This window comes from Serratia sp. J2, assembly GCF_046269175.1.
Taxonomy (GTDB): Bacteria; Pseudomonadota; Gammaproteobacteria; order Enterobacterales; family Enterobacteriaceae; genus Chania; species Chania fonticola_C.
The window spans coordinates 1-56,567 of record NZ_JBKABN010000010.1 but is presented as its reverse complement, the minus strand read 5'-3'; the positions used below and the strand labels follow the sequence as shown (position 1 = coordinate 56,567).

At 54.3% G+C, this 56,567-nt stretch carries 51 protein-coding genes (1 of these 51 running past the window's edge); 34 read left to right on the top strand and 17 right to left on the bottom strand.

The genetic code is table 11. The features are described 5' to 3' along the window. The 4 genes from ACKWMY_RS12435 to ACKWMY_RS12420 form a co-directional block, all read left to right on the top strand. Positions 1–3,134, top strand: the 3' portion of a protein-coding gene (locus tag ACKWMY_RS12435; protein ID WP_409486371.1) for a transporter substrate-binding domain-containing protein. Its footprint begins 463 nt before the window's first position; 3,134 of the gene's 3,597 nt are visible here — the last part of the coding sequence; the start codon falls outside the window, past its left edge; the stop codon is at positions 3,132–3,134. 233 nt (positions 3,135–3,367) lie between these two features. Beyond that, positions 3,368–4,768, top strand: coding sequence for a glutamate decarboxylase (locus ACKWMY_RS12430; RefSeq protein WP_074030719.1), 1,401 nt, complete (start codon positions 3,368–3,370; stop codon positions 4,766–4,768). A gap of 102 nt (positions 4,769–4,870) precedes the next feature. After that, a complete protein-coding gene (gene gadC / locus ACKWMY_RS12425) occupies positions 4,871–6,409 on the top strand; it encodes a glutamate:gamma-aminobutyrate antiporter (protein ID WP_409486370.1) in 1,539 nt (512 codons plus the stop codon). Between the two features lie 400 nt (positions 6,410–6,809). Further along, positions 6,810–7,931 carry a cupin domain-containing protein gene (locus ACKWMY_RS12420; protein ID WP_199061352.1) on the top strand — a complete coding sequence of 374 codons (1,122 nt, stop codon included), beginning with the start codon at positions 6,810–6,812 and terminating at the stop codon, positions 7,929–7,931. Positions 7,932–7,984: 53 nt separating this feature from the next. Here ACKWMY_RS12420 and alr read toward each other — a convergent pair whose 3' ends face one another. Together alr and ACKWMY_RS12410 are read right to left on the bottom strand one after the other, a co-directional pair. Next, the gene (gene alr, locus ACKWMY_RS12415) at positions 7,985–9,214 is read right to left on the bottom strand and encodes an alanine racemase (RefSeq protein WP_409486369.1); all 1,230 of its coding nucleotides are present in this window, start codon (positions 9,212–9,214) and stop codon (positions 7,985–7,987) included. A gap of 724 nt (positions 9,215–9,938) precedes the next feature. Continuing rightward, positions 9,939–10,310: a VOC family protein gene (locus ACKWMY_RS12410; RefSeq protein WP_024528704.1), complete on the bottom strand. Its 372-nt coding sequence runs from the start codon at positions 10,308–10,310 to the stop codon at positions 9,939–9,941. 449 nt (positions 10,311–10,759) lie between these two features. On the opposite strand from ACKWMY_RS12410, the gene ACKWMY_RS12405 reads away from it, so the two are divergent. The 3 genes from ACKWMY_RS12405 to tynA all read left to right on the top strand — a co-directional run bounded on the left by ACKWMY_RS12405 (position 10,760) and on the right by tynA (position 14,614). Beyond that, positions 10,760–10,957, top strand: a complete 198-nt coding sequence (locus ACKWMY_RS12405; RefSeq protein WP_074030732.1) for a DUF4762 family protein — start codon at positions 10,760–10,762, stop codon at positions 10,955–10,957. A 283-nt stretch (positions 10,958–11,240) separates the two neighbouring features. Beyond that, complete coding sequence (feaR, locus tag ACKWMY_RS12400) at positions 11,241–12,155, top strand: transcriptional regulator FeaR (RefSeq protein WP_261160918.1); 915 nt, start codon at positions 11,241–11,243, stop codon at positions 12,153–12,155. Between the two features lie 167 nt (positions 12,156–12,322). After that, a complete protein-coding gene (gene tynA, locus ACKWMY_RS12395) occupies positions 12,323–14,614 on the top strand; it encodes a primary-amine oxidase (RefSeq protein ID WP_409486368.1) in 2,292 nt (763 codons plus the stop codon). 72 nt (positions 14,615–14,686) lie between these two features. Here the strand turns inward: tynA and ACKWMY_RS12390 are convergent, their stop codons facing one another. The 4 genes from ACKWMY_RS12390 to ACKWMY_RS12375 all read right to left on the bottom strand — a co-directional run bounded on the left by ACKWMY_RS12390 (position 14,687) and on the right by ACKWMY_RS12375 (position 19,796). Beyond that, positions 14,687–16,180 (bottom strand): aldehyde dehydrogenase family protein, encoded by a 1,494-nt coding sequence (locus tag ACKWMY_RS12390; RefSeq protein WP_121608888.1) that lies wholly within the window; start codon positions 16,178–16,180, stop codon positions 14,687–14,689. 111 nt (positions 16,181–16,291) lie between these two features. Then, positions 16,292–16,894, bottom strand: coding sequence for a tellurite resistance methyltransferase TehB (tehB, locus tag ACKWMY_RS12385; RefSeq protein ID WP_390900386.1), 603 nt, complete (start codon positions 16,892–16,894; stop codon positions 16,292–16,294). A 126-nt stretch (positions 16,895–17,020) separates the two neighbouring features. Continuing rightward, on the bottom strand, positions 17,021–18,700 hold the full coding sequence (locus tag ACKWMY_RS12380; RefSeq protein WP_409486367.1) for an alpha-keto acid decarboxylase family protein: 1,680 nt from the start codon (positions 18,698–18,700) through the stop codon (positions 17,021–17,023). 388 nt (positions 18,701–19,088) lie between these two features. Further along, the gene (locus ACKWMY_RS12375) at positions 19,089–19,796 is read right to left on the bottom strand and encodes a DUF554 domain-containing protein (protein WP_024483879.1); all 708 of its coding nucleotides are present in this window, start codon (positions 19,794–19,796) and stop codon (positions 19,089–19,091) included. A gap of 246 nt (positions 19,797–20,042) precedes the next feature. On the opposite strand from ACKWMY_RS12375, the gene pagP reads away from it, so the two are divergent. The 3 genes from pagP to ACKWMY_RS12360 all read left to right on the top strand — a co-directional run bounded on the left by pagP (position 20,043) and on the right by ACKWMY_RS12360 (position 21,566). Further along, positions 20,043–20,633, top strand: coding sequence for a lipid IV(A) palmitoyltransferase PagP (pagP, locus tag ACKWMY_RS12370; protein ID WP_024528696.1), 591 nt, complete (start codon positions 20,043–20,045; stop codon positions 20,631–20,633). Positions 20,634–20,762: 129 nt separating this feature from the next. After that, the gene (locus tag ACKWMY_RS12365; RefSeq protein ID WP_024483881.1) at positions 20,763–21,254 is read left to right on the top strand and encodes a DUF2501 domain-containing protein; all 492 of its coding nucleotides are present in this window, start codon (positions 20,763–20,765) and stop codon (positions 21,252–21,254) included. A gap of 51 nt (positions 21,255–21,305) precedes the next feature. Then, positions 21,306–21,566, top strand: coding sequence for a DUF333 domain-containing protein (locus ACKWMY_RS12360; protein ID WP_409486366.1), 261 nt, complete (start codon positions 21,306–21,308; stop codon positions 21,564–21,566). Positions 21,567–21,581: 15 nt separating this feature from the next. Here ACKWMY_RS12360 and ACKWMY_RS12355 read toward each other — a convergent pair whose 3' ends face one another. Then, complete coding sequence (locus ACKWMY_RS12355) at positions 21,582–22,187, bottom strand: hypothetical protein (protein ID WP_024528693.1); 606 nt, start codon at positions 22,185–22,187, stop codon at positions 21,582–21,584. Between the two features lie 215 nt (positions 22,188–22,402). On the opposite strand from ACKWMY_RS12355, the gene ACKWMY_RS12350 reads away from it, so the two are divergent. Both ACKWMY_RS12350 and ACKWMY_RS12345 read left to right on the top strand, forming a co-directional pair. Beyond that, positions 22,403–23,185 carry a DeoR/GlpR family DNA-binding transcription regulator gene (locus tag ACKWMY_RS12350; protein WP_065683883.1) on the top strand — a complete coding sequence of 261 codons (783 nt, stop codon included), beginning with the start codon at positions 22,403–22,405 and terminating at the stop codon, positions 23,183–23,185. 2 nt (positions 23,186–23,187) lie between these two features. Then, positions 23,188–23,571, top strand: coding sequence for a VOC family protein (locus ACKWMY_RS12345; protein ID WP_024528691.1), 384 nt, complete (start codon positions 23,188–23,190; stop codon positions 23,569–23,571). On the opposite strand, the gene ACKWMY_RS12340 is transcribed toward ACKWMY_RS12345, so the two are convergent. Further along, positions 23,572–24,480: a LysR family transcriptional regulator gene (locus ACKWMY_RS12340; protein ID WP_065683885.1), complete on the bottom strand. Its 909-nt coding sequence runs from the start codon at positions 24,478–24,480 to the stop codon at positions 23,572–23,574. A gap of 125 nt (positions 24,481–24,605) precedes the next feature. Between ACKWMY_RS12340 and ACKWMY_RS12335 the strand changes: the two genes are divergently transcribed. The 3 genes from ACKWMY_RS12335 (at position 24,606) to ACKWMY_RS12325 (ending at position 26,628) form a co-directional block, all read left to right on the top strand. Beyond that, the gene (locus ACKWMY_RS12335) at positions 24,606–25,493 is read left to right on the top strand and encodes a pirin family protein (RefSeq protein WP_024483887.1); all 888 of its coding nucleotides are present in this window, start codon (positions 24,606–24,608) and stop codon (positions 25,491–25,493) included. Positions 25,494–25,568: 75 nt separating this feature from the next. Continuing rightward, positions 25,569–26,195 carry an isochorismate family cysteine hydrolase YcaC gene (gene ycaC, locus ACKWMY_RS12330; RefSeq protein WP_065683886.1) on the top strand — a complete coding sequence of 209 codons (627 nt, stop codon included), beginning with the start codon at positions 25,569–25,571 and terminating at the stop codon, positions 26,193–26,195. A 178-nt stretch (positions 26,196–26,373) separates the two neighbouring features. After that, positions 26,374–26,628: a hypothetical protein gene (locus tag ACKWMY_RS12325; protein ID WP_024528687.1), complete on the top strand. Its 255-nt coding sequence runs from the start codon at positions 26,374–26,376 to the stop codon at positions 26,626–26,628. A 54-nt stretch (positions 26,629–26,682) separates the two neighbouring features. Here the strand turns inward: ACKWMY_RS12325 and ACKWMY_RS12320 are convergent, their stop codons facing one another. Then, positions 26,683–27,411, bottom strand: coding sequence for a DUF2076 domain-containing protein (locus ACKWMY_RS12320; RefSeq protein WP_024528686.1), 729 nt, complete (start codon positions 27,409–27,411; stop codon positions 26,683–26,685). Between the two features lie 184 nt (positions 27,412–27,595). Then, the gene (locus ACKWMY_RS12315; protein ID WP_409486365.1) at positions 27,596–28,381 is read right to left on the bottom strand and encodes a helix-turn-helix transcriptional regulator; all 786 of its coding nucleotides are present in this window, start codon (positions 28,379–28,381) and stop codon (positions 27,596–27,598) included. 119 nt (positions 28,382–28,500) lie between these two features. Here ACKWMY_RS12315 and ACKWMY_RS12310 point away from each other — a divergent pair, with 119 nt between their 5' ends. Then, positions 28,501–29,271: a class I SAM-dependent methyltransferase gene (locus ACKWMY_RS12310; RefSeq protein ID WP_409486364.1), complete on the top strand. Its 771-nt coding sequence runs from the start codon at positions 28,501–28,503 to the stop codon at positions 29,269–29,271. 42 nt (positions 29,272–29,313) lie between these two features. On the opposite strand, the gene aqpZ is transcribed toward ACKWMY_RS12310, so the two are convergent. Continuing rightward, the gene (gene aqpZ, locus ACKWMY_RS12305; protein ID WP_024528683.1) at positions 29,314–30,009 is read right to left on the bottom strand and encodes an aquaporin Z; all 696 of its coding nucleotides are present in this window, start codon (positions 30,007–30,009) and stop codon (positions 29,314–29,316) included. 425 nt (positions 30,010–30,434) lie between these two features. Here aqpZ and ACKWMY_RS12300 point away from each other — a divergent pair, with 425 nt between their 5' ends. From ACKWMY_RS12300 to ACKWMY_RS12290, 3 genes are all read left to right on the top strand, one after another. Further along, positions 30,435–31,796 carry an esterase-like activity of phytase family protein gene (locus ACKWMY_RS12300; protein WP_409486363.1) on the top strand — a complete coding sequence of 454 codons (1,362 nt, stop codon included), beginning with the start codon at positions 30,435–30,437 and terminating at the stop codon, positions 31,794–31,796. A gap of 335 nt (positions 31,797–32,131) precedes the next feature. After that, complete coding sequence (locus ACKWMY_RS12295) at positions 32,132–32,413, top strand: DUF1471 domain-containing protein (RefSeq protein WP_074030744.1); 282 nt, start codon at positions 32,132–32,134, stop codon at positions 32,411–32,413. Between the two features lie 234 nt (positions 32,414–32,647). Beyond that, positions 32,648–33,205 carry a class I SAM-dependent methyltransferase gene (locus tag ACKWMY_RS12290; RefSeq protein WP_024528680.1) on the top strand — a complete coding sequence of 186 codons (558 nt, stop codon included), beginning with the start codon at positions 32,648–32,650 and terminating at the stop codon, positions 33,203–33,205. On the opposite strand, the gene ACKWMY_RS12285 is transcribed toward ACKWMY_RS12290, so the two are convergent. Then, positions 33,206–33,667 carry a GNAT family N-acetyltransferase gene (locus tag ACKWMY_RS12285; protein ID WP_409486362.1) on the bottom strand — a complete coding sequence of 154 codons (462 nt, stop codon included), beginning with the start codon at positions 33,665–33,667 and terminating at the stop codon, positions 33,206–33,208. It lies immediately after the preceding gene. Positions 33,668–33,887: 220 nt separating this feature from the next. Here ACKWMY_RS12285 and ACKWMY_RS12280 point away from each other — a divergent pair, with 220 nt between their 5' ends. Together ACKWMY_RS12280 and aroL are read left to right on the top strand one after the other, a co-directional pair. Continuing rightward, positions 33,888–34,406: a GNAT family N-acetyltransferase gene (locus ACKWMY_RS12280; protein ID WP_409486361.1), complete on the top strand. Its 519-nt coding sequence runs from the start codon at positions 33,888–33,890 to the stop codon at positions 34,404–34,406. Between the two features lie 119 nt (positions 34,407–34,525). Then, complete coding sequence (aroL, locus tag ACKWMY_RS12275; protein ID WP_024528677.1) at positions 34,526–35,050, top strand: shikimate kinase AroL; 525 nt, start codon at positions 34,526–34,528, stop codon at positions 35,048–35,050. A 107-nt stretch (positions 35,051–35,157) separates the two neighbouring features. Here the strand turns inward: aroL and ACKWMY_RS12270 are convergent, their stop codons facing one another. Continuing rightward, complete coding sequence (locus ACKWMY_RS12270; RefSeq protein WP_370505587.1) at positions 35,158–35,877, bottom strand: helix-turn-helix transcriptional regulator; 720 nt, start codon at positions 35,875–35,877, stop codon at positions 35,158–35,160. Positions 35,878–35,978: 101 nt separating this feature from the next. Here ACKWMY_RS12270 and ACKWMY_RS12265 point away from each other — a divergent pair, with 101 nt between their 5' ends. From ACKWMY_RS12265 to ppnP, 6 genes are all read left to right on the top strand, one after another. Next, positions 35,979–36,368: a nuclear transport factor 2 family protein gene (locus tag ACKWMY_RS12265; protein WP_409486360.1), complete on the top strand. Its 390-nt coding sequence runs from the start codon at positions 35,979–35,981 to the stop codon at positions 36,366–36,368. Between the two features lie 58 nt (positions 36,369–36,426). After that, a complete protein-coding gene (locus ACKWMY_RS12260; RefSeq protein ID WP_021180227.1) occupies positions 36,427–36,621 on the top strand; it encodes a YaiA family protein in 195 nt (64 codons plus the stop codon). Between the two features lie 406 nt (positions 36,622–37,027). Beyond that, positions 37,028–37,801, top strand: coding sequence for an IclR family transcriptional regulator (locus ACKWMY_RS12255; RefSeq protein WP_024528674.1), 774 nt, complete (start codon positions 37,028–37,030; stop codon positions 37,799–37,801). A 213-nt stretch (positions 37,802–38,014) separates the two neighbouring features. Continuing rightward, positions 38,015–39,583 carry an OPT/YSL family transporter gene (locus ACKWMY_RS12250; RefSeq protein WP_021805522.1) on the top strand — a complete coding sequence of 523 codons (1,569 nt, stop codon included), beginning with the start codon at positions 38,015–38,017 and terminating at the stop codon, positions 39,581–39,583. 60 nt (positions 39,584–39,643) lie between these two features. After that, on the top strand, positions 39,644–40,573 hold the full coding sequence (locus ACKWMY_RS12245; RefSeq protein WP_409486359.1) for a DUF1177 domain-containing protein: 930 nt from the start codon (positions 39,644–39,646) through the stop codon (positions 40,571–40,573). Positions 40,574–40,757: 184 nt separating this feature from the next. Continuing rightward, positions 40,758–41,048 (top strand): pyrimidine/purine nucleoside phosphorylase, encoded by a 291-nt coding sequence (ppnP, locus tag ACKWMY_RS12240; protein WP_021180225.1) that lies wholly within the window; start codon positions 40,758–40,760, stop codon positions 41,046–41,048. A 76-nt stretch (positions 41,049–41,124) separates the two neighbouring features. Here ppnP and rdgC read toward each other — a convergent pair whose 3' ends face one another. Then, the gene (gene rdgC, locus ACKWMY_RS12235) at positions 41,125–42,036 is read right to left on the bottom strand and encodes a recombination-associated protein RdgC (RefSeq protein ID WP_024528672.1); all 912 of its coding nucleotides are present in this window, start codon (positions 42,034–42,036) and stop codon (positions 41,125–41,127) included. Positions 42,037–42,276: 240 nt separating this feature from the next. On the opposite strand from rdgC, the gene mak reads away from it, so the two are divergent. Next, on the top strand, positions 42,277–43,185 hold the full coding sequence (gene mak, locus ACKWMY_RS12230) for a fructokinase (protein ID WP_409486358.1): 909 nt from the start codon (positions 42,277–42,279) through the stop codon (positions 43,183–43,185). 47 nt (positions 43,186–43,232) lie between these two features. Here mak and licT read toward each other — a convergent pair whose 3' ends face one another. The 3 genes from licT to sbcD form a co-directional block, all read right to left on the bottom strand. Next, positions 43,233–44,090 (bottom strand): BglG family transcription antiterminator LicT, encoded by an 858-nt coding sequence (licT, locus tag ACKWMY_RS12225; protein WP_024528670.1) that lies wholly within the window; start codon positions 44,088–44,090, stop codon positions 43,233–43,235. Between the two features lie 206 nt (positions 44,091–44,296). Next, positions 44,297–47,548 carry an exonuclease subunit SbcC gene (sbcC, locus tag ACKWMY_RS12220; RefSeq protein ID WP_409486357.1) on the bottom strand — a complete coding sequence of 1,084 codons (3,252 nt, stop codon included), beginning with the start codon at positions 47,546–47,548 and terminating at the stop codon, positions 44,297–44,299. Next, a complete protein-coding gene (gene sbcD, locus ACKWMY_RS12215; RefSeq protein ID WP_024528668.1) occupies positions 47,545–48,774 on the bottom strand; it encodes an exonuclease subunit SbcD in 1,230 nt (409 codons plus the stop codon). The genes sbcC and sbcD overlap by 4 nt, the downstream gene beginning before the upstream one ends. A gap of 202 nt (positions 48,775–48,976) precedes the next feature. Between sbcD and phoB the strand changes: the two genes are divergently transcribed. The 6 genes from phoB (at position 48,977) to proY (ending at position 56,540) form a co-directional block, all read left to right on the top strand. Further along, positions 48,977–49,666 (top strand): phosphate response regulator transcription factor PhoB, encoded by a 690-nt coding sequence (gene phoB / locus ACKWMY_RS12210; RefSeq protein WP_021180214.1) that lies wholly within the window; start codon positions 48,977–48,979, stop codon positions 49,664–49,666. 24 nt (positions 49,667–49,690) lie between these two features. Beyond that, positions 49,691–51,007 carry a phosphate regulon sensor histidine kinase PhoR gene (gene phoR / locus ACKWMY_RS12205; protein WP_024528666.1) on the top strand — a complete coding sequence of 439 codons (1,317 nt, stop codon included), beginning with the start codon at positions 49,691–49,693 and terminating at the stop codon, positions 51,005–51,007. Between the two features lie 13 nt (positions 51,008–51,020). After that, positions 51,021–51,959 carry a PstS family phosphate ABC transporter substrate-binding protein gene (locus ACKWMY_RS12200; protein ID WP_211136008.1) on the top strand — a complete coding sequence of 313 codons (939 nt, stop codon included), beginning with the start codon at positions 51,021–51,023 and terminating at the stop codon, positions 51,957–51,959. A 188-nt stretch (positions 51,960–52,147) separates the two neighbouring features. Continuing rightward, the gene (locus ACKWMY_RS12195) at positions 52,148–53,251 is read left to right on the top strand and encodes a cobalamin-independent methionine synthase II family protein (RefSeq protein WP_409486356.1); all 1,104 of its coding nucleotides are present in this window, start codon (positions 52,148–52,150) and stop codon (positions 53,249–53,251) included. A gap of 498 nt (positions 53,252–53,749) precedes the next feature. Further along, the gene (gene brnQ / locus ACKWMY_RS12190; RefSeq protein ID WP_161713468.1) at positions 53,750–55,069 is read left to right on the top strand and encodes a branched-chain amino acid transport system II carrier protein; all 1,320 of its coding nucleotides are present in this window, start codon (positions 53,750–53,752) and stop codon (positions 55,067–55,069) included. A 73-nt stretch (positions 55,070–55,142) separates the two neighbouring features. Further along, complete coding sequence (proY, locus tag ACKWMY_RS12185; protein WP_024528662.1) at positions 55,143–56,540, top strand: proline-specific permease ProY; 1,398 nt, start codon at positions 55,143–55,145, stop codon at positions 56,538–56,540. The last annotated feature ends 27 nt before the right edge of the window (positions 56,541–56,567 follow it).

The following is a 56,567-nucleotide window of genomic DNA, read 5'->3' as shown; positions in this document are numbered from 1 at the left end:
TGATGAAGCCGTTTCACGATAATAGCGACAGAGTCAGGATAGCGATCTCCCGGGATTTTCCACCAAAATCATTTATTAAACAGTCTTTTCCTAACGCCAGCATCACTTCTTTTGCCAATGAATATCAGGCGTTGACCTCGGTTGCCAGCCATCATAGTGATTACTTTATCGGTAATAACATCACCGCCAGTTTTATTATCGCGCGCGATTTCTACCAGACGCTGGGAATGGTGAAGTTCTGGCGAGCGCCGAAAAGCGGCGACGTGCTTATTGCGCTCGATAGCCAACGGCAATTGATCAAGATTGTCGACAGCTTTATCAGTTCACTGACCGAACCTCAGCACAGCCAGATTACTCAGTCCTGGATTGATATGGGGAACCTCAGCTTTTTAACCAAAGAGCTGGTTCTTACCCCACAGGAAACTCGCTGGCTGGAAAAACACCGCAAATTGCGTGTAGTGATTAACCCCTATTACGCCCCGTTCAGCATGGTGGATGAAAACCAGCAAATACGCGGGATCGTTGGCGATATCCTGAACCTGATCCAGCTGCAAACCGGCTTGACCTTTGAACCGGTGATTGCCAATTCCAATGAAGAGATGGCCAGGATTATGCTAAGTGGTGAATGGGATATCCTGTCCTCGGCCACGTACAGCCCCGAGCGGGAAGAGCAGGCTGCCTTTACTCATCCGTTTTTGGCTACTCCTTTTGTGATCGTCACCCGCGTTACGGCCAAGCAGAGCGAAACGTTGAAACCGGGCATGAAAGTGGCTATTCCGGCTTACCACTCGCTATCGGAAAAGCTAAAAGCCAAATATCCGGGTGTGCAATGGGTCGTGGTTGAGAATACCGGCGCGGCGCTGAGCATGCTGGATCGGGGGGAAATTGATGCGGTGGTATCCACACAGCTCGCCTCGCGCTACATCATCGATCACTATTATCCCAATCGGTTGAGCTATTTCCGTATTCCCGACGAGCGCACCGCCCAGATCTCCTTTGTCATTCCACGTGGCTCGCAAGAATTACAAAGCATTCTGAACAAGGCACTCGACGATATTCCCCCCAAAGAGCTGATGAATTTGGCCGGGAAGTGGGTAAAAACCCCCGAAGTGAAAATTGATACCTGGAACCTTTATAATCGGCCTTTTTACCTGGTGATTGTTCTGGCGACGCTGCTGGTTGTCAGCAGCTTGCTGTGGGGAGCCTATCTGCTGCGGGCCATCCGTAAAAGCAAGGAGGCACAGGCTGCGCTGGAGTATCAGCTCGGTTTCCGCCAAACCTTATTCAACTCGATCCCCGTGCCGGTGTACGTTATTTCGCTGGAGGGTGAGCTCGAAAGCTACAACAGCGCCTTCGGGGCCTTCTTCACCCCCGAGTTACATGCCGCGATGCATCACTCATTGTTCGATCGCCGTAACCCGCTGGCAGACATTTTCGCAGCGCTTCAACCCGATATCCAGCAAGGGCTGCAAGTCAACCAGGTTATCCCTCATCAACTGGTGCTGAATAATGGCACGGAAGAACGCCTGATTTTGCACTGGCTAACGCTGTGCCAGCTGCCCGCCAACACGCCGCCGACGCTGATTTGCGGTTGGCAGGACATTACCGAATCCAGGCAACTGATGGAGGCGTTGCAGGTGGAGAAAGACAAGGCCATCGATGCCAATCGGGCCAAGAGCACTTTCCTTGCCAGCATGAGCCATGAGATCCGTACGCCGGTGAGTGCGATTATGGGGTTCCTTGAGTTACTGACCACCCATAGCCAAAGTCCGGAAGCTGAGAAAGAATCTATTCAGTTGGCTTATTCCACCGCTCAGTCACTACTCGGCCTGATTGGCGATGTACTGGATATGGAAAAAATTGAGTCTGGTAACTTTGAACTGGCGCCAGAATGGGTGGATCTGGCCTCGTTGTTAGCAACGACGGTCAGTAATTTCGAAGGGGTAGCCACGCAGAAAAACCTGCGGCTGTCGGTCGATTACCACCTGGAAAAAACTCAGGCGCTGTGGCTCGATCCGCAGGCAGTGAAACAGGTGCTGGCCAATCTCCTCAGTAACGCCATCAAATTTACCGTTGAGGGAGGGATCGAAGTGATAGCGCAAACGCACGCGCAGGGCACCGATCAAACTCGCTTGACGCTGAGCGTGAAAGATAGCGGGGCAGGCATTAGCCCGCAGGAACAGCAACACCTGTTCAAGCCCTTTAGTCAGACCAAAGGGGGCAAACAACAGACCGGATCGGGATTGGGTCTGACGATCTGCCGTGAGTTGGTTGAACGCATGGCCGGTACCATAGAGATGGTAAGCCAGCCGGGCAGGGGCACCATCATGACGGTGACGCTCACCACCGCGGTTACGGATCTGGATAAGGTTACCGCCGTGTCATTCACACCGAAATCGCCAGTCAGTGGCCCAAAAGCGCTGAGGATTGTGATTGCTGACGATCACCCGACCAACCGGCTGCTGCTTCGTCGTCAGTTGGCTACGCTTGGCTATCGGGTCGATGAGGCCATTGATGGTGTGCAAGCCCTGGCCTTGATCGGGGCCAATCCATACGATCTACTCATCACCGATCTCAACATGCCTAATATGGATGGCATCACGCTGACCTGCCGGGTGCGAGAATTCAATCGGGACATCATTATCTGGGGGCTAACCGCCAACGCACAGGCCGAAGAGAAAGAGCGCTGCCTGGCGATGGGCATGAACCTGTGCCTGTTTAAGCCAGTGGATTTACCGCAGTTGGAAGCGGCGTTGCAAAGCGTGGCGGGGCCTTCGCAGGCCACTCCCCTCAGCGAGTTTGTCGATATGGCTACGCTGCAGGCACTCAGCTTGGGTGACAGCGCCCTGATGCGCCAGATGCTTGAACAGTCGCGCCTGGAAAATGACAAAGATTTGGCGGCGGCGAGTAAGGCACTCCAATTACAGGACTGGCCAACTCTGCAACGCCATTTACACCGCATTAACGGTACGGCTCAGCTGCTGGGGGCCACGTCATTGCATCTGCTTAGTGAAGAACTGGAAAATGCGCTGGCGGCACAACAGCATGAGGCGGTGATAGAAGAGGGCATGCGCGAGCTGGAACAGTTGCTGCAGGGGCTGAATGCAGCCATTGAGGCATTTTCCCGTCCATAGGTATATTCATACCCAAGGGCGCAGTCTGCTGCGCCCCTTGATATAAGCCTACAAGTGTAGTCCCGCACCTACAGTAATTACCAATCCCTCTCATATCTTCGAAACGATGCCTGTTTTAATATCCTTATCAAGTTTTGCGGCGAACGTAGCGTTCAAATAATAACGCTATTTATGCTGCCTGATATCGCGAATTTACTTCTTGATTAGTAGGTCTATATTAAAAGGTTATTATTATGAACAAGGCAAATAACACCCCGGCTTATAATGAAAATGATGATGTTTACGCGTCCGTAGATTTGGCGGGTGAATTACCTAAGTCAACCTTCCCCATTACCGAGCGTAATCCACGTAACGTCTTTAATGCCATCCGTGATGAACTGATGCTGGACGGTAATTCCCGCCAAAACCTGGCGACGTTCTGCCAGACCTGGGTGGATGACGAAATTCGCGAACTGATGGATTTGTCTATCGACAAGAACATGATCGATAAAGACGAATATCCGCAAACGGCCGAAATTGAAGCCCGCTGCGTCAGAATGCTGGCCGACCTGTGGAATTCGCCAACGCCGGAAACCACCCTTGGCTGTTCAACCATCGGTTCCTCGGAAGCCGCCATGTTGGGTGGGCTGGCGCTGAAATGGCAGTGGCGCAAAAAGCGTGCCGAGCAGGGGTTGCCTAGCGATAAACCAAACCTGATTTGTGGCCCGGTGCAGATCTGCTGGCACAAGTTTGCTCGTTACTTTGACGTAGAGCTGCGTGAAATCCCGCTGGAAGGCGAACGTTTGATCATGAACGCGGAAGAAGTGCTCAAGCGCGTTGACGAAAACACCATCGGTGTCGTGCCAACGCTGGGCGTGACGTTCACCTGCCAGTACGAGCCGGTGAAAGAGGTCAGTGATGCGCTGGATCGCCTGCAGCAGGAAACCGGCCTGGATATTCCGATGCACATCGATGGTGCCAGCGGCGCTTTCCTGGCTCCGTTCTGCTCGCCAGAACTGGAGTGGGACTTCCGTCTGCCACGGGTGAAATCCATTAACTCATCCGGTCATAAATTTGGTTTGGCTCCGCTGGGTGCAGGCTGGGTGGTATGGCGTGAAGCGGCGGATTTACCTGAAGAGCTGATTTTCAACGTCAACTATCTCGGTGGCAACATGCCAACCTTCGCGCTGAACTTCTCACGCCCCGGTGGCCAGATCGTTGCGCAGTATTACAACTTCCTGCGCCTTGGCCGCGAAGGCTACGCCAAAATCCACAGCGCTTGCTACGCCACGGCTCAGCATTTGGCGGCCGAGATTGGCAAGTTAGGGCCGTTTGAAATCCTGTTTGATGGTGACAGCGATAAGGGCATCCCGGCGCTGGCGTGGAAATTGAAAGACGGTGCGGCGATAGGTGGTTATACCCTTTACGATCTGGCGGAAAAACTGCGCGCTCGCGGTTGGCAGGTTCCGGCCTATTCGATGCCAACACACCGTGAAGATCTGGTAATTCAACGCATCCTGGTGCGCCACGGCGTGAGCTACGACCTCGGTTGCCTGCTGATCGAAGATATCAAAAGGGCGCTGATTGAATTCGAGAATCACCCTGTCATCAACCCAGTGTCTGCGCAACAAGGCAGCGGGTTCCATCACGGCTAAGGCCAGGGTTTTATTATTTCGGGGCGGCGCTGATGCCAGCCCCGCTTTTTTCCCCACCAATATTCGCTGGAAAGAGTAACCTCTTCCTGCAGGAGAATCGTTATGGCGAGCACAGAAAAAAGCGCCGCTCCAAAACAATTAACGTTGTTAGGCTTTTTTGCTATTACCGCATCTATGGTGATGGCGGTTTATGAATATCCGACTTTTGCAACCTCGGGTTTTTCTCTCATCTTCTTCCTGCTGTTAGGCGGGTTCTTATGGTTTATTCCCGTCGGTCTATGTGCCGCCGAGATGGCGACCGTAAAAGGGTGGCAGGAAGGCGGGGTATTCACCTGGGTGTCTAAAACTTTGGGTGAGAAATGGGGCTTTGCCGCCATCTCTTTTGGCTATCTGCAAATTGCCATAGGTTTCATCCCTATGCTCTATTTTGTGCTGGGGGCGCTGTCTTATATCCTCAAGTGGCCTGAACTGAACGAAGACCCGATCGTTAAAACCGTCGCTGCATTGGTCATCTTGTGGGGATTGGCTTTCACCCAGTTCGGTGGTACCAAAAACACCGCGCGTATTGCCAAGATTGGCTTCTTTGCCGGCATCCTGTTACCGGCGGCTGTCCTGGTGATCCTGTCCGTCAGCTATCTGCATTCTGGTGCGCCGTTGGCCATCGAAATGAACGCCTCTACCTTCTTCCCAGACTTTACCCAAATGGGCACGCTGGTAGTGTTCGTGGCGTTTATCCTGAGCTATATGGGCGTTGAAGCCTCGGCGACTCACGTCAACGAGATGAAAAACCCAGGCCGGGATTACCCGCTTGCCATGCTGCTGCTGATGGTTGCGGCGATTTGTTTAAGTTCTGTCGGCGGGCTTTCTATCGCAGCGGTGATCCCACATGGTGAAATCAACCTTTCTGCGGGGGTGATGCAAACCTTCAGCGTGTTGATCTCGCACTTCGGTCCGCAGTTTGAATGGGCTGTGCGCGTCATTGCTGCACTGCTGCTGTTGGGCGTGTTGGCAGAAATCGCCGCCTGGATTGTTGGCCCGTCTCGCGGCATGCTGGTTACCGCACAACAAGGGATCTTGCCTGCTCGCTTTGCCAAAATGAACAAGAATGGTGTGCCTGTCGTACTGGTGATTTCTCAGTTGGTGATTACCTCGATTGCGCTGATTGTCCTGACCAACACCGGGGGCGGCAATAACATGTCCTTCCTGATTGCGCTGGCGTTGACCGTGGTGATCTACCTGTGCAGCTATTTCCTGCTGTTCCTGGGCTACATCAAACTGGTACGCAAACAGCCGGACAACGAACGTGTCTTCAATATTCCGGGGGGCAAAATGGTCAAGCTTGCCGTGGCTACTATTGGTTTGCTGATCTCTGCGGTTGCCTTTGTAGTTTCGTTCTTCCCGCCTTCAGGTCTGGCTGGGGTAGAAGCCAACCATATGTACGTGACTATGCTGGTGGTGTGTTTCCTGGTGGTTGTGGCTATCCCGTTCATTATCTATGCGCTGCATGATAAACGCCTGAAGGCGACCAACCTCAAGCTGGTGCCTGTAAGCACGGATTCTGCGCCAGAAGGGCATTTCTTTATCCACCCGCGTGCACGCTCCCCGCACCATATTTTTGTCGATGACAAGCAAGTGCATTAATCATTATTTGACCAAGCACTGAATCACCAGGCAGGTTGCGGTGGGTAATAACCCACTTCAATCTGCTTTTTCCGTTTAAGGGGGGCGAAACATGCTGCAAATTGCTTCCTGCACCTGACTCTGACCCCGTATAGGGGGTAACAGAGGGCACCAGCTAACCATTGATTATCCAGATGGGCGCAGCATGCAGCGCCCCTTTGAGTCTGGCCGTTGATGTTACAGATCGCCTCCCATACTTGACTACAGCGCCGTATCAGCTCCCTCTCCCTGTGGGAGAGGGTTGGGGTGAGGGGCATCATTTTCGCCTGATTGAACGCCCAGTCATTGACCAATGACAAGGCGCCACCGGTGTCAGCCTCTTTATAATCAGGCCCGTTTGTCTTCTCACTGGTGTGGACCCATGGCTTATCAACTGAATCTTAACTGGCCCGAGTTTTTAGAGAAATACTGGCAAAAACAACCTGTGGTGTTAAAAAATGCCTTCCCGAACTTTGTCGATCCGATCACCCCGGACGAGTTGGCCGGCCTGGCGATGGAGGTTGAGGTAGACAGCCGTCTGGTCAGCCAAACCAATGGCCAATGGCAGGCTAGCCACGGGCCGTTCGAGCATTTTGATAACCTGGGAGAAACCGGTTGGTCGCTGCTGGCTCAGGCGGTTAACCATTGGCATGCCCCGTCAGCGGAGTTGGTGACCCCGTTCCGCGTGTTACCGGATTGGCGGTTGGACGATCTGATGATCTCCTTCTCGGTACCTGGCGGCGGCGTAGGGCCACATATCGATCAGTACGACGTATTCATCATTCAGGGGATGGGGAGCCGCCGCTGGCGTGTCGGTGACAAACTGCCGCTGAAGCAGTTTTGCCCGCATCCGGCGCTGCTGCACGTGGAACCTTTCGAGCCGATTATCGATGAAGATCTGGAGCCGGGTGATATCTTGTATATTCCGCCGGGCTTCCCGCACGACGGCTTTACCCACCAAACCGCGCTTAACTACTCCGTTGGCTTCCGTGGCCCTAACGGCAGGGACCTCATCAGCAGCTTTGCGGACTATGCGCTGGAAAATGACCTCGGGGGCGAGCACTACAGCGATCCTGATTTAACCTGCCGGGAACACCCTGGCCGGGTTGAAGAATATGAGCTTGATCGCCTGCGCAGCATGATGACCGAGATGATTAATCAGCCGGAAGATTTTAAACAGTGGTTTGGTCGCTTCGTGACCACGCCGCGCCACGAGTTGGATATTGCCCCAGCGCAACCGCCTTACGAGCAGGATGAGGTTGCCGAAGCGCTGATGGACGGTGCCGTCCTGACTCGCCTGAGTGGCTTAAGGGTGCTGGAGGTTGGCGGCAGCTTCTTTATCAACAGCGAACGCCTGGATACCGTCGAGCCTAAAGCCGCCGATGCCCTATGCCGTTACACCCTACTTGGCAAAAAAGAACTGGGTAGCGCGCTGCAAAACCCGGCGTTTGTTGCCGAGTTAACCGGTCTGGTTAATCAGGGGTACTGGTTCTTCGACGAGTAAACGGTATAGATTTCCCCCAGGTCACGGCGCAAGCCTTTGCCTGGGGGAGTTAATTAATCCACCAATACGCGCTTATTGGTCGCGCCCCACAGGATCGACATCTCGGTAAACAACGCGCCGCTGATGTCTTCAACTTCGGTGGCGGTGATCTCTGCATTACCCTGCTTACCGAAGAACACCACCTCATTGCCAGGAGTGACGCCTTTCACGTCGGTCACATCTACCATCACGGTATTCATCGAGGTTTTACCCACCACCGGCACCCGTTGCCCCTGGATCAGTACATGACCGGCATTGCTGAACACTCGGCGATAGCCATCTGCATAACCTACCGGGATATTGGCCAACACCGAATCACGTTTCAGTGTGTAGGTGCGATCGTAACCGACGGTATTGCCCTTAGGGTAATGGTTGAGTGCCGCGATGGATGACTTGAAGGTCATCACGCGTTTATAGTCGTTACTGGCAATGGTATCGCCATAAAACACCCCGCCAACGCGCACCATATCAAGCCAGGACTCTGGTACGGTGAGGGTAGCGAAGGTATTGGCAACGTGTAAGGTCACGTCGCTGCGTTTGATCCCGGTAATGTCTAGCACCTGCTGAGATTGAACCTTGAAGCGGGCGAGATCCTTGCGCACCGCCGCCGCATCTTCCTCAGGATAGTGGGACATGATGCCGACCATTTTCAGATGGGGTAGTGCTGAGATAGCCTTGGCTTCGGCCAATCCGGCGCGATCGCCGACTTCCAGACCGTTACGTGACATGCCGCCAGAGTTCAATGCCAAATGGAAACGTAGAGTTTTGCCCTGCTGAGCGGCAATGGCATCCAGGCGCTTCGCCATTTCCAGATTGCCGATCAGCTCTTCGGTGTCATAGTCAGTAGCTTGGCGCATCTCTGCTTCCGTAGCATTGCGCACGCGCATCAGGCGGCCCTTAAAGCCGAGTTCGCGCACGGTTTGCAGCTCTTGATTACTGGCCACGCCAATGCACTGTACGTGATTCTTGATCATCACGGGGGCCACCAGCGACAGGTCGTGCCCATAGGCATCCCCTTTCAAAATGGCGCAAAGGGTAGTTTTATCGCCCAACAGTTGCTGAATCTTGTGGGTGTTATATTCCAGCGCACTTTGCGAGATTTCCAACCGGGCATTGCTTACCACCGCCGGTGAATTTTTAGCCGTAGCGGTGAGGGAATGGGTGGGGTTGGTAGCAGTGGGTTGATGGCAAGCCACCAACGTTAATAGCGGTATCAAGATTAAATGACGTAAATGCAGCGGCATATTCCCTTCCTGGTGAAATAAAAAATAGGTTTTATCGGCCTCAGTCAGTTTTTTTATCTGATTTGATGGCGGGTGTGGCTGAGCGAACAGCGGCATCAAATAAATGACAAAAGTTACTTTTTGTCAAATTTATTAATAAGCTACAGAGGAGGGGGTAATAAATGCAGCTATTTGGTTGTTCCCCTCACCCCAACCCTCTCCCACAGGGAGAGGGAGCTGATAGCCCCAGCTCTTTTGGAAGTGAATAGATAATCTCAGAAAACTCGAACGCCCCCTTATCCCTGGTGTGTCGCCGAATTTTCAGAACCCCACCAGGGAGTAAGAAGAAGCAAGGTAGGGGATTATGCAGAGCAATCAATGAACTCGAACGGCTCTTTTGGACGTAAATAGATAATCTCAGAAAACACGATCGCTCCCTTATCCCTGGTGTGTCGCTGAATTTTCAGAACCACACCAGAGAGTAAGAAGAAGCAAGGTAGGGGATTATGCAGAGCAATCAATGAACTCGAACGGCTCTTTTGGACGTAAATAGATAATCTCAGAAAACACGATCGCTCCCTCATCCATGGTGTGTCGCCGAATTTTCAGAACCCCACCAGGGAGTAAGAAAAAACAAGGTAGGGGATTATGCAGAACAATCAATGAACTCGATCTGATCCCCTCTCCCTCTGGGAGAGGGCTAGGGTGAGGGGCATCATTTGCGTATTGTTATAGTCAGACAGTATTATTTCATGGAATGCAGGCCAATCACGTTGCCTTCACTATCTTTGGCGATGGAAATAAAACCATTTTCGCCGATGGCAAATTTTTCTTTCAGGATTTCACCGCCGTTTGGCACAATGCGGCTTTCTTCTACGGCGCAATCTTCACATGACAGATAAACCATGGTGCCGCCCGCTCCAACTGGCACGCCAGCCATTTTAACCAGTGCGCCGCCAGACCCTTCCCCACCTTCCTGGTAAGGGAACATCAGGTATTCCATGCCCTCGGTTTCCAGCTTTTCTAACTGCGTGTTGAATACTGCCTCATAGAACTTCTTTGCTCGGGGCATATCAGTAACATAAATTTCAAACCAGCTAACGATATTTTTATTCATGGTATTCTCCAGTGGTATTGATTCTTGTCGTGCCTGATTGGTTATGTTACATACACTGTTTATTTATACAGTGATATAGATCACGTAATCAACTCGTGTTTAGTCTGCTGTTGGGGACTTACCAGGATGAACTCTATTCAATAAAGTCCAATACGATGATAACTGGTCAGCTGGGTTTATTGCTATTGCCGATATTGTAATATCTTGTATCCGATATTTTTTTATTAATCATATAATGAATGTATGTTTAGGGTTTTAATGGTGGATTATTCTTGTTTTTAATTGAGACCAATCCATAACGTGGTGTTGGTAAGGCTTTAATGTTGACTGTGGATTTATTCTATTATTATAATTTAATCGCTTTAAGACGAGTATATCTCGTCAAATTAAAGTTATTTTCTAGCAAAATATTGCAAGTTCATTTTGGTAATTACTATAAGGATATATTTATGAAAAAATTAAACGCATCTGAAGTTTCAAATGTTGTTGGCGGTTATGCACTTGGCTGTGTTATTACCTATGAGCGTCAAACCACAGGTAGCGGTTCTTCTGCGGTAACCGTTTGCCGTCGCGTTGCCACCTGCCAAGGCAAGTTCGGTGAATTTTTGACTCGTGAACCAGCCGATCTGGCTCGCTGCGGTGCTTAATCGCAAGTAATCGTTAAGGTACGGCACTATGGATGGTGTTGTACCTTTCCTTTATTCCCCACATTCTCTTCTTCTTTCTGCGCAATTATCCCCGCGATGACAGTTATCCTCTCTCTGTAGTTTGTGATCCCGGCATCAAACCCCCTGAACAATGTTGAACGTATGTTATCGGTTTGTTATGTTGATTTTCTGACTGATGCCCAACTTGCCGCAGCTACCGGGGCATGCTGCTCAGTACGATAAGCCTGTTCTCTTTTGTTACTTATGTTTCAAGGGGTTAATCATGGTGGTTGCTACCCGGCTCGCTGATGCCAGTTTTGAACAGTGGTTAGGCCAAATCAATTCTGCCTGTGGCCGGTTTTGTGCCAAAACCCTGGCGCCTGGGTTTGCCGGTGCGATCCAGGAGTTCCACTCCCATGCATTACGCCTGAGCATAGTCGATGCTGCCCAGACCCGACTTTATCGCACCCGCCGCGAAGTAGAGCAAAGTGACGGTTGCCACTTTTTTACCGTATTCCAACTGCGTGGCCAGTCGGTTATGGAGCAGGGCGATCGGCAGGCGGTGCTGTCTGCCGGGGATATCACCCTGATCGATGCCGCGCAGCCCAGCAGCTTTACCTACCAACAGGGTTCCCGACAGTTATCACTGCTGCTGCCGCGTAGTTATCTCGAGCAGCAACTGCGTTTTACCGACCTGCCCGGTGCGCGGCGTATTGCTGCCGATAACGCAGTGGCTAAGCTCAGCCAGCAGTTGGTGTTGGGCAGTATGCAGAATGCGCAGATGAGCCGCCTGGAGAGCGAAGCGGTGCTTAACGCCGTGGCCACCTTGTTACAGCCTGCCTTGATGGAGCAAGACGAGGGGCAAGATAGCCACGAGCGCATTTTTACCCGTTCGCTGGCGTTTATCGATCAGCATATTCAGTCCGAACAGCTGCGCCCAGAATGGGTTGCCAGTGAGATCGGCGTCTCCGTGCGTAGCCTGTACCGGCTATTTGCCCGCAAGGGGCTGGTAGTGGCGCAGTACATTAAAAACCGTCGTCTGGATCTCTGCGCCCAGGTTTTGCGCCAGGCCAAGGAGCGGCAAAAGCTGGCCAATATTGGTTATGACTGGGGATTTACCGATCACAGCCATTTCTCCACCGCCTTCAAGGCCCGTTTTGGCGTCTCGCCGAGCGCGTACCGCAAGCAGTATCTGTAACCCCGCCTGGATGATTTGCCAGCAGATTGTCAGGAGTGACAAATCGGATGGCAAGCACAACAAAATATCCCCAGTGAAGAGTTGCTATGGTGAATTGGGGCCCCGTAAAACGGGCTCATCACAACAACAACGGCGGTAATGTCTCTTTGATGGGTGACGGGGGAAAGATGGTAGCTAACACAACAACAATCAAAACCAAACGTCTGCCAGCGGCGATTGCGCTGGCGTTAGGCTTGCTGATCGGCGCGGGTTGGCAGCCAGCGGCGTTGGCTCATGGTGCCGCGGCACATATGGTGCCTTTGCAAAAAACGTTGGAGGAGTTTGGTGCCAGCGTGCAGTGGGATGACTACGCCCGCATGTTTGTGATCGTTAAAGATGGCGCCTATGTGAAGGTCAAACCGGATAGCCGCGAAGCCATCGTTAACGGCAAGCCGCTGAGATTACAGGTGCCGGTGGTGTTCAAAGGTAAAACGGCCTATATGTCCGACGAGTTTATCAACGAGGTGTTTCAGTCCGGCCTGGATCAGACCTTTGCGGTAGAGCACCGGGCCCATCCGCTAAATCCGTTGAGTGCGGCGGAGATTAACGCGGCGGTCGCTATCATCAAGGCGGCTCCACAGTATAAAAACAACGTGCGCTTTACCGAAATCTCGCTGCGTGAACCGGAAAAAAGCCAGGTCTGGCAGTTCGTGCTAAGCGGTCGCGACGTACAGCAGCCCCGGCAGGCCGACATAACGCTGCTCGACGGGGTACATGTGATTGAAACCGTGGTCGATCTGCAACAGAAAAAGGTGCTGTCCTGGCAGCCGATCAAAGATGCTCAGGGAATGGTGCTGCTGGATGACTTCGCCAGCGTTCAGAGCATAATCAACGCCAGTAAAGCGTATGCCGAAGCCTTGAACAAACATGGCGTTGCGGACCCGAGCAAAGTGATCACCACGCCGCTGACCGTGGGTTATTTTGACGGCAAAGATGGCCTGCAGCAGGACCAACGCCTGCTGAAAGTGGTCAGCTATCTCGACGTTGGTGATGGCAACTACTGGGCTCATCCGATCGAAAACCTGGTAGCAGTGGTCGACCTCGAACAGAAGAAAATCATCAAAATTGAAGAGGGACCGGTGATCCCGGTGCCGATGAAGCCAACGCCGTACGACGGACGCGACCGCAAGGCCCCGAAAATCAAACCGTTGGATATCATAGAGCCGGAAGGCAAAAACTACACCATCACCGGCAACACTATCCACTGGCAGAACTGGGATTTCCACCTGCATCTGAATTCCCGCGTCGGGCCGGTGATTTCAACCGTGACCTATAACGATAATGGCCGTAAGCGCAAGGTGATGTATGAAGGGTCATTGGGGGGCATGATCGTGCCTTATGGCGATCCGGACGTGGGCTGGTATTTCAAAGCCTATCTGGATGCCGGGGATTACGGCATGGGCACGCTTACCTCACCGATTGCCCTTGGCAAAGATGCACCGCAAAACGCGGTCTTGCTGGATGAGACCATTGCCGATTACACCGGTAAGCCGACCGATATTCCACGTGCCATCGCCATCTTTGAGCGTTACGCCGGGCCAGAGTACAAGCATCAGGAAATGGGGCAGCCGAATATCAGCACCGAACGCCGTGAACTGGTGGTGCGCTGGATCAGTACGGTTGGCAACTACGATTACATCTTCGACTGGGTATTCCACCAGAACGGCACCCTTGGTATCGACGCTGGGGCGACGGGGATCGAAGCGGTAAAAGGGGTGAAAGCCAGAACCATGCAGGATCCGACCGCCAAGCAGGATACGCAATACGGCACGCTAATCGATCACAACATTGTCGGCACCACCCACCAGCACATTTACAACTTCCGGCTGGATATGGATGTCGATGGCGAAAATAACAGCCTGGTAGAGTTAAATCCGGATGTGAAGCCTAACGATCGGGGCGGCCCGCGTTCCAGCACCATGCAGGTCGATCAGGTGAAAGTCACTACCGAACAGCAGGCGGCACAGAAATTCGATCCTTCCACTATCCGCTTGCTCAGCAACCCGAGCCGGTTGAACAAGATGGGTAACCCGGTTTCCTATCAGTTGATACCGTATGCGGGAGGGACGCACCCGATCGCCAAGGGGGCCAATTTTGGCAAGGAGGAATGGATTTACCACCGTCTGAGCTTTATGGATCGGCAACTGTGGGTGACCCGCTACAACCCGAATGAGCGTTATCCGGAAGGCAAATACCCGAACCGCTCGATCCACGATACCGGGCTGGGCCAATACACGGCGGACAATCAGCCGATAGACAACACCGACGACGTGGTCTGGCTTACCACTGGCACCACCCATGTGGCACGAGCGGAAGAGTGGCCGATTATGCCAACCGAGTGGGTGCACGCGTTGCTCAAACCGTGGAACTTTTTCGATGAAACACCAACGCTGAATCTGAACGGGCAAAAGCAGCAATAGTTTTTTGAGTTATCCATAAAACAGGGGGGCGAATGAGAATTCGCCCCCTACTTTTTAACGGATGCAGCGCGGTTAGTAACGAATACACACCGATTTGGATTCTGTATAAGCATCCAACCAATCCGGGCCGAAATCACGGCCGCTGCCAGACTGCTTGAAGCCGCCAAACGGCATGTTGGCATCGATTAACGTATGAGTGTTGACCCACACCGTGCCCGCCTGAATGCGTGGTGTATAAGCCATCGCCGCTTGCAGGCTGGTGGTCCACAGGCTGGCTGTCAGGCCATAGTCGGTATCGTTGGCCTTCTGCAGCGCTTCCTCGGCATCCGCCACGCGGATCAGGTTGACGACCGGGCCAAACACTTCTTCCCGCGCCAGGTTCAGGCTGTCATCGGGATTGATCACCAGCGTTGGGGGAATATAGAAGCCTTGCAAGTCTGGCCCGGCGGCACCGGTGATCAACTCGGCGTGTTTGTTGCGGGCATCATCCAGATAGGCGGCCACCTTGTTGCGGTGCTCTTTGGACACCAGTGGGTTGATCTGGGCGTTGCCATCCATCCCCGGCCCGACAGAAAGCGACTTCACTGCCTGCTCAAAACCGGCGACCAGCCGATCGTAAATCGGTGCTTCAATATAGATACGTGAGCTGGCGGCGCAGACCTGCCCCTGGTTGAGGAAGCTGCCGGCCATCAACCCCTCGATCACCTGTTGAAGATCGGCATCTTTCAGCACGATGGCCGGATTTTTACCGCCTAACTCCAGCGTGACGCGGGTCAACCGATCCGCCGCCGCGCGCGCGATCCCTTTACCCACCGGCGTGGAGCCGGTAAAGCTCACTTTGGCGATTAGCGGATGTTCCGTCAGCGCCTTACCGCAGACAGCTCCCTTGCCGGTCACCACGTTAAACACGCCCGGTGGTACGCCTGCCTCGCTGGCTAGCTCAGCTATTCGCAGCAGGGTAAGAGGCGTAGTTTCAGACGGTTTGATGACGATAGAACAGCCCGCAGCCAGCGCTGGCATCACCTTCCACATGCCAATCAGCAGCGGGAAGTTCCAGGGGACAATCCCGGCCACTACGCCGATCGGCTCCTTGCGGGTATAGACCTGATATTTGGCTCCCGGCGGCATCGGAATGGAGACATCCAGGGTTTGGCCGACGATCTTGGTGGTCAGCCCGGCGGTATAGCGCATCCAGTTCAGCGTGCAGCCCACTTCAAAGGCGCGGGAGATGTTGATGGATTTCCCCTGTTCCAGGGTTTCCAACTGGGCCAGCTCCTCGGCGTGTTGCTCAACCAGATCGGCGAAGCGCAGTAAAATGCGCTCACGTTCGGCGGGTAGGCGCTGTGCCCAAACGCCAGCGGTAAAGGCCTGATGGGCCGAGATGACGGCCAGTTCCACGTCGGCGGCGTTGGCATCGGCGGTGCAGGAGATCTGTTTGCCGTCAGCAGGGTTATAGACCGCCAGCCGCGATTCGGCCTGGGAGGTTTGCCACTGGCCGTTGATATACAGGCCGTGCTGACGATCGAGGAAACGGACTACGCTGTCCAGTATGGTCACATTAGGCATACGCCCTCCTAAGGGAATAAACGGATCGTTACCCTTAACAGTCTATAGCGTTATGCCCAATGCGGTTTTCATCTGCCTGACATTTGGTTTGTACTGCGTGACACTTGCGGACTATTTACGCGCCAACAAGGTGGCGAAACGCAGTTTGATGCGGTTGCCCTCGGCATCTACGCGGTGCAGCTCGCCGGGGTTCTCGTTATATTTGATGATGTCCCAATCTCGGTAATACTCTTTTAACTCATCCGGCTTGAAGGTGAATGAGAAGGGCACCGTGCAAGGGTAATCTGGCGTATCCATGGCCGCGACGATCAGGTTGTAGCCCCCTTTAACCGTGCTGTCTTGCATATTGCGCACGATGTGTGGGATCTGCTGGCGATCCAGGAACATAAACACCACGGTAGACAAGATGAAGTCGTACTGGCCGCTAAAGCGATGAGTATTGAGATCCTGCTCGCTGGCGCTGATGTGTGAAAGCTGCTCGGTGGCTATGATCTGGTTTATTGCGGCGATCGACGCAGCGTTTTTGTCCCAGGCGGTAACATCAAAGCCTTTCAGGTTGAGATACAGCGAATTGCGGCCGCTGCCACAGCCCAGATCCAGCGTCTTGCCGGGCGCGATCAGTTTGGCGGCCTCAAGGACTTCGGAATGGGTGGCCGTCAGGGAGTATTTTTGGGTGTAATAGTTTTCTGGCAGGGGGGTCTGCTGATCCATCATGATGTTCCTCTATATTTGATGTATATAAAATACATCTTTAATGGCCTTTTGCCTAGCCGTTGAGAGGAGCACAGTATACCCGTTCAGTTTGGCCTGGCGGTATCCCTGTGCCAGGCCCTGGTTTTATCAGGCAATGCGCCTTGGGTTGTGTAGCCCAAAGTTAAAGCTGTTGCAGCTGCGGCAGAACTCTTTCATCGCCGGTGGGGAATCCATCATTGGCAACTTCACCTCGATAAACGCCAACTGGTCCTGACGCGAAGCCTGCTCCAGCGCCATCTCCAGCTGTTGGCTGGTTTCTACCGCGACGCAAAACGCCTGGGTCTGCGGGCTTAGCACCGCCGGGAGTTTGGCGTAATCCCACGCGCCAATATCGTTATAAGACGACGTTTCGCCAAGGATATAGCGCTCAATGGTGTAACCGTCGTTATTGATCAGAAAGACGATCGGCTTTTGCTTATGGCGTAACAGCGTTGAGAGTTCCTGGGCGGTGAGTTGGAAAGAGCCATCACCAATAAACAGCAACTGCCGGCGTTCGGGCGCGGCCATCATCGTACCGAGCAATGCCGGTAAGGTATAGCCGATCGATCCCCAAATCGGTTGGTTGACCACGGTAACGCCGTTTGGCATCCGCATGCCGCCGATCGCGGCACCAGAGGTGCCATTTTCAACGACCAGCACGTCATCCGCCTGAATAAAGCGCCGTATCCGCTGCCAGAAATAGTCCTGATCGAGTGGTTCGCTGCTTGGCGTCGCCAGTTTTTGCTGTGGTCCGGATAGTGTCTTCAGCGGCGGCAGGCTGGTGGCAGGAGCTTTCTCCAGTAGAGCTTGCAGCAGCTCGCTTGCCGTTACCGCCGGATAGGAGAGGTTATCCAGCTTCAGCGAAAAAGGCTGAATATCTACCACCGACTGCTCTGGGATCTGCTGGCTGAAATAGCCGGTAGTGGAATCCACCAGGCGTACGCCAAAGCTGAGGATGCAGTCCGATTGGGCCATCAGCTCGAACAGCTCGGGGCGAGATAGATCGCCGCTATAGCCACCTTGCCAGCCCGGCGTGTTCTCGGAGATCGCGCATTTTGCCGTGGGCATATTGGTTAACGGGATGGCGAATTTATCCGCCAGCGCTAACACCTGCGTTTGAAGTTGATATCGTTCGACCATCTGATCGATCAGGATGATTGGCCGTTTAGCACGGTTAATCCGTTCGAGCAGGGCAGCGCTGGCAAGCTGTAGATGGCTGGCATCGCTGGTTGGTAAGCGATATGGAGCGGGATTATCGGCAACCTCAATTTCCACTTCACAAATGTCTGAAGGGAGCTGGAGGTAAACCGGCTTTTTGCGTTGCCAGGCGCAGGCGATGACTCGCGGGATCTCCGTGGCGGCATTTTCCGGGGTGATGAGCGCCTGCGCCACGGTGAACTGCCGGAAACAGTTCATCACGTTATCAAAATTGCCGTCTGCCAGGGAGTGGTGCAGCAGCGCATTGCCCTGCATGGCGTGCAGCGGTGGCGTACCTGCAATGCAAATCACCGGGGCCGATTCTGCATAGGCTCCGGCAATGCCGGACAGGGCCGCCAGATCGCCCACGCCATAGGTGGTGATCAATGCCCCTGCGCCTTTGAGGCGGGCATAGCCGTCGGCGGCGTAAGCGGCGTTCAGCTCGTTACAGTTGCCAATGAATTCGCACTCTTGATCGTGCTCGATGGTTTCCAGCAGTGCCAGGTTGTAATCGCCGGGTACGCCGTAGATGCGATCCACTTTCAGGGCGCGCAGCTGTTGCAGGATGAATGAACCTATGGTGATCCTCATTGATTGCTCCACATTCACGTCAATTTATTGTTATTTAACCGTGCGCAGCAGGGAACGGCTGGCGATGTCGCGCGGTTAATCGTTGAAAATGCGAGTCGCTTGTAGGGCGTCAGCATTAACAGTTGGTGAAAGTGGCGGCTTGTTCAAGTTGCACGGGTTTGGGGAAGGATTGCCTATCGTATCAAGGAGTTTACGACCCAAAAGGGGTAGCAACAGCGATTTTCGCAGGGGGCGGTACTTTTCTTGCATTGATGGCCGCAGGAAATTGCGGCAAGGGCAGAAAGGAAACGCCAGACGGGTACTTTCCGCCATCTTCATTGCTCTCCTGGCTGAGCGTCAATTTTTCGCTACGCCAGGAGGAGGATAATTTAAACTGGGAAAGTGGCGCTCAGAAGAACATGATCCAGGCCGCCGAAATCGGCATCGCCAACACCAATGCTGGCAGCATATTGGCTACCGGGAACAGCTTTATACCGCAGATGCGCAAGCCGGTGGCCAACATCATTAACCCGCCAACGGCAGAGAAATCGGCCTGCATCGCCGGCGTGGTCAGCGGCAAGATGAACACGGCGCCAAACGCCAGAGCTAGCTGGATGACCAACTGCGGGACGGCGATCAACGCCACGGCCAGGCCAAGCGTGGAAGCAAAAATCAGCGCGGTGAACAGATCGAGGAACGATTTGGCGATCAGCACGCTGGCATCCCCGGTCATCCCTTCGTGCATTGAGCCAAAGATGCCGGTGCCGCTGGCACAAAACAGCACGATAATGGCGACATATGCCTCCAGAAACTCTTTCTGGTCCTCTCTGACAGCGCCTTTGGGGGCCATCAGATTACGGGCCCAGCCTCCGATGCGGCTGATGCCCCGTTCGATGTAGCAAAGCTCGCCAAGCAGTGCTCCCAGTACCAGTGCCAATACCATCACCGGCATATGTGCGACCTTGCCGATCAGCACTACGCCCATTCCCATCGAGGTAATACCAAAGGTCATTGGCAATGCCAGGCGCACCCGCTCCGGCAGCCTATGACCCAACATTGCCCCTGCAATACCACCGGCCAATATTGCTGCACCATTAATAAATGGACCAATAACCATACCTATCCCTCGGCAAATAAAACCTAAGGTTCCTCCATAAGTCGTTGAGGTGCAAGCAGGATAACCGGAGTTTTCTGACAGACAACGCGTGTACAGGCGCATAACTTGGGCGCGTACGCCAATGGGCACCAAACTTAACTGTCTCTCAACGAGGGGCGATAAAAGGATTGGGCCCGTGATAAACGGCTTGCTCAGGATAGGGCGATCGGTAAGAATCCCCGCTTTTATTTTTACAGGAGTTGCGAAATGATGGTGAAAAGGATCTTGTTAGCCGGGGGGTTGGCGTTGATATTTCCTGCACTGCCTTCATACGCCGAGGTTAGTGCGGAAAATAGCAATGTCGCGCACGCTGAAGATCCAGGCTGGTGGGGGCGTTTTACCGGCAACGTGGCGGAAACATGGAACAACTCGCCCAATAAGGAGCTCTATCTCCCGGCGATCACCTGGCATAACCGCTGGACCTACGACAAGGAAAAGACCGACGATTACAACGAGCGCCCTTGGGGAGCGGGCTATGGCATCTCGCGGTTTGATGCAGATGGTGATTGGCACGCGATCTACTTTATGGCGTTCAAGGACTCCTTCAACAAATGGGAGCCGATCGGCGGTTATGCCTACGAGAAGATCTGGCGGCCGATTGAAGGGGAAGATTTCCGTCTGGGGCTGGGATTTACCGCCAGCGTGACCGCTCGTGACAACTGGAAATATATCCCGATCCCCGCGCCGCTGCCATTGGCGTCGATCGGCTATAAGCAACTGACCTTCCAGGCTACCTATATTCCGGGTACTTACAATAACGGTAACGTGTTCTTCGCCTGGCTGCGTTGGCAGTTCTGATGGCTTGCCGAAATTCTGAAAAATGTGTTACGGCCCGAATAAAAGGAACTTGTCGGCTGGCACGGCGTCCGAGCTAGGCGTCGGATTAATTACGCCGTCATTTTGAAGTTAAACAGGAGCCTTACCGTTATGAATACCAAACATCGCTTATTGTTGGCCCTGAGCTTGACCACGGTAATGGCTACGGGCAGCGCCCAGGCCGCCGGGTTGATGGACTCCCTCAGCAGTGCTGCCACAGAACTGAGCAAATCGGGTGGCAGCACCAGCAACGGTGGCATGTCGCTGTCTTCGCTTAGCGGATTACTCAACGGCGGTGATAAAGCGTTGAGCTCCTCCAGCATGACCAACGCCGCAGGGATCTTGCAATACTGCGTGCAGAATAACGTCCTGTCGGCGAACGGCACCGAAGCGGTGAAAGACCAACTGCTGAATAAACTGGGCATCACCAGCACGGCCAATGCCAACAGTGAAGATTATCAGCAAGGACTGGGTGGCCTGCTGAATACCGGCAAGGGCAACACGCTGGATCTGAATAGCCTTGGCACCTCGCAAATTACCGAGAAGGTGAAGCAGAAAGCCTGCGATCTGGTGCTGAAACAGGGCATGTCCTTTATTTCCTGATCCCTTTGGGGGAGCGATGCTCCCGCTCAATTCACGGTGAAGATAATCTCAATGACCAAGATCCTGATGCTTTCTCTTTTCGCTAGTGTGGTTTTGTTACAGGGGTGTACGGCGAAAACCAATGATGATGTGCCTGCGCCGCCGAAGGTAATTGGCATGGCGAATCCGGCAGATGTGTATTGCGGCCAGATTGGCGGCAAGCTTAACCCCAAGCAGAATGCTCAGGGGCAGTATTCCACCTGCACCTTGCCTGATGGGCAAGAGATTGAAAGTTGGGAGCTGTTCCGCCGCGACCATCCGGCGAAAAAATAACCCGGTAGGACGGTGCTAGAACTCTCTATCACTTATCGGATGATATTGGCCTGGCCCCTCCTCTGAAAAGGTCAATGGCAGCCTGCCATCGGGCCGATCTGCCACCGAGAGGGCCGTACGGAAGCTACAACCGCTGTGGATGTTTTTCACCTTCATCACATAGCGGCCGTTGGGCTCCAGCTTGATATTGAAACTGCTGGCGGCGGGGAGGAACACCTCGGCCAGCAGTTGCTTGGTGGCGTTCTCCAGTTTGACCAATACGGCAAATTTATTGTGCTGATTATCCAGCGCCAACGTCTGCAATTTGCTGCCTGCTTGCCAATCTGGCTCATGCAGATAACCTGCCGAAGCGGGCCATGGGCTGCCCTGATTATCTGGCAACGGCCCAACGCAGTGTTGGCGTGCTTCCCGTAACGGGGCTTCTCGTTGGATCACGTAATTCTGTGGCGCGGCAAGGGTAAAACTCTCCTCCTGTACTCCTTCACTCAAGTGGCGCTTAGCCAGCAAAACCCCGGCAGCAAGCAGCATAAAGAAGATCAACAGGGTCAGCCGATTGCGGAAGAACGGTGCCAATAGCCTGCCCGGTAGTTGAAACAGCCAGCTTGCAACTCTCAATAGCATTGTTTTTCCTTTTTGGCCGCCTGTCTTTCCAGCCGCAACTTGCCTTTCAATGGGTGTTTAATCAGAGCGTTACGTCCGCGTTAACGTAACTTTTTCCAGTATAGCCAACATCCTGACGGCGAAAATCGCCAAAAGCGCTTTTTATAGAAAACCATTGTACGTTTGCGTTCGTTTGTATACATTCGTGTTCATTGTTACTTCGCTGGACCTTCAGAATGTCAAAATTGCTGCCCAATGAGCGCCACCAGGCCATTCTTGCCACCTTGCAACAGCAGGGGCGAGTGCTGGCGATCGAAATGGCGGCGCAGCTGCATACCACCGAGGCCACCATCCGCCGCGATCTGCGCCAACTGGCGGCGCAAAACCTGTGCAAACGGATCTATGGTGGGGCGTTGGCGCTCACGCCTGCCGGTGGCTACATGGCCGAGCGGGTCGAGATAAGTGGCGATGAAAAACAGCGGCTGGCTCAGGCAGCCTTGCCCCTGATCCAGACCGGGCAGGTGATCTTTCTTGATGCGGGCAGCACCTACCTTTATCTGGCCGATCTGCTGCCCCGCGATCGGCAACTCACCGTGGTGACCAATGCGCTAAGCGTGGCCAGCCGCCTGCTGGAACGCCCCGGGATCCGTACTATTTTGATAGGCGGTGAGGTAGATGCAGAAATCGGCGGCAGCGTCGATGCCAAGGCATTGGCTGAGATTGCCTCGTTTCGTTTCGATATCGCCTTTACCGGCGTCTGTGCTTACGATCCCGACAGTGGCTTTACCGCGTTGCGCTATCAGGAGGCGCAGTTCAAGAAGCAGATGCTGGCACGCGCTGGCAACGTCGCGGTGCTGTGTACCCGTGACAAGTTCAATACCTACGCGCCTTATACGCTACTGCCCGCCAGCCAGGTCGATTATCTGGTGATTGCCCGTGGCGGCCATGCGCAACTCGAACAGCAGGTCACTCTCAGCGGTGGCAGCGTGCTGTATATTCCCGCAGATGATGGAGAATGATGATGAAAATCGCCCATGTTGCCCTATGGACAGAGGATATTGAGGCTCAGGTCGGCTTCTGGTTGCGCTATTTCAATGGCGTAGCGGGGGAGGAGTATGTGAGCAAGAATCGCCCAGGCTTTATCTCACGTTTTGTTCAACTGGCGGATGGCCCCGCGTTGGAGATCATGTGCGTCCCTGGCCTGTTGGCGGGGGGGAAAGGTGAGGAACGCGTGGGTTGGGCCCATATTGCGCTGTCGCTTGGCAGCGAGGCGTTGGTGGACGAACTTGCACAGCGGGCCAAGCAAGAGGGGATTTTGCAGGCGGCACCGCGCTGGACCGGTGATGGCTTTTATGAGGCCATCATTCGCGATCCAGACGGCAACGCGATCGAAATCACCGCCTGATCACGCTTCCTCCAGGGCGGCGAACTGCTGAGCCAGAAAATCGATCAGTAGCCGTACCGCTGGCAGCATGCCACGGCGTGAGGGATAGACAATATGGATCACGCCGCCCTGAGGTTGCCAGCCGGGCAACAGTTGTACCAGATCGCCCCGCAGGATCTCGTCGTGCATCATCATGGTCGGCAGTTGAACGATACCGGCCCCGGCAATTGCCGCGGTACGCAGCATCAGCATGTCGTCGGTGACCAGTCTGGGTTGATGCTCCCACTGGAACGTCTGCCCCTCCGGGCCGCTGAGTTGCCATTGATGCTGTGTTCTGGCCGGGCCGAGATCGAGCGTTGGGTAGTTCTGCAACCCTGCGGGTGAATCGATAGCGCCGATGGTGCGTACCAACGCCGGGCTGGCTGCGATGCACCAGCTGCGCTGAGCCAGGATTTTCAATACCAGGTCGCTGTCTTCTAACGGCGGTGGCCTGACGCGAACCGCCAGATCCAACCCTTCACCCACCACATCGACCCGGCGGTTGGTCGCCTCCAGATGCACCGTCACTCGTGGATAATCCGCCATAAACCTGGCCACCATGCTACCGATACGCGTATGCAACATCGCCACCGGGCAAGACATGCGTACCGTGCCGCAAGGCTCCGCCCGGGTCTGTTCGATCGCCTGCTGTGCCGCTTCGGCCTCAACCAGCATCGCCTTGCAGTGCACATAATAGCTTTGCCCTAAATCGGTCACCGAGAAACGCCGGGTTGAACGCTGGATCAGGCGTACGCCGAGCCGTTCTTCCAACTGCGCCACGCGGCGGCTGAGCTTCGATTTGGGAATGCCCAACGCACGCCCTGCCGGGGCAAATCCCTGATGGTCTACCACGCTGGCGAAGAAATACAGATCGTTCAGGTCTGTCTGCATCGGTTCCCCTATTGTTCTATTTATAGAACACTGAGTGTATATCTTGCCGACTACTGCGGCAAATCGCCTTGGACTAAACTTCTGTCATCAACGTTAGGCCGCGAGGCCTGCAACAGGAGTTTAAGATGAAAAAGATCCTTGGTGTTTATAACAGCCCGGAAGCTCACTGGGTCGGCAACGGTTTCCTGGTGAACTCCCTGTTCTCATATAACGAACTGGGTGCAGAGATGAGCCCGTTCCTGCTGCTGGATCACGCTGCGCCAACCAAATTCCGCTCGCACAGTGGCCGACGTGGCGTGGGGCAGCATCCCCATCGCGGGTTTGAAACGGTCACCATCGTCTATCAGGGCGAAGTAGAGCATCGCGATTCCACCGGTAGCGGAGGGGTGATCGGCCCTGGCGATGTGCAGTGGATGACGGCAGCGTCGGGCATCTTGCACGAAGAGTTTCATTCCAAAGACTTTTCGCAGAAAGGGGGCACCATAGAAATGGTGCAACTTTGGGTCAACCTGCCAGCCAAAGACAAAATGGCGGCGCCGGGTTACCAGACTTTGCTGAACCAGGATATTCCTGTCGTGCCTCTGGCAGATAACGCCGGGCAGGTCAGGGTGATTGCCGGCAACTACGGCGGTCATGCTGGTCCAGCGCGCACCTTCAGCCCGATCAACGTGTGGGATATGAAGCTGAACGCCGGGCATACCACCACCTTGCAGGTGGAGGAAGGGCATACGCTGGCCGTGGTCATGCTGCATGGGGCGATTCTGGTCAACGGCGAGCAGATTGTGCGGGAAACGCAAATGGTGCTGCTGGATCGCGCTGGCGACTCAATCACCCTTGAGGCAAATGGTGACGTCAGCTTGCTGGTGCTGAGTGGTGAACCTATCGATGAGCCCATCGTCGGTTACGGCCCCTTCGTGATGAACAGCGAGGCGGAGATCCAACAGGCTTTCCGTGATTTCAACAGCGGTCAGTTTGGCGCGATGCCGCTGACTACCGCAGGCAGCAATCAATAACCTCTGTGTCCCGGTACGGAAAATGTTCTCCGTATCGGGCACCTACTTAACTTACTCTTAGGAAGGAGTTGTAACATGACAGCAAATTACAAGCGTCTCGATAAAGACCAGGCCGCCGTGCTGCTGGTAGATCATCAAGCTGGGCTGCTATCACTGGTACGCGATATCGATCCCGATCGTTTCAAGAACAACGTATTGGCTCTGGGTGACCTGGCGAAATACTTCAATCTGCCGACAATCCTGACCACCAGTTTTGAAACTGGCCCCAATGGTCCTTTGGTGCCCGAGTTAAAGGCCCAGTTCCCAGATGCGCCTTATATTGCACGCCCTGGTCAGATTAACGCCTGGGACAATGAAGACTTCGTTAAGGCGGTTAAAGCCACTGGTCGCAAACAGCTGATCATCGCTGGCGTGGTGACGGAGGTCTGCGTGGCGTTCCCGGCATTGTCGGCACTGGCTGAAGGTTTTGAGGTCTTTGTGGTGACTGATGCCTCCGGTACCTTTAACGAGTTGACGCGGCAATCCGCATGGAGCCGCATGGAAGCCGAAGGGGCGCAGTTAATGACCTGGTTCGGCGTGGCTTGCGAATTGCACCGTGATTGGCGTAATGATATCGAAGGCTTGGGGACGCTGTTTGCCAACCATATTCCAGATTATCGCAACCTGATGACCAGCTACAGTGCGCTGACCTCAGGCAAGTGATCGGTGGGGTGTAGTTGCCACGCTGCACCCTGTTCCAATAAAACTTTTCCCCAATCCCATCCCCTCTCTTTGCTCAACGGGCAACGTATTGAGATTTACGCTTCTTTACTGAGAAACCGATTGAAAATTCAGCGGTATTTCCACATATAATGGAGTGTTAATTTCACAAGGAGCGCGTATGGGAATCAGTGAAGAAGAAGCACTCCGTCGGTTGAGTCTAGAAAAAAATGCCGTCGGCAATTCGGCGAAATGGGTGGCGATTGTTTCAGCCGCTTACTTTGCTCTGATGGTGCTTTATGGTCATCCCACCGGCGTATTGGCCATGTCCGGCGCCATTTTTGTCGTTTCAACCACCATCTGGCTCAAGAAACGCCAGAAAGTCAAAGCCTACCGTCAGGTTCTGGCCAAGATCGGTACAGATGAAACGCCCTAGTGTCATTTGATGGGGGGAGAAAACCCTCCCCGCATGGAGAGGGCTGGTCAGTCGTCAGATAAACGAGTCGTCGTCGCTGTAGTCATCAGAGGAGAAGTCATCGTTCTGATAATCCGCCTGCTGTAACCCATTATCCTGGTTGATAAAACGATCGTCGCCGTTATTGAAGGTGTCAAGATTGTTTGACGCGGAAAAACTCCCCATAGTGCCGTCATCAACGGGGGGGTTATTGATGATGTTGACGATCTCTTCCGGTTGCGAATGCCGGAACATCCCGGTCAACATATCGGCTAGCACGACCCCTCCGGCAACCCCTGCCGCCGTTTGCAAGGCTCCACCAAGAAAACCACCGGCCCGGGAAGGGGTGGCCTGCTGAGGTTGAGCATAGTTTGGCTGTTGCGGCGTATATCCTGCTTGCGGTTGACCGTTCCAAGCGGCGTTATTCTGCTGCTGTGCCTGATATTGTTCCTGTGGGCTTGGCGCATTGCGGTTGCCAGCGCCAAACAGCCCGGCAAGAAATCCCCCGCTGCTCTGCTGGCTATTGGCCGTTTTCTGTAGCTGTGCAACCTGGTTTTCCAGCTGTTTTACCTGCTGGTCAAGCCGTTTCAGCGCGGCTTCCTGAATGATCATGGCCTGCGCCATATAGTAAGGTGCCGAGGGTTGCTCGCGGATATGCTGGTTGATCTGCTGTTCTGCCTGAATATCCCTTTGGCCGGTTTGGGTCTGGGCCTCTTTCAGGCGGCTGAACAAACCATCGATAAGTTGTTGTTCTTCGGATCGCATAGGATGACCTCAATAGCAGTACAGGATGCTAGTGATTACCCTAGCGCGTTTACCCGGCGCGATAAATAAATGGCAGGTAAACCTATCTGCGATTGATGGCAAAGTTGAATGGCTAGACGGGCACCGCATGCAGCACTCTCTTCGTAGCGATCCGGTTGATGTTTTGTCAGCAACTGCAATACCGCTAGCACAACGGCATTAGCATGACCAATTTCAACCCGCTGTGCTCCGCCGGGTAGAACGTTACTTGCTGAAAATGCAGCTCCCCCTGCTGTGGGTGGCTGAAGGTACGTTCGCCGCCTTCACGAGCCATTACGTCCTGCTGTTTCCACCAATGATGAAAAGCGTCGCTGTTGTGGGTCATATTGCGCACAAAGGCACGTATCTCTTCCGTTCCCTGATGATGGCTGGTTTCTGCACGAAACTCGGCCACCACTCGTCGAGCCCGATTTTCCCAGTCACTGACCAGCACTTTCGCCTGAGGGTGAAAAAACATGAAGTGTAGCAGGTTGGGGGTTTTTGCCTGCTTAAGCCAATCGCAGAACAGCTCCTCCGCCTGTGGGTTCCAGGCCACCATATTCCAGGTGAGATCGAGCAGATAACAGGGCACGGTCATTTGATGCACACTTTGCAGTACGGCGGCATTAATCGTTTCCTGCGGCTGTTCTTTTTCAGGATCGGCGATATGCGCCAGGGTGAACAGGTAATGACGTTCGGCATGGCCCAACCGTAACGCCGTGGCGATGCGTGCCAGCGTATAAGGGGAAATCGACACCTCGCGTCCCTGTTCTATCCAGGTATACCAGGTGGCGCTGATGCCACTGATTTGTGCCAGCTCTTCACGGCGTAAACCACTGGTGCGGCGACGTGTGGCGGTGGGCAGGCCCAGCATTTCTGGAGTGACCCGCTCGCGGTGCGCACGTAAAAAGGCACCAAGGGCTTTCTGGCTGGAAATTGCGTCTGATTCCATTAGGGTGGTACCTGTTTATACTAGGATAACGGCTCATATTGTACCCGTATAGCTGCTTGATTATAGTCATTACCAGCCATCTCGGCACCGGCGTAAGCCAGATAATAATGGGAGCAGCTATGAGCATCAGCAACAGCCATAAAAATGCGGTCGACCGCCAGTTTGGCGAACAGGCCAATGCCTACCTGACCAGTGCGGTACATGCGCAAGGGAAAGACCTGCAACGCCTGGCCAAGCTGTTGGCAGGGAATACCGATGCCCGCTTGCTCGATCTGGGGTGTGGGGCAGGGCATGCCAGCTTTACCGCTGCGGCCCATGTGGCGCAGGTGGTGGCGTACGATCTGTCGGCGCAGATGCTGACGGTGGTCGGCAACGCGGCACAGGAAAAGGGATTGGCGAATATTCAGGTGCAGCAGGGCGTGGCGGAGTACTTACCCTTTGATGACGCCAGCTTTGACGTGGTGATCAGCCGCTACTCGGCACACCATTGGCACGATGTGGGGCGGGCATTGCGTGAAGTTAAACGGGTATTGAAACCCGGCGGGCGAGCCATCTTTATGGATGTGGTTTCCCCTGGGCATCCGTTATTGGATATCTATCTGCAAACGGTCGAAGTGCTACGGGATACTTCGCACGTGCGCAACTATGCACCGGGTGAGTGGCTGAGCATGTTTACTGAATCTGGGTTGCTGGTGCGGGAAGTCACGGCCGATCGTCTTGATTTGGAGTTCAGCAGTTGGGTGGCCCGGATGCGTACGCCTGAGCATTTTGTCACGGCGATCCGTGCGTTACAGCAGGGGGTAGCAGAAGATGTTCGCCAACACTTTGCCATTCAGGCCGATGGCTCATTTACCAGTGACATCATGATGTTTGAAGCGGTGAAAGGTTAATATTTCAGGGCAGCCGTTGCGGGCTGCCCTGAAAATCCATACTTACTTCTTGTCTTCCAACAGGCAACGGTAGATCAAGCCACCGATAACACCGCCGATCAGCGGTACCAGCCAGAATACCCACAGCTGTTGCAACGCCCAGGTACCCTGGAAGATTGCCACGGCGGTACTACGTGCCGGGTTAACTGAGGTATTGGTAACGGGAATACTGATCAGGTGGATCAGCGTCAACGCCAGGCCGATGGCCAAAGGCGCGAAGCCTGCCGGTGCGCGTTTATCGGTCACACCATGGATAACGATCAGGAAGAACGCAGTCAGTACTAATTCAATAACGATGGCGGCCTGCAAAGAATAGCCACCCGGTGAATGCTCACCGTAGCCGTTAGAAGCAAAACCGCTGGTAGTTGCATCAAAGCCGGTTTTACCACTGGCAACTAAATAAAGTACCGCGGCGGCGGCAATACCACCAATCACCTGGGCAACCACATAGGGAATAACATCTTTGGCAGGGAAACGGCCGCCTGCAAATAATCCCATTGTGACCGCTGGGTTAAAGTGCCCACCAGAAATATGGCCGACAGCGTAGGCCATGGTTACCACGGTAAGGCCGAATGCTAAAGCAACACCAGCAAAACCAATACCTAATTGAGGAAAGGCTGCGGCCAGCACTGCGCTACCACAACCACCGAACACCAACCAAAAAGTACCGAAAAATTCGGCAAAAAGTCGCTTTGACATAGACTCCATCCTGCTGGGGGAACAAACTAACGGGCGTTAGCACTAAAACTATAGAGCACCTTTTTAATATTGTAGTGGTCTAAAACATAAATTTTCGTGCACACCTTCGATTACGGCCGGTATTAAAGCCCTATCTTTTTATTTTGTCTATGTGAAAGCGAGTATTTTAAGAAATTATCTTATTTTTTGCTGTTTTTTTATCTTGTGGGTAGGTAATTTTCCTATTTTATATAGGATTAATTCTGTGTTTTATTTTTATCGTGGGTAAATTCTTATTTTTCAATTGGTTTTTATCACTCAATAATGAAGGGCTGATTGTTTATTTCTATTTGTTATCGGTTTTTTTAGACTTGATCGTCATAAAAGTGTCATTGTTGGTGGTTAGGCTCTCAGGCTGTTACTTTCCCTTACAAAGAGTTAATGCTATGAGAATCAAACCGCTTGGCGTGTTGTTGGCCTCTGTCTTACCGCTGTTGTCCTATGCTGCCGATATTGGCGTTGCTCGTTACAACGTCAGCTTTCCTGACGGCGATCGGGTGGGTTATTCCGGCGCTTTTGCCAGCCAGTTTCCCAATGGGCTACCGGTAGGGATTGGTTCCGGGCTGGTATTTAATGGCCGGGAAGGGGGGGATCTACTGCTGACCACCGTGACCGATCGTGGCCCGAACGCTGATGCGCCAGCAGTCGGCAAACAGGAGGCCAAGATTTTTGCCAACCCGGCTTTTGTACCCTTATTGATGGAAATCCGTATTGGTGGCGGTAAGGCCATTGCCACCCAAGCCCGTCCTTTGCACGATGATAACGGCCCTATTAGCGGCTTGCCGTTGCCTGGCAACCTGATTGGCTCAACCAATGAAGTGGCATTGACGGATACGCTCAAGCCGCTGGCGAGTGACAAACGCGGGTTGGATACCGAGGGGATCACGCCAGATGGTAAAGGAGGCTATTGGCTATGTGACGAATATGGCCCCTTCCTGATCCATATCGATGGCCAGGGTAAAATTCTGGCGAAATATGGCCCAACACCATTAGCGGGGGAGCAGGCGGTTGCCAGCGGCTTGCCGAACATCATTAAATGGCGTCAACCGAACCGGGGTTTTGAAGGCGTAACCCAGTTACCGGATGGGCGGATCCTGGCCGCGGTGCAGAGCACGCTGGATATCGATGGCAAGAGCAAAAACCAGGCGCAGTTTACCCGTTTGGTCAGCTTTGATCCTGCCAGTGGCAAAACGGCCATGTACGGTTATCCGATCGATATCGCCCGTTACCAGAAAGCTAAAGATGCCAAGATTGGCGATATCGTGGCGGTCGATAATCAACACATTTTGCTGATCGAACAGGGCAGTGACAAAGACAAGCAGATGATGAACAAGATCTATCTGGTTGATCTCAGCCAGGCCAGCGATCTGACGTCGTTCGATGGCCAGGGCAAGGCGTTGGAATTTGCTGATACCAGCGAACTGGCCAAGCGTGGGGTGAAGCTGGCCCAGAAACGTGAAGTGGTCGATCTGCGTAAACTGGGTTGGCAGCAGGAGAAGGTGGAGGGATTGGCGTTGATCGACAACCGCACACTGGCGGTGATTAACGACAACGATTTTGGTTTGCAGGCCAAGCTGGTTAACGCCGAGCCTGAAGGGAAAAAGATTGGCGACTATCAGCGGGATCAGCAAGGCAAGCTGAGTTTGGCAGGTAAACCGGTAAACACGACGGTTGAATTGCGGCCATTGGCACAGCCAGAGTCCTTGAGCGAACTATGGGTGTTAACCCTGCCAGAGCCATTGCGCTGAACGGACGCAGTAAGTTGATAGAGGAATGTCTGCCGGATAATTGGGCCAGGTTTGGCCCAATTATCCGTTGAGCGGGGGCTGGGCGAAGGAAAATTTCTTTAAAATAAACCGAGTTATCTCAGTTGACTAAATATAATTATTAATTTTTTCAAATAGAGCGTAAAATTTGCGCTATAAATAAAGTTATGCGCTACCAGGAAATACCCATTCTTACTTTCTCCTTATTTTGCTCACAATGATTGAGCTTCTTTACATTGGATGACGTCTGTTTTCAATGGTTAACTCATAATTAACCTCACTGAGAACGAGTTCAAATGAAAATAACGGAGTCAATCATGAAACTATTACCATGCATCGCAGCAGCACTGATCGCCACCGCTTCATTCTCCACCATGGCCGCAACCATGGGCGCCAAACAGGTTGATAGCGCTCAAGCCAGCAGCATGCAGAGCATCGGCACGGTGTCGGTTTCCGGTATCAGCGGCTCACCGGATGACGCTATCCATGCGCTGAAACAAAAAGCGACTGCAGACGGCGGATCGCACTATCGAATCATTGGCCTGGATAATCCAGGGGATTCCAGCGACTGGCGCGGTACTGCGGAAGTTTATCGCTAATTAATCAACGATAAATAGCTGAGTGGCCAATGAGGTTGGCCAATATAATAGACGGCTGCGGATAATAATCTGTCCAATATTTTGTTGGTTGATTATTATCGCAGCCTTTTTGGCTTTTATTTTATGATGCCTGGTTGCATTTGATTACAACTATCAGGACCGTTTTCGGAATGGGGTTAATGAAACCTTAAGAAATTCAGTCCACATTGGGGAACTCATACGATGGAGGCCTCAATGTTAAATGCGACGCGACTGCAACTAAAGCATCACTTTTCCTACCTTCACCAGTTTATGGCCTCCCCCCGAACCGTGGGCACATTGGCACCTTCCTCTCAATGGCTCTGCCAGGCGATGCTGCAACAAATCGAGTGGACGCAAGCCTTGACGGTGGCCGAGCTAGGGGCGGCGGACGGTGTGCTGACCAAACGGATCCTGGGCCGCCTGCGGGCCGATGCTCAACTGGATGCCTATGAAATTCAAACCAGCTTCGTCCATAAGCTGCAACAGATTGATGATAGCCGCCTGCGGGTGATGGCCTATTCGGCGGAAAGGCTGGAGCGCGATTACGACGTTATTTTTTCCTGCTTGCCGCTGCTGTCGATCCCGCTCAGGATAAGAGTGCGTATCTTGCAGCAGGCGCAGCAGCGTTTACGAGCCAATAACGGCACGTTAGTGCTGTTCCAATACAGTCATCTCTCGGAAAAGCTGCTCTCGCGCTATTTTCACTGGCAGCGGCGGTTAGAGGTGCGTAACTTCCCCCCTGCGCTGGTGTATGTGTGTACCCCGCGCTGATCACAGCCGCTTTTCCATCACCACCACTTCGTCGCCATATTGCTGGCGGCGTTCAATAGTCTGCCAGCCCCAACCGGCGTACAACCCCTCGCTGTGATCGGTGATCAGATGCAGAACGGGATGGCTGCGTTGTTGTGCCGCGCTGACGATCGCCTGCTCCAGGCGCTGGGCAATACCCTGCCGACGATGATCCGGGTGTACAAAGACGCCGGCCAGCCAGGGGGAGAGATCCCTACGATGATGATCGTCACTCGGCCACAGGCTGGCCATCCCCAGCGGGCGCTCGCCATCAATCATCAGCAGCGTCAGGAAATCCTCGCTGGGTTTGCTGCACAAAGCAAAGCGTTGGCGGGTTCGTTCCAGCGTACCGCCGCGTTGTGAGCCCCATTGGCCAAATGCCCAAGCGGCGCAGACATCGGCAAAGTGTGGGTAGTCTGTCAGCGTAACGATCTGTTGAGCCATATTTATCCCCCCGGTGTTGTGATACCAATTTAGCCTGCAAGGCCGCAGCGTGGCGACTGCTTTTGGTTTTTTATCTGCTGAGATTGTTCAGGGCGTATCTTCGCTGTTGATTGAATATTTAAATGAGAGTAATTATCATATAGCACTTTGTGGCGCTATTGGTGATTTCTGCCTGCGGCAAAATCTGTTTAAATAGCCGGCCGCTAACCAGGAGCCAGACATGAGCCTGAAGCTACGCTTGGCACAACCGCAGGATATCCCGCAGTTGGTCGCGGTTGAACGTTCCGCCGCCCAGCTGTTTCGCCAGCAGCCAGAGTTACAGTTTATTGCCGAAGGTGAGGTGATGAGCCCGCGGCAGCACGTCGATTTTATCGAGCAGCAGCAGGAGTGGGTGATGGCTAACCCAACTGAGCAGATCGCCGGTTTTATCGCGGTGCAGCCCTTTGCGCACAGCTGGCATATCGCCGAGCTTTCGGTTGCGGCCGATTGGCAGCGGCAAGGCGTGGGCAAGCGCCTGATCGAAGAGATTGCCCGGCTGGCCTTGCGCCAAGGTATCCAACGGTTAACGCTAACGACGTTCGTGCAAGTGGCATGGAATGCACCTTATTACCAGCGCCTTGGCTTTCGTACCATTCCTGTCGCACGGTTGGATGCATATTTACAGCATCTTCTGGCGCAGGAGGTAGAACATGGGTTTGCTGCCAATAGCCGCTGTGCTATGGAATTTACACTATCGTAAAGATTGAAATACAGATTCAGGGCGGTATGATGCAGTTACAACGCCAACGCTCGATCGACCTGCGGGCAGGTTCGCAGGCAATCTAATGCATTCAGTCACCGCAAAAGGGACAACCCGTAATGACACAAGCCATTTTTATGGTAGGAGCTCGTGGAGCAGGTAAAACCACGGTCGGCAGTGCATTGGCGCAGGCGCTGGGCTATCGGTTTATCGATACCGATCTGTTTATGCAGCAGACCACGCAAATGAGCGTAGCGGAAATGGTCGCACAGGTGGGTTGGCAGGGATTTCGCCAGCGCGAAACCCAGACCCTGCAAGCGGTAACCCAACCGTCAACCATAGTTGCCACCGGCGGTGGGGCGATCCTGGCCGAAGAGAACCGGCGTTTTATGCGTCAGCATGGCACGGTGCTCTATCTACGTGCCCCAGCCAGCGTATTGGCGCAACGGCTGGCAGAGTTTCCGGAAGAGGGGCAGCGCCCAACGCTCACTGGCCGTCCCATTGCCGAAGAAATGCTGGAAGTATTGGCGGTACGTGAGGCTCTCTATCAGGAGGCTGCGCACCATGTTATGGATGGTACCGCTAATCCCCAGCAGGTAGTTGAGCAAATCTTGGCGGTCTTGCAAGGCGAGGCAGTAAAGTAATTTCCCAGGCCACATCTTGTGCCACGATATCACTGACCAATCCCAACCCACTCGCTATGTGCTGTAGGGGCGCCGCATGCTGCGCCCGCTTAGCCGCAGCCGATTAACTAAGTAAAATAAAGCCCTGGCGTTATGCCAAATCGCTGACGGAAGGCTGCAATATAGGCGCTGACGTTCTCATAGCCACATTCGTTGGCTACGTTAGCAACGGGCATACCGGCCGATAGCGCCTCTAACGAACGGATCACCCTGGCTTGTTGACGCCAGCGGGAAAAACTCATGCCGGTTTCCTGCATAAAGCGTCGGCTAAGGGTGCGGGGGCTTAAGCCCGCCCATGCAGCCCATTCACCTTGCTGGCGATCATTGGCAGGATCGTTCAATAAGCCATAGGCAATTCTCAACAACCGGGCATCTTGTGGCAGCGGTAGTTGCAGCGGTTCGGCCTCCTCGCTTCGCATCTCATCGAGCAGAACCTCCACCAAACGTTGTTGCGCCATGTCAAGCGGCGCGGAAAACTGTGCAATGCGTTCAACCAGCGCCGAGCTTAAGGCGTTGGCGGCGGTCAGGCGTGGCGTTGCCGCCAATGTGTTGCAGCAGGTCTCGGGTAAATAAAGGATCCAGCCGATCACCTTGCCGCAGGCCAGTGCCTGATGAGGGCAGTGGGGCGGAAGCCAGCCAAGATTACCGGCAGTCATTGCCCACTGCTGCCCCGCGGTTTCTAACATCATCATGCCGTGGGTCAACAGATAGACCTGCCCCTGTTGATGCTGATGCCAAGGCGTCAGGTGTTTTTTAGCGTGCAACAAGCGTTCGCTGTGCAGTTTCATCAGGTTGGCCGATTAGCGTTATTGAATATCTTGATACGGTTATTATGCCATTACTGATTGGCTTTATGCTCTTCGGACGCTATCACACCGGAGAGAACAGCATGATTCACCAAACTCTTGTCCTTACGGCTTTACAGCAAATTGTAGCTAATCCTGAACACCAGCCCGAGCTGATTGCCAATCTGTTCAGCCGCCACTATCACCAGACGGTGGATGGTCATACGCTAGATTACCCGCAGTTTATCCAGCATATGGCCTTGCTTAAACAGATCACCTGCAGCATGCAGCTTCAGATCCTCGCCATCGCCGCCGCCGGGGAAAATGTCTTCACCCATCATTGGGTGAATGTTGAGAAACGTGATGGCAGCCAGAGCCAGATCAGGGTGTTAGCCCATTTCACCGTGCGTGATGGCCAGATCCAATCCTGTGTTGAGTTGACACAGTTGCTGGCCGGTGAACACCAGGACCGGGATTTGGGGTCGCGCCGATAACTGGCATTTCAGTGTGGTTGTCTATACTTAACAACAGGTCATCACATTGGAGAGCACTATGCCGAGTAAACCTCCCTACCCGAGAACGGCGCGTATCAAGGCCGTAGACAAGGGCGAAGTGGGCAAGCAGGTTCGTTGGTATGAGCTACGGGCCGATCACCCGAAACCCGATACGCTGATCAGCGAGCACGAAACCGAGCGGGAAGCGTTAGACGCCAAGCGGCGTTACGAGGATGAAAGCCTGGGTGAATAGCCTGTGGAGTAACAACAAGTGGCCGGTATAAACCGGCTTCATTTTTTCAACTGCGTTGTGCTATCCCTGATCGGTTTTTCCCCGCATTTGGTTCCATCTCCATCATTCTGTCCGAGACTTCTCTCGCCATGTATATCTTGCGCCATCTTTTAATAGCGGTATCAACCGCGCTGACGACTTAGCGAATATTGGTAGCTTATGCTGATATTGACGCTGAAAGACGGACATATGCCAATTATCTCGGAAAATGACTTTGCTATCTGTGCAGTATTCTCAATGTTAAAGCATCATTCGCTGTAATTTCGCTGTGTGATAAAAATAAACTGCTTGACGATAAGTGGAATGGGTTTTAGGTTTCTAAATATTGATTGGGAACTAGGTTCCATATAGTGGAACAAGGCGAGCCATGACTACCTTGGAAAATGCTGCTGCGGTATTAAAACTATTTTCTCAACGGCAGATAACGCATGGCCAAGGGGGGATTTCTTTTACTGATGTCGTCGAAAGGTTGAGGCTGCCAAAAAGTACCGTATCGCGCCTGCTACAAACGATGGAAAGCCAGGGGCTGTTAGAGCGGGACCCGCAAAGCCGTCAGTACCATATTGGCTATCTGCTGCTTGGGGTAGCTAGCCATTATCTTTCCACTCCGTTGGTGGAAAGTGCCACGGCGGCGATGATGCAGCTTAATCAGTTAACCTTCTGTACCGGCTATATATCGGTGTTGGAGGGGCGGGAAAATTGGGTGATGCGTACGCTGCCTGGCCGCCATTTTTTGCAGGTGGTGACACCGGTGGGGGCCAGTTCGCCAGCGGCAGAAACTTCTGTAGGGCGCGCGATACTTGCGCGCGAGAGTGATGAGCAGGTGCGTGAGCGTTTTGCTGCTGGCTACCAGGTTGCTTCGGCAAACTCTCCAAAAACGCTGGAGGCGTTGCTGCAAAAGTTGGCAACCATCAGGCAGCAGGGCTGGTCATTGGCCCGTAACGAAACGCTGCCTGGTATCAGTTCATTGGCAACCTCGGTGATGAATAAACACCGCAGTGAGACGGTGGGGTTATGTCTCTCATTCCCCTCACAGACCGAGGACCAGCCTTATCCTCCTCAGGTGCTTGAGGCATTAATGACGGTTTCCCGGCAACTGGCGGAAAAACTTGGTGATGATTATTGGCAGCAGATCAAATAGCTCACCGTAAACTGGCTTTATTAGCGCGCCAATACCAGGGCATTTCGCTGATGAGTTAATAGCAGAGACAGTCTTTCTGCCATTAATGCGGCCAAGGTAGGCACTAAATAATCTATTTCACTGTATAGAGTTTCGAATAATGGAACTCTATCGGCAATCTATGTCGGAAATATTATTTTTGCCATTTAGCAGGGATATTCATAGGGTGGATTTATGAAACCAGATATAACGAGTAATCCATTGAAAGATATCGGTACGCTACTGGTGATGGTGCTGCTATCCGTCGTCGGGGCGATAATTGGCGTACAGTTGATCACCACCTTGGGTGTGACGCCTAATACTTCGATTATCGGTGCGCTGATCGCCATGCTGCTGGCCCGGATCCCGCTGCGCATGTTCCAACGCTATCGTTCTATACACACTCAGAATCTGGCCCAAACGGTAATATCCTCAGCCACTTTCGGGGCGGCCAATAGCCTGCTGATGCCGATTGCCGTGCCTTATGTCATGGGGCAACCGCAATTGATCCTGCCGATGTTTTGCGGCGTAGCGGCGGCGATGCTGCTGGATGCTTACCTGCTGTACCGGATGTTTGACACTAAAGTGTTCCCGGCGGCGAATGCCTGGCCCCCGGGAGTCGCGGCGGCGGAGGCTATCAAGGCTGGAGACCGTGGTGGTAAACAGGCCTGGTTGCTGGTTGTCGGCGTTGTTGTGGGGATTGCAGGCTCGATGTTGAAGATCCCCATGGCGGCCTTCGGTACTGCATTTATTGGCAATATCTGGGCGCTGAGCATGTTCGGTGTTGGCCTGTTGCTGCGTGCTTATGGCCAGCCGCTGACCGGTGTCGACATCAATGCGCACTATATTCCGCATGGCGTGATGGTCGGTGCCGGGCTGGTGGCATTGATCCAGGTGGTGCAGGTGATCCGCAACAAAAATCAAAGTTCGACATCGACCTATACCCAACCTGACAGTGAAGTACGCAAAGCCTTGGGTCTGGGGGCTGTCGGATATGTCGTGATTGCCGGGATGCTGGCTTTGGGGGGCGGGCTATACAGCGAAATGTCGCTGACCATGCTGGTGCTGTTTGTCATCTATGCCGCGTTTGCTGCCTTTGTACATGAATTGATCGTCGGCATTGCGGCGATGCATTCCGGCTGGTTTCCGGCGTTTGCGGTGGCGCTGATCACGCTGATCGTTGGGATCATGCTTGGTTTCCCTCCTCTGGCGCTGTGCATTCTCACCGGCTTTACCGCAGCGACCGGGCCGGCGTTTGCCGATATGGGCTTTGATCTGAAAGCCGGTTTTATCCTGCGGGGTTACGGTAAGGATTTACAGCAGGAACTGCTGGGGCGGCGTATTCAGCTGATTGCCGCCATGATTGCTTTTGTGATCGCCATTCCCGTGGTTTATCTCTCTTACACCAGCTATTTCCTGCAGGAGTTGATCCCACCGGTGGCCCGGGTATACGCCAAAACCATTGAGGCAGGAGCCCAGCCCGGTATTGCGTCCAGCCTGCTGATTTGGGCCATACCAGGCGCGATAGTGCAGTTTATTGGGGGGCCTAAACGCCAGCTCGGTGTGCTACTTGCGACAGGTTTGCTGATTAATAACGCCTTGGCAGGATGGGCGGTGCTTGCCGGTATCGCGCTGCGCATTCTGATCATCAAACGCTGGGGGGATAAAGGCCGCGCGCCGATGGAGATCATGGCTGCCGGGTTTATTGCCGGTGATGCGCTATACAACTTCTTCAACTCGATCTTTTCCAGCAAGGGAAAATAACGCCGTGCCTGCAATTGCGGGAGGCATAAACCTATCAGGCAACATTTGCGAGGGATTAACATGAGTTTGCAACAAACGCTGCAGGTCTTTGAGCTGATTGATAATGCCTATGTCAAAGGGCAGGACGTGGTCGATCTGTTTGCCCACTACCCGTCGGTCAAGGCCAGCACTCATCGTGTCAGCGGTGAGAAGGGTACCACGGATTTTGTCCGCATCGAGATCCCTGGCAGTGAAGGCAAGCAATCCGGTGGTGATGCGCCAACGTTGGGAATTATTGGCCGGTTGGGCGGCATTGGAGCTCGCCCCACGCGCATAGGATTGGTGTCAGACGGTGACGGGGCGATTGCGGCGATCGCCAGTGCGCTAAAGCTGGCAGAAATGCAGCGCAAAGGTGACGTTCTGCCTGGTGATGTGGTGATCACTACGCATATTTGCCCGAACGCACCCACTCGCCCACACGATCCGGTCGATTTTATGGATTCACCCATCGATGACGTCACGATGAATGATAACGAAGTGGTGCCGCAAGCCGATGCCATTTTGTCGATCGATACCACCAAGGGCAATCGCATTATCAACCACAAGGGCTATGCGCTGTCACCGACGGTGAAACAGGGCTACATCCTGCGGATGTCGGAAGACCTTTTGCGTATCATGGAAATGACCAGTGGCCGCCCGGCAGTGACCTTCCCGATCACCATGCAGGACATTACGCCCTATGGTAATGGTGTTCATCATCTCAACAGTATCCTGCAACCTTCAACCGCTACGGCAGCGCCAGTGGTCGGTGTGGCAATCTGTACTGAGTCGGTGGTGCCGGGCTGTGGCACCGGTGCCAGCCATGAAGTGGATATCGCGCTGGCGGTGAAATTTGCCGTGGAAGTGGCCAAAGAGTTTGGGCGCGGTACCTGCAGCTTCTACGATCCTGCTGAATATGACCGTCTGCTGGCGCTTTATGGCAGCCTGAGCCATTTTCAACAGCGGAAATAACCGTGATGCCTGTCAGATTGAATGAGCAATAGAACGCCGAACCTTGGTCACCGAACCCATTGTTTGATCCCGCTCATGTTTTGCCGTGCGTAACGATCGCATTTCGCATCAAAAACCAGTGACAGACCCGGTTTCATCCCCCAATATGGAGATCCCTCAAAGATGATTACGCAGGTGCCAGTCTATGCTGAAAGTGAACGAGTATTTTGCCGGGAAAGTGAAGTCTATCGGTTACGATAGTAGCAGCATCGGTCGTACCAGCGTCGGGGTGATGGAAGAGGGTGAGTACACCTTCGGTACCGCACAGCCGGAAGAGATGACGGTGATCACCGGGGCATTGAAAGTGCTGTTACCGGGCGCACCAGATTGGCAGGTGTTTACGCCAGGCGAGAAGTTCTTTGTGCCTGCGCAGAGTGAATTCAACGTTCAGGTTGCCGATGCGACGGCCTACCTGTGTCGTTATCTGAGTAAGTAATCAGTACAGTTTGGCCGGGGATGAAGATTTTCCCCGGCACTCCTCAGAGGGCGCAACTTGTTGCGCCCCTTCTGTTTTAGCGCTGTGCTTCGCCACCCAAGGCTTCGATGGTGTTGCTGATCAAGGCCGCCAGTTCGCTGGTCATCAGGATGAAGTCGGCATCGAAACGCTGGGCAAAATCTTCACGATCGATATCATCGTTCTGATCGCGCAGCGTATCGGCAAACTTCAGGCGCTTGAGTGAGCCGTCGTCGGCCAGCACCAGTTGAATGCGTTCCTGCCAATCTACCGCCAGCTTGGTCACCAGCTTGCCAGCTTCGATATGCACGGCAATCTCATCGCTGATCAGGTTCTGCTTCTTACAGCGGATCACTCCGCCTTCTTCCAGAATGGCCTTCAGTTCGGCCTCATCCTGAATGATAAAACCGGCTGGCAGTTCGCCGGAGCGGACCCATTCGGTCAGCGTCAGCTCGATCGGGCTTTCCATGGTCAAAGGTACCACCGGCAGAGAGCCCAGGCTCTTACGCAGCAGCGCCAGCATATCTTCGGCGCGTTTGGCGCTGGCGGCATCGACCATAATCAGGCCGTTAACGGTATCGATCCACATATAGGTCTGGTTGAAGCGGCTGAAGGCGCGTGGCAGCAGGCTGTGCAGCACTTCATCTTTCAGGGAGTCTTTCTCGGTTTTTTTCAGCTTGCGGTGCTGCTCGCCTTCCAGTTTTTCGATCTTGGCCTGTAGCTCTTGTTTCAGTACCGGAGAGGGCAGGATCTTCTCTTCTTTACGGGCGCAAATCATGATCTGGCCGTTAACCGCGTGCGTCAGTGCGTCGCTGTGAGAACCCATCGGGGAAACCCAGCCGGTTTTCGCCATGTCCTGGCTGCCACACGGGGTGAAGGCAAAGGCGCTGAGCTGTTTTTCCATTTCATCCGCAGTTAGCGCAACGTCGCGGCTCAAACGGTAAACCATCAAATTCTTAAACCACAGCATAATGTTATCCCAGGCTGGGCGTGCATTTGGCACGCAGATTCATCAAAAGCAGGGCGGCATAATAACGAATTGACGCTGAAAAATCGCCTCATTCCCGCTGATTTGCGTCCGCTGCCGCGTTTCACACAGCCAGATAGGGAAATTGCCATTGGTGTCACATTCGGTGAGCGTGGCGTGAGCCGGGCTATGCGCTACACTGGGCGGCAAGTTTGTTGTCGTGCTGAATTGGGGAGAGAAATTGTGCGTATTGGTATCGATCTGGGTGGCACCAAAATTGAAGTAATTGCGTTAGCCAACGACGGCGCGGAGCTGTTCCGCCATCGTATTGCCACGCCTCGTCACGATTATCAACTGACGCTTGAGGCTATCTGCGGGCTGGTGACGCTGGCGGAGGCAAAAACCGGCCAGAAAGGCTCGGTGGGCGTGGGGATCCCTGGGACGCTGTCACCCTTTACCGGCCTGGTAAAAAATGCCAACTCCACCTGGCTGAATGGTCAACCGCTGGATAAAGATCTTTCCGCTATGTTGCAACGTGAAGTGCGGCTGGCTAACGATGCCAACTGCCTGGCGGTATCAGAAGCCACCGATGGGGCCGCCGCCGGAAAACCAACCGTATTTGCGGTAATTATTGGTACCGGATGTGGGGCTGGGGTAGCGATTAATGGCCAGGTACATGCCGGGGGCAACGGTATTTCCGGCGAGTGGGGCCACAATCCGCTGCCGTGGCTGGATGAAGACGAGCTGCGTTTTCGCGCCGAGGTGCCCTGTTACTGTGGCAAGCAAGGCTGTATAGAAACCTTTATCTCCGGTACCGGTTTCGCTACCGATTATGCGCGGCTGAGTGGTCAGGCGCTGAAAGGTCACGAGATTATGGCGCTGGTGGCACAACAGGATGCGGTGGCAGAGTTGGCTATTCAGCGTTACGAAATGCGGCTGGCAAAGTCACTGGCTCACGTGATCAATCTCTTTGACCCGGATGTGATCGCCCTGGGCGGCGGCATGAGCAACGTGGAGCGGCTGTATCAAACGGTGCCGTCACTGGTGAAACCCTGGGTATTTGGCGGCGAGTGCGAAACGCCAATCCGTAAGGCGATACACGGTGATTCCAGCGGTGTACGCGGTGCTGCCTGGCTCTGGCCACAGGTCTAACAAACCTTCGTAGGGCGCACATGCTGCGCCCGTTGTGAACCCCAGTCTCAGTCCTTCGGCGTGTAATCTTTCTCGCTTTCGCTGCGTACCCGCTCGATATGGATGGTCAGAAACAGCATCTCTTCGCTGGTCAGTTGATGCTGGTAACTCTTCTCGATGTGCTGGTTGATCTTGCCAGCACAGGCGAATGACTCGCGGTATTTCTCCTTCACTACCTGATACAGCGAATCGTCCTCGCTGTTGACGTAATTCTTGCCTAGCAGGCGCTGGGCAAAGAATTTCAGGTGGGTGACAAAACGATGGTAGCTGAGGGTTTCCTCGTTGTAGTCAAAACGGAAATGATATTTGACGATATTGAGGATCTCCTGCATCACGCGGGTGATATGCAGGGTGTTGTGCATTTCATCATTGAGCTGCGCGTTGACCAGGTGCAGGGCGATAAACCCAGCTTCGTCTTCCGGCAACGTAGTTTCCAGGCGCTGGGCGATGATGGTTAACGCCTCAAGCCCGATGGCAAACTCGTTTGGATAGAGTTTCTTGATCTCCCACAGCAGCGCGTTCTTGATATCCAGCCCTTGCGCGTGGCGTTGCAGCGCAAAATGGATATGGTCGGTCAGCGTGATGTAGACAATGTTATGCAGTTTCCCCGGCAGCCGCTCGCGGGCGAGGGTGATGATCTTGTCTGCGGTGGTCACACATGCCAGCGGGATCTCCGCCAGCAGTTCTTTGTAGCGTTCGCTCATTTCGCCACTGTTGAGGGTGAACACCTTTTCAATCAGGCTGTCATCCACACTTTCCCCGGCTTTCTTTTGAAAGCCAATGCCACGCCCCATAACCACCGTTTCTTCCTGATGGTCATTCAGCGTAATCACTACGTTATTATTGAGTATTTTAGCGATTTTCATGGCTATTCCCGGCCCGCTGAAAACGAAAAAACCCGACGTCCAGGAGCGATCCCGGAGGTCAGGTTTTGCCTGTATGCACAGTGACAATCCTGTAATCATTATCATGATAACCGTTGTCGGCTCTGGCTCAATGCTTTTCAGCCTGTACTGTCGCCGCGATCACACTTCTGGTCGTAGTTACCTCTTGACGTAAACCTCAGTCGCGGTCATTCGATGCGAAACTGCGCGTCCAGTCGGCTGACTCCCAGCCCATTGACCTTTTTCACCTTAATCTGCACCGGGATACGCTCCTTCATCGCCTCCACGTGGCTGATCACGCCGATGGTTTTGCCAGTGGCGTTAAGGCTGTCCAAGGCGTCTAGCGCGGTATCCAGCGTCTCGGCGTCCAGCGTGCCGAAGCCCTCGTCCAGGAACAGCGAATCGATGCTGGTCTTGTGGCTGACCAGATCGGACAAGGCCAGCGCTAGCGCCAGACTCACCAGGAAGCTTTCACCGCCGGAAAGGGTACGGGTGTCGCGCAGGGCATCGGCCTGCCAGGTATCAACCACCTGTAGCTCCAGCGCATCACTGGTTTTGCGCTGCAACAGATAGCGCCCGTGCAGGCGGCCAAGCTGGTTGTTGGCCAGATACACCAGGTGATCCAGGGTCAGGCCCTGAGCGAACTTGCGGAACTTGTCGCCCTCCTTGGAGCCGATAAGCTGGTTGAGCAGGCTCCAGTCGTCATACTGCTGTTGGCTTTGGGCGATCTGTTCGAACAGGGACTGTTGATTGAGGCGGCGCTCGGCATCGCTGCTCAGTTGGTTGCGCACCTCGCCTTGGCGCAGCTGTAGTGTTTTCAGCCGCTCTGCCAGTTCGCCGAGCGCGGTGGTGAGTTGCTCAACATTAACCTGGGTTTCATCCAGTTCCGCAGGGCGATCCAGCCGGTGCTGTTCCAGAGCTTGTACGGCCTGCGCCAACAGCGTTGTGGCCCGCACCTGGCGCTCCTGCAACTGCTCTTTGTGCTGCTGTAAGCGCTGGCGTACGTCGTCATCCAGTAGCGCGGCGTTGAATGCGGCCTCATCGTCGAAGGTACTGCTAGCCAAGGCCTGCTGCCACTGTTGCTCGGCCTGTTGTCCCCGTTCGGCTTGCTGTTGCTGTTGTTGCTGCAAACCGACCCACTGGCCAGCCAGGCGATCGCGCTGCTCCTGGGCTTTGTGCAATAGCTCAGTAGCCTGCTGCAAGGCGTGCTCTGCGGCGATTTGTGCCGTGCGTAACTGCTCACGGGCTTCAGCCACCGTTCGCTCACCAAACAGCGCGATGCGTTCGTTACGCTGTGCCAGCAGCTGAGTTTCATTCGTCAGGCACTGCTGTTGCCACTGTGCCAATTGGCGTTGAGTTTCCTGCTGATTTTTCTGCAGCAGCTCAAAGCGCTCATTCAGCCGCGCCGTTTCCTGTTGCGAACTTTGCTGTTCGGTTTGCAGGGCATTCAGAGCATCCTTCGCAAGCTGTACGGCCTTGGCGAGCCGTTCGTGCTGCAACAGCAGTTGCTGACCGGCCTGTTCCTCACTATCGCAAGCCTCCAGCCAGGCGGTTAACCGGGCGCTGTCTTGCAGCGTAAAGTCGAAGGCCAAGGGGGCGCTGAGGGTCTGCCAGCTTTGCAGATGGCTTTCCTGCTGCTCAAGTTCCTGGTTCAACTGCGTTTGCAGGCGTTGCTGCTGCTCTTTCAGGCTTTCACTGCGTGCGCGCAGCTCTGTTCCTTTAGTGTGCAGCTCTTCGGTTTGGGTGCGTAATTGAGCGACGCGCTGTTCCGTTTCTGACGGTTTGACGGCCTGATATTGCTCGATCGCCGGATGCTGCATGGAGCCGCACAGCGGGCAGGGGGCATCGGTTTGCAGACGCGCCCGTTCGGCTTCCAGACTGACGATGCGCTTTTCCAGTTCGAGCGTTTTCTCAACGTCTGTCAGATGCGCTTTTTGCTGTTTATACTGCTGGCGCACCGCATCGAGCTGGGTTTCTACTTCGGTCAGCTGTTTTTGGCGCGTAGTGAATTCGAGCCGCTGCTGCTCAAGGCGCTGTTGGTTCTGCTGGAACAGTAAGGCCAGTTTGGACAACTGTTGACGAACCGGGCGCAAGCCACTCAGTTCGGCCTGGCGGTGACGCAGTTTCTCCTGTGGGGATTGCGCCTCTAACGTGGCTTGCTGCTGGAGTTGGCTATCCAGCGCCGCCGTGAGTTCAAGCTGCCTGGCCTGATATTGACCCGCCAGGGTAGCCAGTTGGCCGCGTCTTTCGGTGAGTTGTTCCAGCGTGCGCCGCAGCTCTTCGCTCTGCCGCTGGCTCTCCGCATGCTGTTTACGCGCTTCTGCCAGTTGGTTTTGTGACTGAGCAATCTGATGATCGAGCGGCAACACCTTGTCATCTATCAGCGCTTGCTGCTGTTGCTGATGTTCCGCCTGGGCTTGTCTGGCCTTTTGCGACTGCTCCAACTGCTGCTGTAACGGGATTAGTTCGGCCAATTGCCGCTCTTGCTGCTGAGCCAACTGTTCGATCTGTTGCTGCAACGCCAAACTATCCCGCTGACAACGATTACGCTCATTGAGCAACGGGCGCAGTTTCTCGGCAGGCTCACTGCGAGCTAACTGTTGCAACTGCGGTTCGGACAGTTGGAACTCTTGTTGCACACCAGCCAGCTGTTGCTGATAATCCTGAGTCTGTTGCTGGATGGTTTGCCAGCGTTGTAGCCAGCTCAACTGATGCTGTTGCTGCTGTGATTGTTGGTTAAGAAGCTGCTCTTCAGCCCCCAGTTCCCCTAGCTGGTTTTCCAGCACTTGGCGCTGCTCATCATTGAGCAGTTCAATCCCGCTGGCGCGATGATGTAAAGCGTCCAGATCGCTTTTCGCCTGTTTGTGCTGTTCGAAGACCTGTGCCGATAGCCGCCCATAAATCTCGGTGCCGGTCAATTCTTCCAGCAGTTCGGCACGCTCGTTGGCCTTGGCGTTCAGGAAGGCGGCGAACTGGCCCTGCGACAGCATCATCGATTTGGTGAAGCGGCCAAAATCCAGCCCGGTGATTGCGGCAATCAGCTCTTTTTTATCGGAAATTTTATCCGCCAGGATTTTGCCGTCTGCCCGCAGGGCCAGCTCCACCTTGGGGGCCTGCAGGTTGCCGTCCGGATCGTTTTTCGCCCGGCGTTGGCTCCAGAAGGCGCGATAGCCGACGCCTTTGACCTCAAACTCCACTTCGGCCAGCGATTCGGCGGTGTGGCGGGTCATCAATTCGTTCTGGCTGGCGCTGACTTCCAGGCGCGGCGTCTGGTGATAAAGTGCCAGGCAGATGGCATCCAGCAGGGTGGTTTTACCTGCTCCTGTGGGGCCGGTGATGGCAAACAGGCCGTTGCTGGCGAAGGGTTCCGCCGTGAAGTCGATTTTCCACTCGCCCTGTAGCGAGTTGAGGTTTTTCAGCCTTAGGCTCAGGATCTTCATGCCGATGGCTCCTCATGCTGATGCAAGGTTTCCACCACCTGCTGGAACATCTGCCGCATCTGCTGTTGGCGCGGTTCGGCCATCTCGGCTTCCAACGCCAACCGGCGCTCGAAGACTTCGCCGACGCTTAACTCATTCAAGGTTTCTTTATCCTGCTGGGCAATGGTCTGGCTACGTTGCTCTTTACTGCGCCGCAGCAGCACCACTTCAACCGGTAAATCTTCCGCCAGCTGTTGGATGCGGCGCTGAATATCGCTGAGGTAATCCTGAGTGGCTACTTCGATATCCAACCAAACCGGGAGCTCGCCCTGATAATCGGCAAACTGCTGTAATTGAGCCTCTATTTGCTGCAAATCACCTTTGATCAGCTGCATGGGCTGGAAGATGGGGATCTCCAATGGTGTGATCTGTTGCAGCGCACCGTCGGCAAAATCGACCAGAAACACGCTTTTGGCTTTGCCTAACTCGTCAAAACTCAGTGGGATTGGCGAGCCGCTGTAGCGGATATGCTCGGATCTGGCGACGTTCTGCGCGCGATGGATATGTCCCAGCGCAATGTAATCGGCAGGGGGGAACGCCTGGGCCGGAAAGGCGTCTAGCGTGCCGATATAGATATCCCGTACTGAATCCGAGGTGGTGACGCCCACGGTGGTCAAATGGCCTGTGGCGACGATCGGCAGTGGCAAACCCAACGCATCGCGGCGCGTACAGGCCGCCTGATACAGGTTTTGGTAATGTTCGGCGATGGCTTCTTGCAGAGCTTGCTGCTTTTGGTTGCCAGACTCACCGGCGCGGCTGGTGAGCAGATCCCGTGGGCGCAGGAACGGAATGGCGCAAAGTACCGCACCTGGTTGGCCATCAAGCTGATTGAGCACCACGATTTGCTGCTCAAGCTCGCTTTGCGCGTTGGCAATCACGGTGGTATTCAGGCAGGAAAGCAGCTCACGTGATTCGTTCAGCGTGGCCACGGAGTCGTGGTTGCCGCCCAGCACCACCAGTTGGCAGCCGGTACGTTGCAGCTCCACCACAAAGCGGTTGTACAGTTCACGGGCATAGCTTGGCGGGGAGCCGGTATCGAATAAATCGCCTGCGACGATCAGCGCATCCACCCGCTGCTGTTCCACCTGTTCGATCAGCCAACCTAAGAAGGCCTGATGCTCGGCGGCGCGGCTTTTGGTGAAAAAGTACTGGCCCAAATGCCAGTCGGAGGTATGGATCAGGCGCATAGGTCTTCCATCGCTAACAGGAGGATAAGGGCATAAACGGGCCTTATCGTAACTCAAGCATGATGATATTTCTTTAACGTCAGAAATAATCGCTATGCTTACTGCGATCGACCGGGCTTTTTTTTCATAAAAGTGTCACAAAACTGACGCATAATGGCGACCGCAATCAACTGAGATCGCTAACACATTGGCAGGATTGACGATGGCAAGACGCATACTGGTGGTGGAAGACGAAGCGCCGATCCGTGAGATGGTGTGCTTTGTGTTGGAACAGAATGGTTACCAACCGTTGGAAGCCGAGGATTATGACAGTGCCGTTACGCGCCTGTCTGAGCCGTTCCCTGATTTGGTGTTACTGGACTGGATGTTACCGGGTGGTTCCGGCATTCAGTTTATCAAGCATATGAAGCGCGAGGCGATGACCCGGGATATCCCGGTGATGATGCTGACCGCGCGCGGTGAAGAAGAGGATCGGGTACGTGGCCTGGAGGTTGGTGCGGATGATTACATCACCAAACCGTTCTCACCCAAGGAGCTGGTGGCACGTATCAAGGCGGTGATGCGCCGTATTTCACCAATGGCAGTAGAAGAAGTGATTGAAATGCAGGGGTTAAGCCTGGATCCTTCCTCGCACCGGGTGATGGCCAATGAGCAGGCGCTGGAGATGGGGCCGACCGAGTTCAAACTGCTGCACTTCTTTATGACTCATCCGGAGCGTGTTTATAGCCGCGAACAGTTGCTTAATCACGTCTGGGGCACTAACGTTTATGTGGAAGACCGCACCGTTGATGTGCATATCCGCCGGCTGCGTAAGGCGCTGGAGACCAGTGGTCATGACAAGATGGTTCAAACCGTTCGCGGCACCGGTTATCGGTTCTCAACGCGCTACTGATCGCACAGCGCTGGAGAGGTTACCGTGCTAGAACGTTTATCGTGGAAGAGGCTGGCGCTGGAGCTGGCCCTTTTTTGCCTGCCTGCCTTATTGCTGGGGCTGATTTTCGGTTATCTGCCCTGGCTGCTATTGGTTTCGGTGCTGGCCGCGCTGGCCTGGAACTTTTATAACCAACTCAAACTTTCCCACTGGCTGTGGGTAGACCGCAGCATGACGCCGCCGCCGGGCCGCTGGAGCTGGGAACCGCTGTTCTATGGCCTGTACCAGATGCAGCAGCGTAATCGCCGCCGCCGCCGTGAGCTGGCGCTGTTGATCAAACGCTTTCGCAGTGGGGCCGAATCCTTACCGGATGCGGTAGTGATGACCACCGTTGAGGGCAATATCTTCTGGTGCAACGGCCTGGCCCAGCATCTGCTGGGCTTTCGCTGGCCGGAAGATAACGGCCAACACATCCTTAACCTGCTGCGCTATCCGGAATTCAGCCATTATCTGCAACAGCAAGAATTTACCCGGCCGCTGACGCTACAGCTGAATAACGAGCACTTTGTCGAATTCCGTATCATGCCCTATTCCGAAGGCCAACTGCTGATGGTGGCCCGAGATGTGACCCAGATGCGACAGCTGGAAGGGGCCAGACGCAACTTCTTCGCCAACGTCAGCCATGAGTTGCGTACGCCGCTAACGGTGTTGCAGGGCTACCTGGAGATGATGAGCGATGAAGAGCTGGATGGTTCGCTGCGTGGCAAAGCCTTGGGCACCATGCAAGAGCAGACCAAACGCATGGATGGCCTGGTGAAGCAGTTGCTTACGCTCTCCAGGATCGAGGCTGCACCAAACGTGGATATGAACGAGAAGGTGGATATTCCGTTAATGCTGCGGGTATTGCAGCGTGAGGCGCAGTCGCTCAGCGGTGGTAATCACCAGATCAATTTCCGGGTGAACGAAAATCTGCAGGTGTTCGGTAACGAGGATCAACTGCGTAGTGCGGTTTCCAATCTGGTGTACAACGCCGTCAACCATACTCCGGTGGGCACCAATATCGAAGTGAGTTGGCAGCAGACGCCGCAGGGGGCTCAGTTCCAGGTCAGTGATAACGGGCCGGGCATTGGTGCCGAACATATTCCACGCCTGACCGAGCGTTTCTATCGCGTGGATAAAGCGCGTTCGCGCCAGACCGGCGGCAGTGGGCTCGGGTTGGCCATCGTGAAGCATGCGCTCAGCCATCATGATTCACGGCTGGAGATCCTCAGCGAGCCAGGCATTGGCACCCGTTTTATCTTTACCTTGCCTAACCGGTTGATTGTTCCCGCGGCTTTAGCAGAGAATGCGGTGAAAAATTAACAGGTAGCCCGCCATGAATCGATTTACCCAAGCTTTGCTGCTTTGCCTACTGTTGTTGGTTGGCCGCGGGGCCGTGGCTGCTCCGGATGGCATGCTTTCCGGCAACCTGTCCAGCGTGGGCTCCGATACCCTTGCCAACCTGATGGCGCTGTGGGGGCAGGATTTCAGCCGACACTATCCCAACGTGAACCTGCAACTGCAGGCTGCCGGTTCCTCGACGGCACCCACCGCATTGGCGGCAGGAGCGGCGCAGCTTGGGCCAATGAGCCGGCCAATGAAGGCGGCGGAAGTGTCGGCGTTTGAGCACCGCTATGGCTATGCGCCGCTGGCGGTGCCGGTCGCGGTTGATGCGCTGGTGGTGCTGGTGCATCAGGACAATCCGCTACGTGGCTTGAACCTGCAACAGCTGGATCAAATCTTTTCCGCTACCCGCCGCTGCGGGGAAAACACGCCGATTAACCGCTGGGGAGAGCTGGGGCTGCAGGGCAGCTGGCAGCAACGTGCCTTGCAACGCTTTGGCCGCAATTCCGCCTCGGGTACCTATGGGTATTTCAAACTGCGCGCGTTATGCGGTGGTGATTTTATGGCGAGAGTGAATGAACTGCCGGGGTCGGCCTCGGTGGTGCAGGCGGTGGCCGGATCGTTAAACGGCATTGGCTATGCCAGCATCGGTTTTCGTGCCAGCGGGGTGCGGTTGTTGCCTCTGGCAGAAACGGGTGACCGTTATATTGAACCTAGCGAAACCAACGTGCGTAACGGCAGCTATCCGTTGGCGCGCTACCTGTATATCTATATCAACAAAGCTCCCAACCAGCCGCTGGAACCCCTGACGGCGGCATTCCTCGACCGTGTACTGTCTGCGCAGGGGCAGGATCTGGTTAATCACGACGGTTATTTGCCGCTGCCGCCAGCTACGCTGCGCAAAACCCGCACGCTTCTGGGGCTGGATTAGTCCGGCCAACTTGAATTTAATTCAACACCAATGAAAATTTCTCCATTGCCGAGTAACCGGTGACATGAAAGGATGCACTCAAGCGGTGTAGACGTCTGGATGTCTATTTGTAACCCAGCGTAATAATTCAACTTGTCAATGATTGGAACTGATGGCGGCTAGCCCTCAGTGCATCATCGGAGCAGAACATGTCCAAAGCCAGCCATGCCTTTCACGCCGACGTTGTCGGTAGCCTGTTGCGCCCTGCGGCGCTGAAAACGGCCCGTCAGCAGTTTCAGAATGGTGAGATCGACGCGGCCCAGCTGCGCGCAGTAGAAAACGAGCAAATCCGCCATATTGTCGGCAAACAGCAAGAGATCGGCTTACAGGTCGTGACCGATGGCGAGTTTCGCCGCGCATGGTGGCACTTCGACTTCCTTGAGGGGCTTGATGGTGTAGAAGGCTACGACGTGGAGCAGGGCATTCAGTTTAACGGAGTGCAAACCAAGGCCCGCAGCATCAAGGTGACCGGCAAACTGGGCTTTAGCAACCATCCGATGCTGGAGGATTTCCGTTTCCTGAAAAGCGTAGCCGGTGATGCGGTACCGAAGATGACCATCCCGAGCCCGAGCGTGCTGCATTTCCGCGGTGGCCGTAAGGCGATCGACCCGCTGGTGTACCCGGATCTGGATAGCTACTTTGACGATCTGGCACAAACCTACCGCGATGCGATCAAAGCCTTTTACGACGCTGGCTGCCGCTACCTGCAGCTCGACGATACCGTCTGGGCCTATCTGTGCTCCGACGATCAGAAGCGCCAGATCCGTGAGCGGGGTGAAGATCCTGAGCAATTGGCCCGTACCGATGCCCAGGTGTTGAATAAAGCCATCGCCGGTAAACCGGAAGACTTGACCATTGGTCTGCACGTTTGCCGTGGTAACTTCCGTTCCACCTGGATCTCGGAAGGTGGCTATGAGCCAGTGGCGGAAATCCTGTTTGGCCAGGTCAATATTGATGCCTTCTTCCTGGAATATGATAACGAACGATCTGGCGGTTTTGAGCCACTGCGTTTTATCAGGCCGGGCAAGCAGCAGGTGGTGCTAGGGTTGATCACCACCAAGACTGGTGAGCTGGAAGATCCGGCGGTGGTGCAACAACGCATCAAGGAAGCAACGCAGTTCGTCGATATTAAACAGCTCTGCCTGAGCACGCAGTGTGGCTTTGCCTCTACCGAAGAGGGCAACAGTCTGAGTGAGCAGCAGCAGTGGGATAAGCTACGTAGCGTGGTCAATATCGCAGCGTCGGTCTGGTAAGCGCCAGTAAAATGAGCACATGACACGCGTATGGTGTCTGGTTATTGGTGTTTTCACGCACAATGTAACCATTTGTTTCACATTTCGTGAGTGATGTGCTCAAAAATAATACAAATCATGTAGTGCATATTTATTGATAACCCCTATGTTCGACTGGATGAGAGATATTATCTGGACGATCACTCTGCTTTCCGTCCTGCGTATTGCCTTTTGGCACTATAAACGTTTAACTTGACCCCCATTGCCGGACTAAACCTCCATTTTCCTCAGCATTCTGCGTTGATTGCGACCTGGAATTCAGCAGGGGAAAAAACGTCTAAAAATCTGCTCGTCATCATGAGTATTCGCCTTTATCAAGGTCAGACGCTGCTATTGCGCGCTGTCTGTTGCCTATGGGTATCACGATGAGAGAGCAGGCCGGCAACCGAACCGAAGTGGGGCACTTTTGCCACCATGCTTATCGGCAATTTTTTATTTCAACAGGCAGCACAACAGATTATGAGTCATCGTTTAGCGTCAAAAGATATTCTGGCTTTGGGTTTTATGACCTTTGCCTTATTCGTCGGAGCCGGGAACATCATCTTCCCGCCGATGGTGGGTTTGCAGTCTGGCGAACACGTCTGGACTGCGGCGATTGGTTTCCTGATCACCGCTGTAGGTCTACCGGTGCTGACCGTGATTGCCCTGGCTCGCGTTGGCGGCGGCGTTGATGCACTAAGCTCACCGATTGGCCGTAGCGCCGGTCTGCTGCTGGCAACGGTGTGTTACCTGGCCGTTGGCCCGCTGTTTGCCACCCCGCGCACCGCGACCGTTTCCTTTGAAGTTGGTATTGCGCCGTTGACCGGTGACGGTGCCATGCCGTTGTTCATCTATAGCCTGGTCTATTTTGCGCTGGTGATTGGCATCTCGCTCTATCCGGGCCGCCTGCTTGATACCGTTGGCCATATTCTGGCACCGTTGAAGATCGTAGCGTTGGCCGTGCTGGGTATTGCCGCAGTGATGTGGCCTGCTGGGACGCCGATCCCGGCGGTAGATGCCTACCAAACCGTGCCGTTCTCTTCCGGCTTTGTTAACGGCTATCTGACGATGGATACGCTGGGCGCCATGGTGTTCGGTATCGTGATCGTTAACGCCGCACGTTCTCGTGGGGTGAAGGACGCTGGTCTGTTGACTCGTTATACCATCTTGGCCGGTTTGATCGCCGGTGTGGGTCTGACGCTGGTCTACCTGAGCCTGTTCAAGCTGGGCTCCGGCAGCGGCGTGTTGACGCCGGATGCGACTAATGGCGCGGTAGTGCTGCATGCCTACGTGCAAAATACCTTCGGCGGCCTGGGCAGCTTCTTCCTGGCGGCGCTGATCTTCATCGCCTGTATGGTGACCGCGGTGGGCCTGACCTGTGCCTGTGCGGAGTTCTTCGAGCAATACCTGCCGTTCTCTTACAAAACGCTGGTATTCATTCTCGGCCTGTTCTCGATGGTGGTGTCCAACCTCGGCCTGAGCCACCTGATCCAGATTTCGATCCCGGTGCTGACTGCGATCTATCCGCCTTGCATCGTGCTGGTGCTGCTGAGTTTCACCCTGCGTTGGTGGAGCAGTGCATCACGTATTGTTGCGCCGGTGATGTTAGTCAGCCTGTTGTTTGGTATCCTTGATGCGGTGAAAGCGTCCAACTTCCAGCATTTGATGCCAGAATGGACCAATCACCTGCCGCTGGCGGCGCAGGGGCTGGCATGGTTGCCACCTTCGCTGCTGATGCTGGTACTGGTCGCGATTTATGATCGGGTTTTTGCACGCAGCCAAGTGACTGCTCACCCTTAAACCTACGGTCTGAATTTTAGGCCACGGACTTGTCCGTGGCTTTTTTACGTTTAAATAAAGACGGGTCATTTTCATGCAACAACAGTCACCCACCGCAGCTCCAGCCAATAAGCTCAAGCGCGGCCTCAGCACGCGCCACATTCGTTTTATGGCCCTAGGTTCGGCCATTGGTACCGGTCTGTTTTACGGCTCCGCAGAGGCCATCAGAATGGCTGGCCCCAGCGTCCTGTTGGCTTACCTGATCGGCGGTATCATTGCCTTTATCATCATGCGCGCACTGGGCGAAATGTCGGTGAATAACCCGCAGGCCAGCTCGTTCTCGCGCTATGCCCAGGATTATCTTGGGCCGATGGCAGGTTACATTACCGGTTGGACCTATTGCTTTGAAATCCTGATTGTTGCCATTGCCGACGTGACGGCCTTCGGCATCTACATGGGCGTCTGGTTCCCGGAAGTGCCGCATTGGATCTGGGTGTTGAGCGTGGTGCTGATTATCGGTGCCATCAACCTGATGAGCGTGAAGGTGTTCGGTGAACTGGAGTTCTGGTTCTCGTTCTTCAAGGTGGCGACCATTATCATCATGATCGTCGCCGGTATCGGCATCATCGTCTGGGGCATCGGCAACGGGGGGCAACCGACCGGGATACACAACCTGTGGGTTAACGGCGGCTTCTTCAGCAACGGATTTATTGGCATGATCCTGTCGCTACAGCTGGTGATGTTTGCCTACGGTGGGATTGAAATTATCGGTATTACTGCCGGTGAAGCCAAAGATCCTAAAGTGTCGATCCCCAAGGCCATCAACTCGGTACCTTGGCGTATCCTGGTGTTCTACGTCGGGACGCTGTTCGTCATCATGTCTATCTATCCGTGGAACCAGGTGGGGACCAACGGTAGCCCGTTTGTGCTGACCTTCCAGCATATGGGGATCACCATTGCGGCAGGTATCCTTAACTTCGTGGTGATCACCGCCTCACTGTCGGCGATTAACAGCGACGTGTTCGGCGTTGGCCGTATGATGCATGGCTTGGCGGAGCAGGGGCATGCCCCGCAGGTGTTCAGCAAAATCTCCAAACGTGGTATTCCGTGGGTGACTGTAGTGGTGATGATGGCGGCCATGCTGATCGCCGTGTATCTCAACTACATCATGCCGGAAAGCGTGTTCCTGGTGATTGCTTCACTGGCGACCTTTGCCACCGTGTGGGTGTGGATCATGATCCTGTTCTCTCAGATCGCTTTCCGCCGCAGCTTGAGCAAGGATCAGGTCAGCAAGCTGGCGTTTCCACTGCGCGGTGGGGTATTCACTTCAGTGGTTGCCATCATCTTCCTGGTGTTTATCATCGGCCTGATCGGTTACTTCCCAACGACGCGTATTTCCCTGTATGCCGGGCTGGTGTGGGTCGCAGTGCTGTTACTGGGCTACTACATCAAGGTGAACCGCCAGAAAAAGCGAGCCGTATTGACACAGTAAGATTGTCCCTCACCCCAACCCTCTCCC

What these genes read in the sequence shown, in the direction of transcription:
- ACKWMY_RS12355 (WP_024528693.1), bottom strand. Translation starts at nt 22,187, where the DNA reads ATGCTATTGAGAGTTGCAAGCTGGCTGTTTCAACTACCGGGCAGGCTA.
- ACKWMY_RS12270 (WP_370505587.1), bottom strand. Translation starts at nt 35,877, where the DNA reads ATGAAACTGCACAGCGAACGCTTGTTGCACGCTAAAAAACACCTGACG.
- ACKWMY_RS12375 (WP_024483879.1), bottom strand. Translation starts at nt 19,796, where the DNA reads ATGGTTATTGGTCCATTTATTAATGGTGCAGCAATATTGGCCGGTGGT.
- ACKWMY_RS12325 (WP_024528687.1), top strand. Translation starts at nt 26,374, where the DNA reads ATGGGAATCAGTGAAGAAGAAGCACTCCGTCGGTTGAGTCTAGAAAAA.
- ACKWMY_RS12410 (WP_024528704.1), bottom strand. Translation starts at nt 10,310, where the DNA reads ATGAATAAAAATATCGTTAGCTGGTTTGAAATTTATGTTACTGATATG.
- phoB (WP_021180214.1), top strand. Translation starts at nt 48,977, where the DNA reads ATGGCAAGACGCATACTGGTGGTGGAAGACGAAGCGCCGATCCGTGAG.
- ACKWMY_RS12255 (WP_024528674.1), top strand. Translation starts at nt 37,028, where the DNA reads ATGACTACCTTGGAAAATGCTGCTGCGGTATTAAAACTATTTTCTCAA.
- gadC (WP_409486370.1), top strand. Translation starts at nt 4,871, where the DNA reads ATGGCGAGCACAGAAAAAAGCGCCGCTCCAAAACAATTAACGTTGTTA.
- ACKWMY_RS12195 (WP_409486356.1), top strand. Translation starts at nt 52,148, where the DNA reads ATGTCCAAAGCCAGCCATGCCTTTCACGCCGACGTTGTCGGTAGCCTG.
- tynA (WP_409486368.1), top strand. Translation starts at nt 12,323, where the DNA reads ATGGTAGCTAACACAACAACAATCAAAACCAAACGTCTGCCAGCGGCG.
- aroL (WP_024528677.1), top strand. Translation starts at nt 34,526, where the DNA reads ATGACACAAGCCATTTTTATGGTAGGAGCTCGTGGAGCAGGTAAAACC.
- sbcC (WP_409486357.1), bottom strand. Translation starts at nt 47,548, where the DNA reads ATGAAGATCCTGAGCCTAAGGCTGAAAAACCTCAACTCGCTACAGGGC.
- rdgC (WP_024528672.1), bottom strand. Translation starts at nt 42,036, where the DNA reads ATGCTGTGGTTTAAGAATTTGATGGTTTACCGTTTGAGCCGCGACGTT.
- proY (WP_024528662.1), top strand. Translation starts at nt 55,143, where the DNA reads ATGCAACAACAGTCACCCACCGCAGCTCCAGCCAATAAGCTCAAGCGC.
- licT (WP_024528670.1), bottom strand. Translation starts at nt 44,090, where the DNA reads ATGAAAATCGCTAAAATACTCAATAATAACGTAGTGATTACGCTGAAT.
- ACKWMY_RS12280 (WP_409486361.1), top strand. Translation starts at nt 33,888, where the DNA reads ATGAGCCTGAAGCTACGCTTGGCACAACCGCAGGATATCCCGCAGTTG.
- pagP (WP_024528696.1), top strand. Translation starts at nt 20,043, where the DNA reads ATGATGGTGAAAAGGATCTTGTTAGCCGGGGGGTTGGCGTTGATATTT.
- ACKWMY_RS12390 (WP_121608888.1), bottom strand. Translation starts at nt 16,180, where the DNA reads ATGCCTAATGTGACCATACTGGACAGCGTAGTCCGTTTCCTCGATCGT.
- alr (WP_409486369.1), bottom strand. Translation starts at nt 9,214, where the DNA reads ATGCCGCTGCATTTACGTCATTTAATCTTGATACCGCTATTAACGTTG.
- ACKWMY_RS12420 (WP_199061352.1), top strand. Translation starts at nt 6,810, where the DNA reads ATGGCTTATCAACTGAATCTTAACTGGCCCGAGTTTTTAGAGAAATAC.
- ACKWMY_RS12200 (WP_211136008.1), top strand. Translation starts at nt 51,021, where the DNA reads ATGAATCGATTTACCCAAGCTTTGCTGCTTTGCCTACTGTTGTTGGTT.
- ACKWMY_RS12300 (WP_409486363.1), top strand. Translation starts at nt 30,435, where the DNA reads ATGAGAATCAAACCGCTTGGCGTGTTGTTGGCCTCTGTCTTACCGCTG.
- ACKWMY_RS12285 (WP_409486362.1), bottom strand. Translation starts at nt 33,667, where the DNA reads ATGGCTCAACAGATCGTTACGCTGACAGACTACCCACACTTTGCCGAT.
- tehB (WP_390900386.1), bottom strand. Translation starts at nt 16,894, where the DNA reads ATGATGGATCAGCAGACCCCCCTGCCAGAAAACTATTACACCCAAAAA.
- ycaC (WP_065683886.1), top strand. Translation starts at nt 25,569, where the DNA reads ATGACAGCAAATTACAAGCGTCTCGATAAAGACCAGGCCGCCGTGCTG.
- ACKWMY_RS12430 (WP_074030719.1), top strand. Translation starts at nt 3,368, where the DNA reads ATGAACAAGGCAAATAACACCCCGGCTTATAATGAAAATGATGATGTT.
- ACKWMY_RS12265 (WP_409486360.1), top strand. Translation starts at nt 35,979, where the DNA reads ATGATTCACCAAACTCTTGTCCTTACGGCTTTACAGCAAATTGTAGCT.
- ACKWMY_RS12290 (WP_024528680.1), top strand. Translation starts at nt 32,648, where the DNA reads ATGTTAAATGCGACGCGACTGCAACTAAAGCATCACTTTTCCTACCTT.
- ppnP (WP_021180225.1), top strand. Translation starts at nt 40,758, where the DNA reads ATGCTGAAAGTGAACGAGTATTTTGCCGGGAAAGTGAAGTCTATCGGT.
- ACKWMY_RS12245 (WP_409486359.1), top strand. Translation starts at nt 39,644, where the DNA reads ATGAGTTTGCAACAAACGCTGCAGGTCTTTGAGCTGATTGATAATGCC.
- ACKWMY_RS12360 (WP_409486366.1), top strand. Translation starts at nt 21,306, where the DNA reads ATGACCAAGATCCTGATGCTTTCTCTTTTCGCTAGTGTGGTTTTGTTA.
- ACKWMY_RS12295 (WP_074030744.1), top strand. Translation starts at nt 32,132, where the DNA reads ATGAAACTATTACCATGCATCGCAGCAGCACTGATCGCCACCGCTTCA.
- ACKWMY_RS12340 (WP_065683885.1), bottom strand. Translation starts at nt 24,480, where the DNA reads ATGCAGACAGACCTGAACGATCTGTATTTCTTCGCCAGCGTGGTAGAC.
- ACKWMY_RS12350 (WP_065683883.1), top strand. Translation starts at nt 22,403, where the DNA reads ATGTCAAAATTGCTGCCCAATGAGCGCCACCAGGCCATTCTTGCCACC.
- ACKWMY_RS12310 (WP_409486364.1), top strand. Translation starts at nt 28,501, where the DNA reads ATGAGCATCAGCAACAGCCATAAAAATGCGGTCGACCGCCAGTTTGGC.
- feaR (WP_261160918.1), top strand. Translation starts at nt 11,241, where the DNA reads ATGGTGGTTGCTACCCGGCTCGCTGATGCCAGTTTTGAACAGTGGTTA.
- aqpZ (WP_024528683.1), bottom strand. Translation starts at nt 30,009, where the DNA reads ATGTCAAAGCGACTTTTTGCCGAATTTTTCGGTACTTTTTGGTTGGTG.
- ACKWMY_RS12260 (WP_021180227.1), top strand. Translation starts at nt 36,427, where the DNA reads ATGCCGAGTAAACCTCCCTACCCGAGAACGGCGCGTATCAAGGCCGTA.
- ACKWMY_RS12335 (WP_024483887.1), top strand. Translation starts at nt 24,606, where the DNA reads ATGAAAAAGATCCTTGGTGTTTATAACAGCCCGGAAGCTCACTGGGTC.
- ACKWMY_RS12250 (WP_021805522.1), top strand. Translation starts at nt 38,015, where the DNA reads ATGAAACCAGATATAACGAGTAATCCATTGAAAGATATCGGTACGCTA.
- ACKWMY_RS12405 (WP_074030732.1), top strand. Translation starts at nt 10,760, where the DNA reads ATGAAAAAATTAAACGCATCTGAAGTTTCAAATGTTGTTGGCGGTTAT.
- ACKWMY_RS12345 (WP_024528691.1), top strand. Translation starts at nt 23,188, where the DNA reads ATGAAAATCGCCCATGTTGCCCTATGGACAGAGGATATTGAGGCTCAG.
- ACKWMY_RS12365 (WP_024483881.1), top strand. Translation starts at nt 20,763, where the DNA reads ATGAATACCAAACATCGCTTATTGTTGGCCCTGAGCTTGACCACGGTA.
- ACKWMY_RS12315 (WP_409486365.1), bottom strand. Translation starts at nt 28,381, where the DNA reads ATGGAATCAGACGCAATTTCCAGCCAGAAAGCCCTTGGTGCCTTTTTA.
- brnQ (WP_161713468.1), top strand. Translation starts at nt 53,750, where the DNA reads ATGAGTCATCGTTTAGCGTCAAAAGATATTCTGGCTTTGGGTTTTATG.
- ACKWMY_RS12380 (WP_409486367.1), bottom strand. Translation starts at nt 18,700, where the DNA reads ATGAGGATCACCATAGGTTCATTCATCCTGCAACAGCTGCGCGCCCTG.
- ACKWMY_RS12320 (WP_024528686.1), bottom strand. Translation starts at nt 27,411, where the DNA reads ATGCGATCCGAAGAACAACAACTTATCGATGGTTTGTTCAGCCGCCTG.
- sbcD (WP_024528668.1), bottom strand. Translation starts at nt 48,774, where the DNA reads ATGCGCCTGATCCATACCTCCGACTGGCATTTGGGCCAGTACTTTTTC.